The sequence below is a fragment of the Devosia sp. genome, assembly GCF_014860165.1.
In the GTDB taxonomy this organism is placed as follows: domain Bacteria; phylum Pseudomonadota; class Alphaproteobacteria; order Rhizobiales; family Devosiaceae; genus Devosia.
The window spans coordinates 168,144-212,343 of record NZ_JACZKG010000072.1; the positions used below are offsets into that span (position 1 = coordinate 168,144).

At 64.3% G+C, this 44,200-nt stretch carries 38 protein-coding genes (1 of these 38 running past the window's edge); 14 read left to right on the plus strand and 24 right to left on the minus strand.

All coding sequences use genetic code 11. The features are described 5' to 3' along the window. On the minus strand, positions 1–114 hold the 5' portion of the coding sequence (locus tag IH615_RS19090; RefSeq protein WP_291364423.1) for a DUF2312 domain-containing protein. It extends 150 nt beyond the left edge of the window; only the first 114 of its 264 coding nucleotides appear in the window; its start codon is at positions 112–114; its stop codon lies off the left edge, out of view. A 173-nt stretch (positions 115–287) separates the two neighbouring features. On the opposite strand from IH615_RS19090, the gene IH615_RS19095 reads away from it, so the two are divergent. From IH615_RS19095 to IH615_RS19105, 3 genes are all read left to right on the plus strand, one after another. Next, positions 288–857, plus strand: coding sequence for a DUF1036 domain-containing protein (locus tag IH615_RS19095; RefSeq protein ID WP_291364425.1), 570 nt, complete (start codon positions 288–290; stop codon positions 855–857). Next, positions 854–2,293: a pyruvate kinase gene (pyk, locus tag IH615_RS19100; RefSeq protein ID WP_291364427.1), complete on the plus strand. Its 1,440-nt coding sequence runs from the start codon at positions 854–856 to the stop codon at positions 2,291–2,293. The genes IH615_RS19095 and pyk overlap by 4 nt, the downstream gene beginning before the upstream one ends. 93 nt (positions 2,294–2,386) lie before the next feature. Beyond that, a complete protein-coding gene (locus tag IH615_RS19105; RefSeq protein WP_291364429.1) occupies positions 2,387–3,451 on the plus strand; it encodes a DUF4037 domain-containing protein in 1,065 nt (354 codons plus the stop codon). 9 nt (positions 3,452–3,460) lie between these two features. Here IH615_RS19105 and IH615_RS19110 read toward each other — a convergent pair whose 3' ends face one another. From IH615_RS19110 to ykgO, 3 genes are all read right to left on the minus strand, one after another. Next, positions 3,461–3,859 carry a hypothetical protein gene (locus IH615_RS19110; protein ID WP_291364431.1) on the minus strand — a complete coding sequence of 133 codons (399 nt, stop codon included), beginning with the start codon at positions 3,857–3,859 and terminating at the stop codon, positions 3,461–3,463. Positions 3,860–3,944: 85 nt separating this feature from the next. Next, on the minus strand, positions 3,945–4,352 hold the full coding sequence (locus IH615_RS19115) for a hypothetical protein (RefSeq protein WP_291364432.1): 408 nt from the start codon (positions 4,350–4,352) through the stop codon (positions 3,945–3,947). An 85-nt stretch (positions 4,353–4,437) separates the two neighbouring features. After that, positions 4,438–4,563 carry a type B 50S ribosomal protein L36 gene (gene ykgO / locus IH615_RS19120; RefSeq protein WP_046136523.1) on the minus strand — a complete coding sequence of 42 codons (126 nt, stop codon included), beginning with the start codon at positions 4,561–4,563 and terminating at the stop codon, positions 4,438–4,440. Between the two features lie 218 nt (positions 4,564–4,781). Here ykgO and IH615_RS19125 point away from each other — a divergent pair, with 218 nt between their 5' ends. Then, on the plus strand, positions 4,782–5,288 hold the full coding sequence (locus IH615_RS19125; RefSeq protein WP_291364437.1) for a response regulator: 507 nt from the start codon (positions 4,782–4,784) through the stop codon (positions 5,286–5,288). A 169-nt stretch (positions 5,289–5,457) separates the two neighbouring features. Here IH615_RS19125 and IH615_RS19130 read toward each other — a convergent pair whose 3' ends face one another. The 9 genes from IH615_RS19130 to IH615_RS19170 form a co-directional block, all read right to left on the minus strand. Next, the gene (locus tag IH615_RS19130) at positions 5,458–6,477 is read right to left on the minus strand and encodes a dipeptide ABC transporter ATP-binding protein (protein WP_291364511.1); all 1,020 of its coding nucleotides are present in this window, start codon (positions 6,475–6,477) and stop codon (positions 5,458–5,460) included. Continuing rightward, positions 6,477–7,460, minus strand: a complete 984-nt coding sequence (locus IH615_RS19135; RefSeq protein ID WP_291364439.1) for an ABC transporter ATP-binding protein — start codon at positions 7,458–7,460, stop codon at positions 6,477–6,479. Before IH615_RS19135 ends, IH615_RS19130 begins: the two co-directional genes overlap by 1 nt. A gap of 1 nt (position 7,461) precedes the next feature. Further along, positions 7,462–8,382: an ABC transporter permease subunit gene (locus IH615_RS19140; protein WP_291364441.1), complete on the minus strand. Its 921-nt coding sequence runs from the start codon at positions 8,380–8,382 to the stop codon at positions 7,462–7,464. Next, on the minus strand, positions 8,382–9,305 hold the full coding sequence (locus tag IH615_RS19145; protein WP_291364443.1) for an ABC transporter permease subunit: 924 nt from the start codon (positions 9,303–9,305) through the stop codon (positions 8,382–8,384). Before IH615_RS19145 ends, IH615_RS19140 begins: the two co-directional genes overlap by 1 nt. 109 nt (positions 9,306–9,414) lie before the next feature. Further along, positions 9,415–11,031, minus strand: a complete 1,617-nt coding sequence (locus IH615_RS19150; protein WP_291364446.1) for a peptide ABC transporter substrate-binding protein — start codon at positions 11,029–11,031, stop codon at positions 9,415–9,417. A gap of 252 nt (positions 11,032–11,283) precedes the next feature. Continuing rightward, positions 11,284–11,442: a hypothetical protein gene (locus IH615_RS19155; protein ID WP_291364448.1), complete on the minus strand. Its 159-nt coding sequence runs from the start codon at positions 11,440–11,442 to the stop codon at positions 11,284–11,286. Continuing rightward, positions 11,439–12,722: an acetyl-CoA C-acetyltransferase gene (locus tag IH615_RS19160; protein WP_291364449.1), complete on the minus strand. Its 1,284-nt coding sequence runs from the start codon at positions 12,720–12,722 to the stop codon at positions 11,439–11,441. Before IH615_RS19160 ends, IH615_RS19155 begins: the two co-directional genes overlap by 4 nt. A 1-nt stretch (position 12,723) precedes the next feature. Continuing rightward, positions 12,724–14,685: a 3-hydroxyacyl-CoA dehydrogenase NAD-binding domain-containing protein gene (locus IH615_RS19165; protein WP_291364451.1), complete on the minus strand. Its 1,962-nt coding sequence runs from the start codon at positions 14,683–14,685 to the stop codon at positions 12,724–12,726. Positions 14,686–14,828: 143 nt separating this feature from the next. Further along, entirely contained in the window at positions 14,829–17,297 is a 2,469-nt protein-coding gene (locus tag IH615_RS19170) for an acyl-CoA dehydrogenase (RefSeq protein WP_291364452.1), read from the minus strand. 343 nt (positions 17,298–17,640) lie between these two features. Between IH615_RS19170 and IH615_RS19175 the strand changes: the two genes are divergently transcribed. Together IH615_RS19175 and IH615_RS19180 are read left to right on the plus strand one after the other, a co-directional pair. Then, positions 17,641–19,350, plus strand: a complete 1,710-nt coding sequence (locus IH615_RS19175; protein ID WP_291364454.1) for a long-chain fatty acid--CoA ligase — start codon at positions 17,641–17,643, stop codon at positions 19,348–19,350. Beyond that, positions 19,347–19,739, plus strand: coding sequence for a MerR family DNA-binding protein (locus IH615_RS19180; RefSeq protein ID WP_291364456.1), 393 nt, complete (start codon positions 19,347–19,349; stop codon positions 19,737–19,739). Before IH615_RS19175 ends, IH615_RS19180 begins: the two co-directional genes overlap by 4 nt. Before the next feature lie 80 nt (positions 19,740–19,819). Here IH615_RS19180 and IH615_RS19185 read toward each other — a convergent pair whose 3' ends face one another. The 3 genes from IH615_RS19185 to IH615_RS19195 all read right to left on the minus strand — a co-directional run bounded on the left by IH615_RS19185 (position 19,820) and on the right by IH615_RS19195 (position 22,874). Further along, complete coding sequence (locus tag IH615_RS19185; protein WP_291364458.1) at positions 19,820–20,113, minus strand: UvrB/UvrC motif-containing protein; 294 nt, start codon at positions 20,111–20,113, stop codon at positions 19,820–19,822. Between the two features lie 179 nt (positions 20,114–20,292). After that, complete coding sequence (locus tag IH615_RS19190) at positions 20,293–21,870, minus strand: cisplatin damage response ATP-dependent DNA ligase (protein ID WP_291364460.1); 1,578 nt, start codon at positions 21,868–21,870, stop codon at positions 20,293–20,295. Then, entirely contained in the window at positions 21,867–22,874 is a 1,008-nt protein-coding gene (locus tag IH615_RS19195; RefSeq protein WP_291364462.1) for a ligase-associated DNA damage response exonuclease, read from the minus strand. Before IH615_RS19195 ends, IH615_RS19190 begins: the two co-directional genes overlap by 4 nt. A 174-nt stretch (positions 22,875–23,048) precedes the next feature. On the opposite strand from IH615_RS19195, the gene IH615_RS19200 reads away from it, so the two are divergent. Continuing rightward, positions 23,049–23,345 (plus strand): hypothetical protein, encoded by a 297-nt coding sequence (locus IH615_RS19200; RefSeq protein WP_291364464.1) that lies wholly within the window; start codon positions 23,049–23,051, stop codon positions 23,343–23,345. 55 nt (positions 23,346–23,400) lie between these two features. Continuing rightward, complete coding sequence (locus IH615_RS19205; RefSeq protein WP_291364466.1) at positions 23,401–23,844, plus strand: DUF305 domain-containing protein; 444 nt, start codon at positions 23,401–23,403, stop codon at positions 23,842–23,844. Positions 23,845–23,848: 4 nt separating this feature from the next. On the opposite strand, the gene IH615_RS19210 is transcribed toward IH615_RS19205, so the two are convergent. The 3 genes from IH615_RS19210 to IH615_RS19220 form a co-directional block, all read right to left on the minus strand. Next, complete coding sequence (locus IH615_RS19210; protein WP_291364468.1) at positions 23,849–26,758, minus strand: insulinase family protein; 2,910 nt, start codon at positions 26,756–26,758, stop codon at positions 23,849–23,851. A gap of 210 nt (positions 26,759–26,968) precedes the next feature. Continuing rightward, complete coding sequence (locus tag IH615_RS19215; RefSeq protein WP_291364470.1) at positions 26,969–27,943, minus strand: aldo/keto reductase; 975 nt, start codon at positions 27,941–27,943, stop codon at positions 26,969–26,971. A 177-nt stretch (positions 27,944–28,120) separates the two neighbouring features. Further along, positions 28,121–28,762 carry a GntR family transcriptional regulator gene (locus tag IH615_RS19220; RefSeq protein ID WP_291364472.1) on the minus strand — a complete coding sequence of 214 codons (642 nt, stop codon included), beginning with the start codon at positions 28,760–28,762 and terminating at the stop codon, positions 28,121–28,123. A 253-nt stretch (positions 28,763–29,015) separates the two neighbouring features. On the opposite strand from IH615_RS19220, the gene IH615_RS19225 reads away from it, so the two are divergent. Further along, positions 29,016–30,296, plus strand: coding sequence for a Gfo/Idh/MocA family oxidoreductase (locus IH615_RS19225; RefSeq protein WP_291364474.1), 1,281 nt, complete (start codon positions 29,016–29,018; stop codon positions 30,294–30,296). Between the two features lie 190 nt (positions 30,297–30,486). Here the strand turns inward: IH615_RS19225 and IH615_RS19230 are convergent, their stop codons facing one another. Beyond that, the gene (locus tag IH615_RS19230) at positions 30,487–31,008 is read right to left on the minus strand and encodes a heme-binding beta-barrel domain-containing protein (RefSeq protein WP_291364476.1); all 522 of its coding nucleotides are present in this window, start codon (positions 31,006–31,008) and stop codon (positions 30,487–30,489) included. 255 nt (positions 31,009–31,263) lie between these two features. On the opposite strand from IH615_RS19230, the gene IH615_RS19235 reads away from it, so the two are divergent. The 3 genes from IH615_RS19235 to IH615_RS19245 all read left to right on the plus strand — a co-directional run bounded on the left by IH615_RS19235 (position 31,264) and on the right by IH615_RS19245 (position 36,300). Further along, positions 31,264–31,974 (plus strand): ABC transporter ATP-binding protein, encoded by a 711-nt coding sequence (locus tag IH615_RS19235; protein ID WP_291364478.1) that lies wholly within the window; start codon positions 31,264–31,266, stop codon positions 31,972–31,974. Beyond that, complete coding sequence (locus tag IH615_RS19240; RefSeq protein ID WP_291364480.1) at positions 31,974–34,520, plus strand: FtsX-like permease family protein; 2,547 nt, start codon at positions 31,974–31,976, stop codon at positions 34,518–34,520. The genes IH615_RS19235 and IH615_RS19240 overlap by 1 nt, the downstream gene beginning before the upstream one ends. Before the next feature lie 268 nt (positions 34,521–34,788). Continuing rightward, a complete protein-coding gene (locus tag IH615_RS19245) occupies positions 34,789–36,300 on the plus strand; it encodes an ATP-binding protein (RefSeq protein ID WP_291364482.1) in 1,512 nt (503 codons plus the stop codon). A gap of 139 nt (positions 36,301–36,439) precedes the next feature. On the opposite strand, the gene IH615_RS19250 is transcribed toward IH615_RS19245, so the two are convergent. The 3 genes from IH615_RS19250 to IH615_RS19260 form a co-directional block, all read right to left on the minus strand. Beyond that, the gene (locus tag IH615_RS19250) at positions 36,440–37,945 is read right to left on the minus strand and encodes a tripartite tricarboxylate transporter permease (RefSeq protein ID WP_291364484.1); all 1,506 of its coding nucleotides are present in this window, start codon (positions 37,943–37,945) and stop codon (positions 36,440–36,442) included. Between the two features lie 15 nt (positions 37,946–37,960). After that, positions 37,961–38,422 (minus strand): tripartite tricarboxylate transporter TctB family protein, encoded by a 462-nt coding sequence (locus IH615_RS19255; protein ID WP_291364486.1) that lies wholly within the window; start codon positions 38,420–38,422, stop codon positions 37,961–37,963. Between the two features lie 71 nt (positions 38,423–38,493). Next, positions 38,494–39,477: a tripartite tricarboxylate transporter substrate-binding protein gene (locus IH615_RS19260; RefSeq protein WP_291364488.1), complete on the minus strand. Its 984-nt coding sequence runs from the start codon at positions 39,475–39,477 to the stop codon at positions 38,494–38,496. 198 nt (positions 39,478–39,675) lie between these two features. Here IH615_RS19260 and IH615_RS19265 point away from each other — a divergent pair, with 198 nt between their 5' ends. Beyond that, the gene (locus IH615_RS19265) at positions 39,676–41,535 is read left to right on the plus strand and encodes an ATP-binding protein (protein ID WP_291364490.1); all 1,860 of its coding nucleotides are present in this window, start codon (positions 39,676–39,678) and stop codon (positions 41,533–41,535) included. Between the two features lie 37 nt (positions 41,536–41,572). Beyond that, the gene (locus IH615_RS19270) at positions 41,573–42,925 is read left to right on the plus strand and encodes a sigma-54 dependent transcriptional regulator (protein ID WP_291364492.1); all 1,353 of its coding nucleotides are present in this window, start codon (positions 41,573–41,575) and stop codon (positions 42,923–42,925) included. A gap of 164 nt (positions 42,926–43,089) precedes the next feature. Here the strand turns inward: IH615_RS19270 and IH615_RS19275 are convergent, their stop codons facing one another. After that, entirely contained in the window at positions 43,090–43,953 is an 864-nt protein-coding gene (locus IH615_RS19275) for an aldose 1-epimerase family protein (protein ID WP_291364494.1), read from the minus strand. Positions 43,954–44,200 lie beyond the last annotated feature (247 nt).

Consider the following 44,200-nt stretch of genomic DNA (forward strand, 5'->3'; position numbering starts at 1 on the left):
GGCATAGATTTCCTTGATGTCGGCTGATATCGCCGCCTTTTCTTCTTCCATGCGCTCGATACGCTCGATGAACGCCCTGAGCTGATCCTGGGCAACGCTGTCTTCGACGGCCATGGCACTTCCTTTGAGTTTGCTGGCCCCGTTCAATCGCACCCGGACCGATGGTTCAACCCCTTTGTCCGCCAATCCACATGGCTGCGACCACGCATGGCCGCAATTCCGTCAAATCGCCCCTTTTGCCATTGACCAATGCCTTACCATGGGCTCAAAGAAGGCACGTTTTTCCGATGTTTGCTGGCACCACATTGCATATCCCCCGTCTCGGCATGACCCTGATCGGCGCGATGCTCGCAAGCCTCGCCTTTTTCGCCACGCCCGCCCGTGCCGACCTGCGCGTCTGCAACGAGAGCAGCAATCTGGTGTCGGTCGCCCTGGGCTATCGTGCCGAGCGCGGCTGGATGAGCGAAGGCTGGTGGCAGACCCCGCCCGGCGATTGCCGCGTGCTCTACCAGGGCGACCTCGAGCGGCGCTTCTACTATCTCTTCGCGGTCGACGATATCGGCGGCGGCGCCTGGGACGGTTCGGTCTTCATGTGCACGCGTGACGAAACCTTCACAATATTCGGGGTTGAGGATTGCCTCGCCCGCGGTTATGAGCGCACCGGTTTCTTTGAAATCGATACTCAAAACCGCACCGACTGGACCTTGCAGCTCACCGAGAGTGCCGATGGCCCGGCCGTCGTGGGCCCGGACGGTAGCGAAGACCTCGAAGATCCCACATTCCTTGTCGATCCCAACGACGTCACCACAGACGCTCCGCAGGACGACATAACGACGCAAGAAACGGACACGCAATGAGACGCATGAGACGCGCGAAGATCATCGCCACGCTCGGGCCCGCCAGCCACGAAGAAAAGATGATCGAGGAACTGGCCAAGGCCGGCGCGGACGTGTTCCGCATCAATATGAGCCATGCCAGCCACGATCTGCTCAAGCAGACCGTCGAGCGCATCCGCAATGTCGAGAAGCGCCTCAACCATCCGCTGGGCATCCTGGTCGATCTGCAGGGTCCCAAGCTGCGCGTCTGGAAGTTCGCCGACGGCGCCGTAAATCTGGTTGCCGGGCAGAAATTCACGCTCGACAGCACCAAGGACGACAACGGCAATGCCGAGCGCGTCTACCTGCCCCACCCCGAAATCATCGAGAGCGTCTCGGTCGGCGATCGCCTGCTGCTCGACGACGGCAAGATCGCGCTCAAGGCCACCAAGGTGGGCAACGGCGCCATCGAGACCGAGGTCATCTATGGCGGCAAGCTTTCCGACAAGAAGGGCGTCAGCCTCCCCGATACGCTGCTGCCAACAGGCGCGCTGACCGAGAAGGACCATGCCGATCTGCTGGCAGGCCTGGCCGTCGAAGCCGACTGGATTGCCCTCTCCTTCGTGCAGCGCCCCGAGGACATCATCGATGTCCGCAAGATCGTGCAGGGCCGCGCCGGCGTCATGGCCAAGATCGAAAAGCCCCAGGCCATCGATCGCCTCGAGGAAATCATCAAGCTGTGCGACGCCATCATGGTGGCGCGCGGCGATCTGGGCGTCGAACTGCCGCTCGAAACCGTGCCGGGCCTGCAGAAGCGCATGATCCGCATGGCGCGCCGCTATGGCAAGCCGGTGGTCGTCGCCACCCAGATGCTGGAATCGATGATCTCGGCCCCCGTCCCCACCCGCGCCGAAGTCTCGGACGTTTCGATCGCCGTGTTCGAAGGTGCCGACGCTATCATGCTCTCGGCTGAATCGGCCTCCGGCCAGTATCCGGTCGAGGCCGTCGCCACCATGAACAAGGTGGCCGTGGCCGTTGAGGGCGACGCCAATTATCGCGGTATCATCCGCGCTGCCCAGACCGAGCCGGAGGCCACCGCTGCCGACGCCATCTCGGCGGCGACGCGCCAGGTTGCCGAAACACTCGACCTGGCCGCCATCGTCACCTACACCGCCTCGGGCTCCACCGGCATCCGCGCCGCCCGCGAGCGGCCATCCAAGCCCATCATCGTGCTCTCGCCCAATATGCGCACCATCCGCCGCATGTCGGTGGTCTGGGGCGTCCACTGCGTGCAGACCGAGGATGCGGTGAGCCTGGAAGACATGGTCGACCGCGCCTGCGTCATCGCCTACCAGGAAGGCTTTGCCCGCCCCGGCGACCGCATCGCCATCACCGCCGGCATCCCGCTGGGCACGCCCGGCGCCACCAACATGCTGCGCATCGCCTTCGTCCGCCAGGACGGCGCCGGCTCCAGCTGAGCCGGAACGCGACGCAAACCCAGAAAGGCCCGCGCAAGCGGGCCTTTTGCATTTCGCGATCTTCCTGTCATGGTGCCGACAGGAGGAGAGGGCATGCAGGGCATCGACCTATCGCGCGGCTTCTATGCCGACATCGTGCGGCCCTGGCTGAACGAGGCTGCACCCGGCCTCCGCCATTCCGCGGCCCTGATGGGCTATGGCTCGGAACTGCTTGGCTTTGACGATGAGACCTCTAGGGACCACAATTGGGGACCTCGCGTCCATATCTTCGTAGCCCCGGAAGTGTTCGCCGAGCACGCGCGACGCCTGGTCGACGACTTTTCCAGGGTCGCGCCAAGCAACTATCTTGGGGAACCCATCGGCTGGCGCAGCCGGCCTCACCCACCGGCCAATGGCCCTCAATCGGCGGGTGCGCTTGGGGACGGGTTGGAGGTCCATACGATCGAGGCGCTGTTGGAGGGCCATTTCGCCATTGGGTCGACCGAGAACCTCACCCCGGCGCAATGGCTTGGCTTCGCCGAACAGAAGCTCCTCGCCTTCACCTCGGGAGCTGCGTTTCACGATGACGATAACCGCCTTGGCGAGGTCCGCGCGCGCCTGGGCTACTTTCCCGATGACGTGTGGTTCTACAAGATTGCCTGTCAGTGGCGCCGCATCGCCGAGGAGCAGGCCTTTGTCGGCCGCGCCGGTCAGGTCGGGGACGACCTCGGCTCGCGGGTCATTGCCGCGCGGCTGGCCCGGGACGTGATGCGGATGGGCTTCCTGCTCGAGCGACGCTACGCCCCCTATTCGAAATGGCTCGGCAGCGGCTTTGCCCGCCTCCCCATCGCCCAGCCCCTCCTTCCACACCTGCAGCAGGCCTTGCTTGCAGGCCATTGGCCGGAGCGACAGGATGCCCTCGCCGCGGCCTATCTCGAGCTGGCGCGCTGGCAAAATGCCATTGGCGTCGCCGCCTTTGAACCCGTCCTGGGTCCCTACCACGAACGGCCATTTACAACGATCAACGCCGATGACGCCGTGGCGGCGGCACATGCTGCCATCGAGGACGTCTGGATCGGCCAGTTGCCAATCATCGGCGCCCTCGATCAGGTCAGCGACCTCACACCACTGCTCGAAGACCCCCGCCGGTCCCAAAGCCTGATGGCCGCCATCACCTGACGGCCAGGCCTATCGTTCCATCAGCGTCTTGAGCACCAGTAGGTCCGACATCATCCATTCCTCTTCCGACGCGAACATTTCGTCCGACACCAGCGGCTGTTGTACCGATGTATGGGTCAGCACGGTGCCCGCTCCGTTGCGGATGACCCGGACAAAGGCGGCGTGGATCACCTGCGGACCCACCTGCATGCGATAGTCCAGCACGAAGAACGGATTGGGTGCCGTGAAGTGGACCAGCACCTTGCCGCGGGGGCCGTCATAGGCCCAGCTATGGGGGCCTGCCGCTGGTTCAGGGCGTCCGTTCTGCACCAGGGTCCAGCCCGCCAGATTGGCCGGGTCGGCCAGGAATTTATAGACATCATCGGGCGGACGGGCGATCTCGACCGTTAGCGTTCGGGCCTTGAGCAACCGTGTACCTCTCACTCAGCGGCCGGCACACTTGCGCAATTAACGTGCATTATCAAGCGCTTCCGCAGTTCCGAGCCTGATATGGCTAACGGCGCCGCGACTCCAGCAACGCCTTGAGGGCCAGAAAATCTGTGGTGATCCATTCGATGGCCGACGCAAATGCTTCATCATCCATGCCCGGCCGCTGGAAGAAGGTGAAGGACAGTTCGGTCCCCTCCTGGTTGGGCATGACGCGCATGGGCGTCCAGAGCAGCTCATCGCCCGGCACGAACATGGCATGGTCGAGCACCCCGAAGGGATTCAGCGGCGTGAAGCGGAAGTGCCGCATGCCGCCGACATTGGTCATGCCCTCCCAGTCGCCATTCTCAAGCGGGCGGTAGCTATGCCTGTCCACCGCCGCCCATTCGCCATAATTCCGCGGCTCGGCCAGATAGCGGTAGGTCGCCTCATAGGGGTGGTTGATCGAAACCGAAATCGTATGCGAGCGCCGCATCGGTCCTCCCCGGCAACGCCTGACGGTAGAAAAACAAAAGCCCGCTTTCGCGGGCTTCAGTCAACAGCGCAGACATACGTCGCGTTCAGCCCTGGCGGGCCTTGTAGCGCTTGTCCACCTTGTTGATGATGTAAACCCGGCCGCGACGGCGGACGAGCTTGTTCGCGCGGTGGCGAGTCATCAGCGCCTTCAGCGAGTTACGGACTTTCATCGGTCATTCCTCAACGTCAAATAAAAGAGGCGCCAAGGCGCCCGGAAACTTGGGGGCATACATAGGGAAATTGCCCCAGCCTGTCAACGCAGCAAAACCAGGCTTTTTGCCCCGGCGCCGCGCTTTCCCACACCGGCCTTGCCCGCCCTCCATTAACCCCTCATACGCAAAGCCGGGCTATGCTGAAAGGCCCGAAACAGTCACCCAGCGATATCGTCATGGCCATCGAGGAAATTACCAAGCGCGGCGTTCTGGTCGCCGACTCCTCTGCCCATATGGCATCCCTGGTTGCAGTCATGCTGCGCAGCCTGGGCCGCAAGGATATCCGCGAAGCCTATGATGCCAGCAAGGCGATGATCGAGCTGAAACGCCGCGCCTTCGACATCGTCATCATCGATGATGCCCTGGACGGCATGGACGGCGTCGCCTTTACGCGCAGGCTCCGTGCCATGACCGATTGCCAGAACCGCCTGGTCCCCGTCATCATGATGAGCGCGGCCCCCGACGCCAAGCGCATTGCCGAGGCGCGCGATGCCGGCGTCACCGAATTCCTGCGCAAACCCTTTGCCGCCAACCACCTGCAATCGCGGCTGGCCAATATCGAGGCCAATCCGCGCGGCTTCATCGAAGCGGCCGAATACAAGGGACCCGACCGCCGCCGCAAGGTGGTCGATGTCGGCGGCAAGGACCGTCGCGAAGGCGAGAAGGTTCCAAAGGCCGGGTAGTGCCGCTACCGCGCGGACCGCGCGCCGGGCGTCCCAACAAACGCGATCGTCACCCTCGGGCCTGACCCGGGGGCTCTGTACTGACCGAACGTGCAGCAAGTGTAGGGCCCTCGGGTCAAGCCCGAGGGTGACGTCCGGCGGGTGACCGGCGCAAGCGCCGGCCCCAAGGCTAGACCCCCAACACCGCCTCAACCGGCACTTCGATTTCGCGCCAGCGGTGGCAGGCCACCAGCCGCCCGTCTTCGATCCGCTCCAGCGGCGGCCGCGTCTCGGCGCAGAACGGCTTGGCGAACCGGCATCGCGTCCGGAACGTGCACCCCGATGGCGGGTTGATCGGCGACGGAATTTCGCCCTTGAGCGCGTCGATATTGCGCTGTCGTGCCAGGCGCGGATCGGGGATCGGTACCGCCGTCAGCAGCGCCCGCGTATAGGGATGCTTGGGGTCTTCATAAATCTCGTCGCCCGTGGCCAGCTCGACGATGCGGCCCAGATAGAGCACCAGGATACGGTCCGACACGTGCCGCACCACGCTCAGGTTATGAGAGATGAAGATCAACGTCAGCCCGAACTCGTCCTTGAGCTCGGCGAGCAGATTGAGGATCTGCGCCTGGATCGACACGTCTAGCGCCGAGACCGGCTCGTCGCAGACGATGAGCTTTGGTTCGGTGATCAGCGCCCGGGCGATGCCGATACGCTGCGCCTGCCCGCCTGAGAACTCGTGCGGGTAGCGGTTGATCATCTCGGGCAGCAGCCCCACCGCCTCCATGGTCTTGAGCACGCGGGCGCGGCGCTCGTCCTTGTTCAGCTCCGGCCGCAGCGTGCGCAGCGGATCGGCGATGATTTCGCCCACCGTCATACGCGGGTTGAGCGAGGCCAGCGGGTCCTGGAAGATGATCTGCAGGTCCGCCCGGCGCTGGCGCATCTCCTCGGCCGGCAGCCGGGTCAGGTCCTGCCCCAGCCACAGCACCTGCCCCTCATCGGGCGCCAGCAGCTGCAGGATGCAGCGGCCCAGCGTGGACTTGCCGCAGCCGCTCTCGCCCACAATGCCCAGCGTCTCGCCCTGGCGAATGGTGAAGTTGATATTCTCCAGCGCGGTCAGCGTCAGTCGCCGGCTGAACAGGCCGCCTGAAATCGAAAAGGTCTTCTTGAGATCCTTGATCTCGAGCAGGTTGATCGGGGTCTGGTCCATCACGCGACCTTTCCATAGGCCATCGGGCCTTCATAATGGCAGGCCTTCTCGCGGCCATTGCCGGTATCGGCCAGCGGCGGCCGTTCGACCAGGCACCGATCGAAGGCAAAAGCGCAGCGCGGATTGAACGAGCAGCCCTTGGGCAGGTGTTCGAGGCTCGGCGGCAATCCCTGGATCGGGTCGAGCCGCTCGGCCCGCTTGGCGATATGCGGCGTCGAATGCAGTAGGCCCAGCGTATAGGGGTGGCGCGGATCGTAGAACAGGTCGTCGACACTGCCCTTCTCCACCGCCCTGCCGCCATACATCACCATCATGCGGTCGGCCACGCCGGCCACCACGCCCAGGTCATGGGTGATCAGCACCAGCGAAGTCCCGAAATCCTGGGTCAGCGTCTTGAACAGGTCGAGCATCTGCGCCTGCACGGTCACGTCGAGCGCCGTGGTCGGTTCGTCCGCGATCAGGATCTTGGGCTGGCACAGCAACGCCATGGCGATCATCACCCGCTGCCGCATGCCGCCGCTCAGCTCGTGCGGATAGGCATTGGCGCGTTTGACCGGTTCGGGAATGCCGACCCGCTCCAGCATCTCGATCGAGGTCATAACCGCCTTCTGCTGGTCGAAGCCGCGATGCTTGACCAGCACTTCGCTGAGCTGCGTCTTGACCTTGAGCGTGGGGTTGAGCGACGTCATCGGATCCTGGAAGATCATCGCGATATCCTTGCCGCGATGCGTATCCAGCTGGCTGGGTGCCATGCCGATGAGGTTGATATCCCCCATCATGGCCCTGCCGCCGGCCCGGCCGTTCTTGGCCAGCAGGCCCATGATCGCGAGGAAGGCCTGGCTCTTGCCCGAGCCGGATTCCCCGACCACGGCCAGCGTCTCGCCTTCCGACAGCGAAAAGCTCATGTCGCGCACCGCATGCACCTCACTCTGGTGCAGCTCGAACGTGACCGACATGTCTTCGACTTTGAGGACTTGTTTCATCTCAGCGATCCTTGGGGTCGAGGGCATCGCGCAGGCCGTCGCCGATATAGGTGAGGCAGAGCAGCAGGCTCACCAGCACCACGGCCGGCCCGATCAGCATCCAGGGCAGCGTCTCGGCTACGGGCGCGCCGAACGAGATCAGCGTACCCAGCGATGTCTGTGGCTCCTGCACGCCCAGGCCCAGATAGGAGAGGAAGCTCTCCGTGAGGATGATCTCGGGCACCGTCAGGGTGGCGTAGATCACCACCGGGCCGGTGAGATTGGGCACGATATGGCGGAAGATGATGGTCCAGGGCTTGGCGCCACCGGCCTTGGCCGCCTCGACGAATTCCCGCTCCTTGATCGACATGGTCTGCCCGCGCACGATGCGCGCCATGGTCAGCCATTCCAGGCACCCGATGCCCACGAACAGCAGCACCGGATTGCGCCCGAAAATCACCACCAGGATGATCACGAACAGGATGTAGGGCAGCGCATACATGATATCGACGAAGCGCATCATCACCGCATCGACCTTGCCGCCGAAATAGCCGGCAATGGCGCCGTAGCAGACCCCGATAAACACCGAGACCAGCGTCGCCACGCCCGCCACGATCAGGCTCATCTGCGTGCCTTGCATGATGCGGGCCAGCATGTCGCGACCATTCTGGTCGGTGCCGGCAAAATGCCCGGCCTCGAAATTGGGCGGCTTGCGAATGCCGCTCCAGTCGATCTTGTCATAGGTCCAGGGCAGGAAATATGGGCCCACAAACGCGAACAGGATGATGAAGCCGACCACGAAGATCGACAGCACCGCCGCCTTGTTCCGCGCCAGCCGCCTGATGGCGTCCTGCGTCAGCGACCGGCCCTTGGGCGCGTCGAGGGTTTCGAGCTTGCGCGCATACTCGCTGAGAACAGCGTCCTTGCCAGTAATGCCGGCCATCAGCGGTACCTCACCTTGGGGTCGAGCCATGCATAGAGCACGTCGACGATCAGGTTCACCGCCAGGATGATGAACATGTACAGAATGGTCGTCCCCAGCACGAGACCGTAGTCCCGGTTGAGCGCGGCGCTGATGAAATACTTGCCGATGCCCGGCAGGGCGAACACCTGCTCCACCACCAGAGAACCGGTGAGCAGATAGCTCAGCCCCGGCCCGAGATAGGAGACCACAGGCAGCAGCGCCGGCTTGATGGCGTGCCGCGCCAGGATCAGCCGCGTCCCCAGGCCCTTGGAGCGGGCGGTCCGCACATAATTGGTGCCCAGTACCTCGATCATCGAACCGCGCATCAGCCGCGCCGTGCGCCCGGCATGGGGCAGAACAAGCACCGTGATGGGCAGCACCAGATGGGGGATCGACCCCGCCTGCCAGCCGCCGGCCGGGAACCAGTCGAGATAGACGCCGAACACCAGTTGCATGATGGCCGCCATCAGGAAGTTGGGGACCACCAGGCCCACCATCACCAGCAGCACCAGCACATAATCGGGCCACTTGTTCTGGTTGACCGCGCTGAGTGCCCCGGCAACGAGGCCGACAATGGTGCCGATGACAAAGGCCGAAAAGCCCAGCATCAGCGTGAAGGGCAGGCCGATCCACAGCATCTCGGCGACGGTGAAGTCGTTATAGACCATCGAAGGTCCGAAATCGCCCTGCAGCAGCCGTCCGACATAGATGAAATATTGCTGGATCAGCGGCAGGTCGAGATTGTAGTGCGCCCGCAGGTTGGCCAGCGTGGTCGGCGGCAGCGCGCGTTCACCGTCAAAGGGACCGCCGGGCGCCAGCCGCAGGATGAAGAAACAGGCAGTAACGGCAATCAGCGCTATCGGAATCGCCGACAGCACGCGCCGCGTCACATATCCAAACATGGATTTAGGACCTTTCACATCCACTTCGGCGCGGCGTCAGCGCGTCATCGGGTGGATAAAATAACGGCGCCGCCCCTCCCAAGGGGCGACGCCGCAGGGTTCTGGAAGCTTACTCGGACTTGCTCAGCCAGCGCGTGCGGTGAATGTCCGCAGCGTTGCTGACGAAGCCGGTGACCTTCGGCGACACCACGTTCTGGGCGATGTACCAGTAGATGGGCATGGCGCCAGTTTCATCCATGGCGATCTTCTCGGCATCGCCGAGCAGCTTGGCGCGAACGGCCAGATCCTGCTCGGTGGTCGCCTGGTCCATCAGGGCATCAAACTCGTCGTTCGAATAGCGGCCGTAGTTGTTGCCCCAGTTCATCGTGCCTTCCTGCTCGATGCCCTGGCGCAGCAGGTCGAGCGTATTGGACGGATCCGAGTAGTCGAGCAGCCAGCCGGCACGGCCGATCTCGAAGTCACCGGCACGCAGGCTGTCGTAGTGCACGGCGGTTTCCGAGTTGAACAGTTCGGCCTTGACGCCAATCTGCTCCCACATCGAGCTGATCGCCACGGCGATACGCTGGTGGTTGTCGTTGGTATTGTACTTGAGCTGGACGGCCAGCGGGGTCTCGGCCGTGTAGCCGAGGCCTTCCATGATCGCCTTGGCTTCTGCCACGCGCTCTTCATAGGAGAGGCCAATCCATTCGGGCTGGTAGGGCTCGACGCCCTCGTAGTTGGCCGTGCCCGGGGGGACCCAGCCATAGGCCGGCACTTCGCCGGTGCCCAGCACGTCCGGACCGATCACATCGCGGTTGATGGCCATGGACAGCGCCTTGCGGACGTCTGCATTGTCGAATGGCGGCTTTTCCTGGTTGATGACGTAGTAGTAGACGCCCAGGAACGGAGCGAAGTAGTCCTGGCCGGGCAGGTTGGTCTTGATCCATTCGGCCTGGTCCGACGGAATGTCGGTCAGGATGTCATATTCACCGGCGCGATAGCGCGACAGGGCTGCGGCCAGGTCGTCCTGCACGAAGTAGTTCACTTCGTCGATCTGGACGTTTGCAGCATCCCAGTAGGTCTCAGACTTGACCGACTTGATGTAGCTGCCCGGGACCCATTCCTTGGGCGTATAAGGGCCGTTCGAAACGATGTTCTCGACCTTGGTCCAATCGTCGCCGACCTTGTCGATCACGTGCTTTGGCACGGGATAGGCGGTGTAGTGGGTCAGCGCCTGGAGAAAGAACGGGGTCGGACCTTCGAGCGTGATTTCGACAGTCTTGTCGTCGATGGCCTTGACGCCCAGCTCGTTGAAGTCCGTCACAGTGCCTTCGGCGATTTCCGAACCGTTCTTGATCGGGAACTGCAGATAGGCATAGTCCGAAGCCGTTGCCGGGTTGAACAGGCGCTGGAAGGCAAAGACGAAATCGCCGGCGGTCACCGGAGTGCCGTCGCTCCACTGGATGCCATCGCGCAGCTTGAACGTATAGACCAGGCCATCGTCGGAAATGGTGTAGCTCTCGGCCTGGCCCGGAATGGCCTCGGCATTGGCGTCTTCGGCCATCAGGCCTTCAATATAGTCGCCGATGATGCGGTTTTCCCAGTCGCCCGACGCCTGATGCGGGTCGATCGAGCCCGGCTCGGAGCCGTTCATCATGTTGAGCGTCACGGCGGAAGCCGCACTGCTCATCAGCAGCGCCATCGCGCCGGCCGTCGTTACGGCTTTGAGGGTTTGAGTGATTTTCATGCTCGTCCCATCTCCTTGTGGAATTCCTGAAATCGTTTGTTCCCGCAATCTTGCTGCTGCGGAGTTCAATAGTCTTGCGGCCGGGAGTTTTGACCCCCCGGTCAAGATTGATGGACGGTATTACGCAATTCCGTCCACTGACAAGCAAAAGATTGACCTAAACGTCAAGCCCGGCGGAATTATCAACACACTGCGCCACCCCCTTGGGGCAGAACAGCTTTGCCTTGTGGTTACGATTGAGAGAATGGCGTGCTAGGCGCCCAGCAATCCGGCCTGCTGTGCCAGGTAGATGACGACCGCGACCGCGACCAGTCCCAGCCATGGCGCCCAGCCGGGCAAGCCCGGCTTGCGCGGCGGCTTGGGCTCGGGCTTCTTTTCCGGGCGACGGAACTTGACGACATTCTCGGTCATGCGGCGCTTTCCACCAGGGCAGCGACACCCATGCCGCCAGCCGTACAGACGCTGAGCAAAGCGCGTTTCCCTGGCTTCGTCGAGAGCAACTTGGCGGTCAGGCCCAGAATGCGCGCGCCGGTCGCCGCGAAGGGGTGGCCATAGGCCAGGCTCGACCCCTTGATGTTGATCTTGTCCGGATCGATCAGCCCCAGCACGCTGTCACGCCCGAGTACTGTTTTGCAGTATTCCGCATCGTTCCAGGCCTTGAGCGTGCACAGCACCTGCGCGGCAAAGGCCTCATGCAATTCGAAATAGTCGATGTCGGCAAAGCCCAGGTTCCGTCGCGCCAGCATTTCGCTGACCGCAATGGTCGGCGCCATCAGCAGACCCTCGCCATGGGCAAAGTCATTGCCCGCCACCCGCCCGGTGGTGAGATAGGCCAGCACCGGCAGACCGCGCGCCTTGGCCCATTCCTCGCTCGCCAGCAGCACTGACGAGGCGCCATCGGTCAGTGGCGTCGAATTGCCCGCTGTCAGCGTGCCATGGCCGGAATTCTTGTCGAAGGCGGGCTTCAGTGTCGCCATCTTTTCGATATTGGCATCGGCCCGCACATTATTGTCGCGCACCAGACCGGCACACTGCACCAGCAGGTCGTCGTGGAAGCCTTCGTCATAGGCCTTGGCGGCGTTGCGATGGCTGGCCACGGCCAGCGCATCCTGCGCCTCGCGGGTAATGCCCCATTCGCGCGCCATCAATTCGCAATGCTGGCCCATCGACATACCGGTGCGTGGCTCGTTGACCGACGGCGCCACCGGCGTCAGCTCGCCAAACGAAAACCCCTTGAACGCCTTGAACTTCTCGCCGGTCGACCGCGCCTTGTTCACATCGAGCAGCCGGTGCTGGAACTTGTTGCCGAAGACGATCGGGCTGTCGCTGACCGTATCGGACCCAGCGGCAATGCCGCTGTCGATTTCGCCGCTGGCAATCTTGGCGGCCAGCGCCAGCGCCGCCTGCAGGCTCGTGCCGCAGGCAATCTGCATCGTCGTCCCCGGCGTCCGCGGCGAGAAACCCGCATCGAGCGTCGCCTCGCGGGCGATGTTGAAGTCGCGCGAATGGCCGACGACAGACCCCGCCATCACCTCGTCGATCTTCTCACCCTTGAGCCCATATTTGTCGGCCAGCCCGCCCAGCACGGTGCCGAGCATGGAGAGGTTGGTCTCTTCCACATAGGCGGTATTGCCCCGCGCAAAGGGAATGCGCGCCGAACCGACGATGGCGACTTTGCGAAGTTCAGTCATATCAAGCTTTCCCGTCCTTGCGCGCCTTCATCGGACCACCCAGGAACGGCGCGAAGCCCGTGCCCATGATCACCCCGATATCGGCCAGTCCGTCATTGGCAACGACGCCCTCGGCCACCACCACCTCGGTCATGTCGACCAGCGGCTTGACCAGTTCACGCCCAAGCCCGGCAAGATCGGCATGGCTGGGCGCCTCGCCCTTCTGCGCCTTGCCATCCACCCATTTGTAGAAGCCCTCGCCGGTCTTGCGACCGAGCTTGCCCTCCTTGATCAGCGTGTCGAACTTCGACCCCTCGGGCACGGCATGCCCCAGTTCGGTCGCCACCGACCGGCCGACATCCAGCCCCACCGTGTCCATCAGCTCGATCGGCCCCATCGGCATGCCGAAGGCCACCGCGGCGGCATCGAGCAATTCCTTGCTCTCGCCGGCCTCTACCCGCTGCACCGCGCCCAGCATGTAGGGCATCAGCACCCGGTTCACGAGGAAGCCCGGCGCCGATTTCACCACCACCGGCGACTTGCCGATGGCCAATGCAAAGGCCGCGCCCTTGCCGATTTCGGCATCGGTATTGAAAGTCGAACGGATCACTTCCACCAGCGGCAGTTGCGCCACCGGGTTGAAGAAATGCAGCCCGATCAGCCGCTCCGGCGCCTTGAGCTTCTCCGCAATGCGTTCGAGCTCGATCGATGATGTATTGGTCGCCAGGATCGCCCCCGGCTTGAGCTTGTCTTCCAGCCCGCCAAAGATCGCCTGCTTGACCTCGAGCTTTTCCACCACCGCCTCGATGATCACATCGGCCCTGGAAACACCCTTGCCCGTGGGATCAGCCTCGAGGCGCAGCACCGCCGCATCGATCTCGTGCTTCTTCTTGAGCCGCTTCTTGAACAGCTTCTTGCCGCGATCCAGAGCCGGCTTGATGCGTTCCATGTCGAGGTCCTGCAGCGTCACGCTCATGCCGCGCAGCGCGCACCAGGCGGCAATATCGCCCCCCATCACGCCCGCGCCGATCACATGCACCCGGGCAAACTTGGCGCCCTTGGTTCCCTGCTTCTTGAGCGCTTCGGAGGCAAAGAACACCCGGCGCAGATTGGTCGCCGTATCAGACCCCATCAAGGGTACGAAAGCGTCGATCTCGCCACGGCTCATCGCCTTCCAGTCATTGCCATGCTTCTCGAACAGGTCGATCAGGGCAAACGGCGCCGGATAGTGCTCCACCCGTGCCTTCTTGCCGGCCTGCTCCCGCATCTTGCTGGCGACATAGCCACGCAGTGGCCCCATCGCCATGATCTTCTTGGCAAGGCCCGCCTCGCTCGACCGGCGCTTGCCCAGCACCGCCTTGCGCGCTTCCCAGCGCAGCATGTCGCGATGGCGCACCAGCTTGTCGACGAGGTTCATGCCCCGCGCCGCCCCGGCCTTGAGCATGCGCCCGGTCAGCATGATCTGCATCGCGTCGACCGGCCCCGCCTGGCGGATCGACCGTCCTGTGCCGCCGAAGCCCGGAAAGATGCCCAGGTTCACTTCCGGGAAACCAATGCGCGTCTTGTCGTCATTGACAGCCACGCGATAGTGGCAGGCCAGCGCCAGCTCCAAGCCACCGCCAAGGCAAAAGCCATGGATGCCGGCCACGACCGGAATCTTCAGCGCCTCGATCCGCGCGAACAGCGCATGCGTCCGCCGCAGCGCTTCGGGCAGCACCGAAAAATCGCTCATCGCGTCGAATTCGCTGACATCGGCCCCAGCGATGAAGCCGCTATCCTTGCCACTGAGCAGGATGACCCCGACCAGTTCCCCGGTTTGCGCCAGTTCCTCGAACCGCTCGACAAGCTGTTCGAGCTCCATGATCGCCGCCCGGCTCAGCGTATTGACCGGGGCGCCCGGCGTATTGATCGTGAGCCAGCCCAGATTCTCCACGTCGCGGTGGAAACTCCAGTTCTTCGTCTCAGGCATCTGCGGCTGGATCATGCTGTCTCCTCTTTGGATGTGCGGCTAGCTCAACCTGCCTGACCACCCTCCGGGTCATTCCCGCGAAGGCGGGAATCTCCGCTTTCTTTTCTTGCATCGCCAACAGGGATTCCCGCCTTCGCGGGAATGACCCGGTGAAAGTCCTATTCCGCCGCCACCCGGTGCTTGCGCTCCGCCGCCAGTTCGTCGGCCGCGAAGTCATCCACCTGCACCACCCGGTTGGTCGCCTCATCCGCCGCCCGCATGATCCCGGCTTCGTTGCTGTTGAGCACACCGGCTGCCACCGCATCGTCGATTGCATCGCGATCCAGCCGCCGCTCGATCACACCCTTGCGCGCCGCCTTGACGAACTTGGCCTCGATCTCCTCGGCCTCGGTCACCTTGATCAGCGCATCCTCGAGAACGCCCGTCACATCCTGCGGGTCCATCGAAACATAGGTCCCCGTGGTCAGCCGGTCGCGGAAGGCGCCGGGTCGCAGCACGGCCCGCACGAAGCGATAGTTTACCCGGTCGCTCGCCGGCTTGGCATGCCGTCCCAGCGGGAAGCAAAGTACGCGCATCGCCCAGGCGAAGATGGCATTGGGGAAGTTGGCGAAGACTTCGCCAAACGTATGCTCGATGGCGGCAATCCGGTCCGCCATGATGGCGTCGACCAGCGGCTTGTCCTCGGCAATGCGGCCCTCATCCTCGAACCGGCGCAGCGTCGCCGACATCAGGTAAAGATCGCCCAGGATATCGGCCATGCGGCCGGAAATCTTCTGCTTGCGCTTGAGCTGCCCGCCCAGGAACACCGTGGTCCAGTCGGCCGTCAGCGCAAAAGCCTGCGAATAGCGATGCAGCTTGCGATACCAGCCGGCCATCGGCCCGTGGTTGGGCGTCGAGGCGAAGGCGCCGTTCGAAACGCCATGCAGGAAGCTCGCCGCGATATTGCGCAGCATGAACTTGGTATGCCCACCAAATGCCACGTCGAACTGGTCGAGGCCGACCTTCTTGTCCTTGTTCTGCGCCGCCTCGATTTCCTTGTAGAGGAACGGATGCGCCCGCAGCACGCCCTGGGCAAAGGTCATCAGCGTGCGCGTCAGGATATTGGCACCCTCGACGGTGATCGCCACCGGCGTCGCCATATAGCCGCCGAACAGGTAATTGCCCGGTCCGTCCTGGATGGCGCGGCCACCATGGATGTCGAAACTGTCATCGACGCTGTCGCGCATCGCCTCGGTGGTGCGATATTTGAGCAGCGCCGAAATCACCGCCGGGCGCTGGCCTTCATCGACCATCGACGCCGTCAGCCGCCGGCTCGCCTCATAGGTATAGGCGCGCTTGACCATCTCGCCGAGCGGCTCGGCCACGCCTTCCATGATGCCAACGGGAATGCCGAACTGCCGCCGCACCCGCGCATAGGCCGAGGTGACGCGCAGAGCCTGCTTGATCGATGTGGTGCCGATCGCCGGCAGCGAAATGGCCCGCCCGGTCGACAGGCATTCCATCAGCATGCGCCAGCCCTGCCCGGCATAATCGATGCCGCCGATCAGGAACTCCATCGGCACGAACACATCCTTGCCGCGCACCGGGCCATTCATGAAGGCCTGCCGCGCCGGGAAATGCCGGCGGCCGATCTCGACGCCCGGATGGTCATGCGGCACCAGCGCCAGCGTGATGCCGATATTCTCGCCGCGACCCAGCAGGTTGTCCGGATCCTTGAGGATGAAGGCCAGGCCCACCAGCGTGGCGATCGGCGCCAGCGTGATGTAGCGCTTGTCAAAGCTCAGGCGGACGCCGAGCACTTCCTTGCCCTGATACATGCCCTTGCCGACAATGCCGATATCGCGCATGCCGCCGGCATCGGAACCCGAATGCACGCCTGTCAGCGCAAAGCATGGCACTTCCAGCCCCTTGGCGAGGCGGCCGAGATACTTTTCCTTCTGCTCATGCGTGCCGTATTTTTCCAGCAATTCGCCCGGTCCGAGCGAATTGGGCACCATGACGGTAATGCCCGCCGCCACCGAGCGGCTGGCGATCTTGGAAACGATCATCGACTGCGCCTGCGCACCGAAGCCGAGCCCGCCATGCTCCTTGGCGATCAGCATGCCCAAAAAGCCCTTGTCCTTGAGGAACTGCCAGACCTCGGGGCTGAGGTCGGCGCGATTGTTGCGCGTATCCCAGTCGTCGATCATGGCGCAGACCTCGTTGGTCGGGCCATCGATGAAGGCCTGCTCTTCCGCGGTGAGGGTCAGCGGGCGGATGGCATTGAGCTTGGTCCAGTCCGGACGGCCTGAGAACAGCTCGGCATCCCAGCCGACGGTGCCGGCATCCAGCGCTTCCTGCTCGGTGCGGCTCACCTTGGGCAATATGGATTTGACGGCGCCATAGATGGGGGTGATCAGCAGTGGCTTGCGGATGGCTTCGACGCTGAGCACCAGCAGCACCGCGCCGATCACCAGCCATAGCCAGCTTCCGGCGCCCAGGCCATAGCTGATGCCATCATCAGGGAAACCGAGGCCCGACAGCAGCCCGATCGCCAGCGCCGCCAGGCCCCAATGCCAGAGCGGGCTTTCCCGCATGGCCAGCACGGCAAAGACGATGAGGCTGATCGCAATTAGCGCAAAGGTCACGGCATGCCCTCCATGGCGTTGCTCGCGCCACGCGGGCCAAGCAACTCAATCCCCAGAACGCCAGACCATCAGCCGAATCATCAGGCTTGGTCGTTGGGCCTGCCGCGCCGGGATCATAGCGCGGAGCACCCTTATTGTTGAGACCAGTCTAGCAAGGTTTACGTATACGTCAACCAAGCGCCGTTTACGTCGTCGTGTTCAGTCCTCCAACTGTCCTGCACGTCAACGCAGCGACCCGCCAAAAGTTCGGGCAGCTGTTTGACGCTAACGTAAAGCCGTGAAATATTCGTCACACTAAAGGGCCTCGAGCCCACAAGCCGAAAATCGGCACCCGGAGGAAATCATGGCCACGCTTGAAACCGCCGCCCCGCTTCGTCCCTGGATAGCCAGCTACCCTGAGGGCATCCTTTGGGATGTTCCGATCGATACGCGGCCGGTACACGAGCAGGTCCTCGCCGCCTGTGCGCGCAATCCCTCCGCGGTCGCCCTCGATTTCCTCGGGCACACCACCAGTTTCGGTGACCTGGCCAAAAAGATCATCGCCTTCGCCGGCGCCCTGCAGCACCAGTTCGGGGTCAAGAAGGGCTCGCGCGTCGCGCTGATGCTGCCCAATACGCCCTTCTACCCCATCGCCTATTACGCCGTGCTCCGCGCCGGCGGCACGGTGGTCAACTGCAACCCGCTCTATACGGTCCACGAGCTCAGCCACATCACCGCCAATGCCGGCGCCGACCTGATGGTCACGCTCGATCTGCAGCAGATCTACGAAAAAGCCGAGAAGCTGGTTGAGGCCGGCCACGTCAAGTCGCTGGTGGTCTGCCACTTCCCCGACGCGCTGCCGCTGGTCAAGAAGGTCCTGTTCTCGGTCGTCAAGCGCAAGGATCTGGCCCGGCTCGGCGCCTCGCCCATTGCCGACCGCATCACCCATTTCAACGACATGATCGGGCGCGACGAAACCCCCGATGCCGTCGTCATCGATCCAATCAAGGACGTGGCGGTCCAGCAATATACCGGCGGCACCACCGGCATTCCCAAGGGCGCCCTGCTCACCCATGCCAATATCGCGGCCAATATGAGCCAGATCGACAAATGGGGCTGCGGGCTGTTCTATCCGCCCTCCAAGGTGGTCGCCGTCCTGCCCTTCTTCCATATCTTCGCCATGACGGTCTGCATGAACGTGCCGCTCTGCAACGGCACCCAGGTGGTCATGCTGCCGCGCTTCGAGCTCAAGGCGCTGCTCAACGTCTTTGCCCGCACCCGCGCCAATGTGCTGCCCGCCGTGCCCACCTTGCTCAATGCCATTGCCCGCGCCGACAGCGTCAATACCGAGCAGCTGGCAAGCCTGGAAGTTGCCATTTCCGGCGGCGCCGCCTTGCCCGACGAAGTCCGCGCCGCCTTCGGCAAGAAATCCAAGGCCATCCTCGCCGAAGGCTATGGCCTCACCGAAGCCTCGCCCGTCGTCTGCTGCGCTGCCCTGCGCGTGCCGAGCAAGCCCATGTCCATCGGCCTGCCACTGCCCGGCACCGATATCCGTTTCGTCGACATCGACAGCGGCAAGGTGGTCGGAACAGGCGAAAATGGCGAGCTGCAGGTCAAGGGCCCGCAGGTCATGGCCGGCTATCACAATAACGAGGAAGCCAGCCGGGAAGCCTTCATGGATGGCTGGCTGCGCACGGGCGATGTCGGCCACATGGACGAGGACGGCTATGTCTTCCTCGTCGACCGCATCAAGGACCTGATCATCTGCTCGGGCTTCAACGTCTATCCACGCGTCATCGAGGAGGCGCTGATGACCCATGAGGCGGTCGAGGAGACCAATGTCATCGGCGTGGCCGACGAATATCGGGGCGAAGCCCCGGTCGCCTTCGTCAAGCTCAAGGCCGGTCACGTGATCGGCGAGGAAGCGCTCAAGAAATTCCTCACCGAGCGCCTCAACAAGATCGAAATGCCCAAGCAGATCATCTTCAAGGACGCGCTCCCCAAGACCCTCATCGGCAAGCTCAGCAAGAAAGAACTGCGTGAGGAATACGCGCAGACGAGAGCCAGAAAGTGAACCGTTCCGTCCCCGAAAACCGCGACCTCTTCGCCATTGCCGATCTCGCCAAGGAGTTCGGCATCTCGACCCGCGCCATTCGCTTCTACGAAGCCAAGGGCCTGCTGGCGCCCGAGCGCGTCGGCGCCACCCGTATCTTCCGCCGCCGCGACCGCGCCCGGCTGATCCTGATCCTGCGCGGCAAGCGCCTCGGCTTCTCGCTGCGCGACATCTCCGACTATCTCAGCCTCTACGACGCCAATCGCAGCCAGCAGGTCCAGCTCCTGACGGCCAAGATCGACGAGCGTCTGGTGTCGCTCGAGGCGCAGTTGCAGGACCTGCAGACAACGATTTCCGAGCTGAAGGAGATCAAGAAGCTGGCGGATGAGCGACTGGTGAAGGCGGGGTAGTGACCGCTGGGCCCGCGGACCGGCCGCTCCCCTGCCCTTTTTGCCCTTCCCCTGCCAACAAGGTCGTGCGCGCTGCCTAGCTAGCGCCCGCCCCGCGGCTTCACGTTCTTCGTCATCAGATCCGGCTTCTTCGGCTTCACCCAGCCCTTGGGCGGCTGCCGCACCGGCACCTGCGTCCCCAGCCCCATCGCCCCCGGCGGCGGCTGGCCGACGGTCACCGTATCCGCATCACCGGGCGCAACCGGCGCCTCGCCCTTGATCCGCGCGATCTCATTGCGCAGCCGCGTCGCCTCTTCGAAGTCCATGGCCTCGGCGGCGGCCTGCATCTGCTTGGTGAGCGCCACCAGGCGCTCATTAATGGATCGCGACGACATCCTGAACTCTCCAAGCCCACCGGGTTCACCCTCCCCCTTGTGGGGAGGGAAGCGAGATAGGACTTCGCGTGAGCTAAGTCCGTGATCGAGCAGGGTGGGGGTATGGTTCCGCAAACTCCGAGCGCGTAGACCCCCACCCTTGATCCCTCCGCACAAGGGGGGGGAGACGACTGCAAGCCCTAGGTACTGCCCACAAACACCATCATATCCTCCAGCGTCGCCGCCTCGCTCGCCGGCTTGTCCCAGCGGATCCGGCTGATCCGCGGAAACCGCAGCGCCACCCCGGATTTGTGCCGCGTACTCTCCTGCGCCGAGTCGAACGCCACCTCGAACACCAGTTCCTTGCGCACCTCGCGCACCGGCCCGAAAGCCTGCAAGGTATTGGCCCGGATCCACTTGTCGAGCAGCTTTAATTCCTCGTCCGTGAAGCCGAAATAGGCCTTTCCAACCGGCACGATCTCGTTCCCCTTCCACACGCCGAACGTGTAGTCCGAGTAAAACGAGCTCCGCTTGCCATGTCCGCGCTGCGCATACATCAGCACGGCATCGACCACATTGGGATCGCGCTTCCACTTGAACCAGTAACCCTTGGGCCGCCCCGGCACATAGGGCGAGGTGCGAAGTTTGATCATCACCCCCTCATGACCATGCTCGTCCGCGCCCTGCCGCCGCTGCCGCGCCAGGTCGTCCCAATCGGCAAAGGGCAGCACTTCCGACAAGTCGAGCCTCGTCTGCGGATTGGCCGCAAACCACGCCTCCAGCCGCGCCCGTCGCGCGGTCCAATCCAGCGTCCTGATATCCTCGCGCCCGTCGAACAGCATGTCATAGACCCGGATGAAGGCCGGCGACTCCTTGAGATGTTTGGCGCTCGCCACCTTCTTGTTCAGCCGCTGCTGCAGGTCGTTGAAGCTCCCCGGCTCGAAGTCCTTGCCGACCAGCAATTCGCCATCCAGCACCGCCCGCCCATGCACATTGTCGACAATGTCAGGGAAGGCCGGGGCGATATCATCCCCCGTGCGCGAAAACAGCGACACCGTTCCCCCACCCAGCACCAGCTGCACGCGGATGCCGTCCCATTTCCACTCGGCAGCAAAATCCCTGGGGTCGAGCTTGCCCAGGTCTTTCTCCTCGTCGATTGGATTGCTCAGCATCAGCGGATGGAACCGCGCCGACTGATCGATATCGGGCCGCGGCGCCTTGCCGTCGAGCCACGCGAAAAGATCGAGATAGGGCACCTTCAAGCCGTGCCACACCTCCTCGATCTCCTGCACATCCACCCCGCTCATTTCGCTGAGCGCCGTCTTGGCCAGCCGTGCGGATACGCCAATCCGCAGCGCCCCCGTCGCCAGCTTCACCAGCGCCCAGCGCTCATTGATCCCGGCTTGCGTCAGCAAGGCCGCGATCAGCTTGGGGAGGTCTGATTTTGATGTCGTATTGAACAGCTCGATCAGGTCGGTGAGCGACGGCAGATCGCCCTCTGCCCCATGATGCGGCCAGATCAGCGCAATCGTCTCGCCCAGGTCTCCGACATAGTCGTAGCTCATGGCGAACAGCGTCTCGTCCACCTCGCGCAAGACCGTCTCCTTGAGCAGCGCCGGCTTCACATTGCGGAAGGTCAGCGCGCCCGTCAGCACCGCCAGCGCATAGCCCCGGTCCGGGTCCGGCACCTCTCGGAAATACTGCGTCAGTGCCGTCAGCTTGCGCGTCCGCGACGGCGTCAGTGCCAGCAGCTCCAGCAATTGGGCAAAGCGCTTCATTCCCCCGCGCCCTCGCCGCCATCGTCCTCAAAACCCTGGATATTGAGCGGCTCGGCCTGGAGCCCTTGCGTCCGGCACCAGTAGACCAGCGCATCCTCCCGCCCATGCGTCACCCACACGGTTTCGGCGCCCGTCTCGCGGATGGTCTGCTGCAATTCGCCCCAGTCGCAATGGTCCGAAATCACCAGCGGCAACTCCACCAGCGCCTGCCTTGCGCGTTGCTTCACACTCATCCAGCCCGAGGCCTGGCACACGACCGGATCGGGAAAGCGCCGGCTCCAGCGGTCGCGGATCGCCGAGGGCGGCGCGACGACGATCTGCCCGGCCAGCTGCGCCTTGGGCACATCCAGCGCAGGCCTGAGATCGCCCAGCGACACGCCCAGTTCCTCATACAGCGCACACAGCCGCAGCATGGCGCCATGCAGATAGATCGGCTGGTCCCACCCGGCGTCGCGCAGCAGCGCGATCACCCTTTGCGCCTTGCCCAGGGCATAGCAGCCAATCAGATGCGCCCGCTCCGGCTGGTCCGCCACCGATTTCAGCAACCGCCCGATTTCGACACTGGGATGCGGGTGCTGGAACACCGGCAACCCGAATGTCGCCTCCGTCACCATCAGATCGCATGCCACCGGCTCATAGGGCTGCGCCGTCCGATCCCGCAGCCGCTTATAGTCGCCCGTCACCACCACGCGCTGACCGGCCTGCTCCACCAACACCTGGGCCGAGCCCAGAATATGCCCCGCCGGATAGAGCGTGATCGTCACATCTTCGATCTTGAGCGGCACGCCGAAATCCAGCGGCTCGAACCGCCCGGCGCAATCCTCGCCATAGCGCACCTTCATGATGGCAATCGTGTCCGGCGTCGCCAGCACCGCCCCATGCCCGCTCCGCGCATGGTCGGCATGGCCATGGGTAATGATCGCCCTTTCCCGCGGCACATTGGGATCGATGAAAGCGTCGATGGCGCGGATATGGAGGTCTCGGTCGAGGATCTGGCTGGCCATGGCAATCCCTAACGTTCGCGACCCCAGACCGGTTCACCCGGCAGGTTCGAACCGGCATAATCTGCCTGCCGGCAGTGTCAGCGCCTGTCAGCAGGCCGGAAAGCCCGGCAATTCAGGGCCCGCCAATGGCATAGAACTTGAATGATTTCAGGCATCCATCCTGCCGAGGCGTCAATGTCCTTTTCCATCTCCGCCAATATGCGCTCCGTCCCGATCACCAGCCAGCTGAGCGGCAACCCCTCCCCGCTCCAGCCCAGGAGTGCCGAGGACGAATTCCTCGAAATCGCCAGAAAGTCGCCGCTCGAACGCCTGCGCGACAGGATTCTCGCCGACATGAAGACGACCGAGGAAGCCCTGGCGCAGATGGATCCCGAAGCCCGCCAGGCCGTCGAGGACGAAATCAAGCGCCGCATGCAGGAAGCCTTGCAGGCTTCCACGGAAACCGGCGCGGTGGTCGACAAGACGGCCTGAAGCGGGGAACTTCTGCTCTGGAACCGGCTTTCACCTCAATCCGGAGATGAAAGTCATGGCCAGACCCTACCTGCTCTTTGCCGTCAATATCGCTGTCAGCCTGGTCATCATGTATTTCGTGATGTTCGCCATGATCGATGGCTGGGGCGATTTCCATCACAATTTCAACATGGCCTATATGGCCATCATGATGGCTGCCCCCATGGGGCCGCTCATGCTCCTGACCATGCCGCGCATGTATCCGTCACGGCCCATCAACCTGGCTTTGCATGCCGTCTTCCTGCTCGCCTTCCTTGGCGCCTTTGCCGCCATCCGCTGGCAGGCTTCAATCGGCGACGAGCAGTTCATCCGCTCCATGATCCCGCATCATTCCGGCGCCATCCTCATGTGCCGGGAGGCCGATCTCGGTGACGCCGAACTTGCCACCCTGTGCGAGGACATCACGGCGGCGCAGCGGCGCGAGATCGAGCAGATGCAGGACATACTGGAGCGGCTCTAGCCCCTCACATCACCTTGGTCACCGCAAGCAGCCCCGGCCGCTTGTCATTGGCCGCCGATATCGCCGCCTCGCCGCCCAGCACCACCACATGGCCGTGCCGCGCCACCGCCTCCACCGCCTCCGCCATGCGCCTGAAATCGGCCACGGTGGTGCCGAGGATTTCGTCGCGCCGCTGCTGCCGGATGGCATCCGTCGTGCCGGTCAGCTGCCGCCACATCGAGGAATAGCCCTTGGCATCGGGAAATTCATAGCCGTCCACGTCGCCGATCACCCCGATGATCGAGCGCGTCAGGTCATTCTCGCCGATGCCGGCATTGAGCGCCTTGCTCGCCCCGTCATAGGCATCGATCGTCTTGAGCAGGTTGGGGTCGCGATAGCTGAGGAAGCTGAAATTGCCCGAGGTCAGGTCGAACCGGCTCGACCCGCCATAGGCCCCGCCCTGCACGCGCACCTTGTCCCAAAGATAGGTCGTGTTGAGGAATTTCAGCACCACGCTCGACGCGCCGGTGAGCTCGAAGCCGAGCGCCCGCAGATTGGCGCCCTTGCCCACATAATTGACCTGGGCCGGAATGATCAGCCCTTCGGATTTGGGCGCATAATCGATCGCCCAGTCGGCAAAGGCGAAGTCCGCATTGGGCAACCGCCCGAGGAAACCCTCGATCTCGCCCCTGGCCCTCTCCCACAGCGCCCCATCGGCGGTCACGTTGACCACCATGCGCCCGCGATTGAACAGCGTGTCGCGGATGCGCCTGAGCGCCGCCTCGACGCTGACCCAGTCGGTGTCGATCCGCTTGACCAGCTCGCGCAGGAAGCCGAGATAGCTCACCCCGCCCAGCTGTTCTGCGATCCAGCTTGCCTCCGTCAGCCCCGATTTGAGCCTTGTATCGACGATGGCATTGCCTGATGGCACCAGCCGCGCCTCGAAGCCTGCCTTCTCCTCCAACGCCATCTGCTTGAAGCGCTCGCGATTATCCAGCCGCGCATCGAGCAGCACATCGCCCATGATGGCGAGCATTTCCTCGATCTTGTCGGGCACGGCTTTGCCCGACAGGAAGAACCAGGCCGCGCTGCCGTCGCTCCCCTGCCGCGCCGACAGGCCCCGATGCTGCGCAATGCCGCCCGTCGAGCGGCCGATGCGCTGCGTCAGCGACACGAAATCTTCCTTGCTCGTCCCCGTCTGCAGCAGCGCCCGCCCGAACAGCGGCAGGTAGGGCAACAACTCCTTGTCGAGCACATGCAGGTCAAAGCCGAGATCGAGGTAGATGATCCCCAGTGTCGGCAGGTTGTGATAGAACAGCCGCGCCTCGCCCAGCGAGCCGATCTCGATCGGCACCGTTCGGCTTTCCCGCGGCAGGTCGGCCAGGCCAAGGGTCGGAATTTTGGCCAGCAGCGCCGGATCGTCCACCTGCTCCTGCAAGGCCTTGAGTTTGTCGGTCTCGGCCACGACGGCTTCCAGCGCCTTGTCATCCAGCCCAGCCCGCACGCCGGCCAAAATCTCGGCCTCCCGCGCCGCCTCGCGCGCCCCCTGTTCCGCATCGGCGCTCAGCGTCACCGTGGTCCGATGCATGTTGTCGAGGAACAGTCGGCGGATTTCGCTGGCGAAGTGGCCGCTCGCGGCCTTCTCCTTCAGCGCCACCAGCGCATCCTCGAAATGCAGCTGCGCCAGCGGATCGCCGCCATGCAGCCAGGTGCCCAGCGCGTTGAACATGTAGACCATGCCGCGCGGATAGGACCCGGTATTGTTCTCGCGCAGCGAGAACTCGAACGTATTGGCTGCCGCTTCCAGCTGGTCGGCCGCAAAGCCTTTCTCGGCGATTTCTGCCAGCGTCTTGAGGATCAGCGCCTCGACCTTACCGGCATCGGCAGGGTCGATCCCCTTCATGCCGAAGCTCGCCATCGGCTGCCGCAACCCGCTGCCGATGCCGCCGCCGGTCATGCCCTCGCCCAGCCCGCTCTCGGTCAGCGCCTTGCGCAAGGGCGCCGCCGGATTGCCGGCGAGGAGATAGCTCAGCATGCCGTGACTCAGAGCCTCCGTTCGGTCCGCTGGCGGATCGATCATCCAGTTGACCGACACCATCCCGTCGCGCGCCTTGCCCTCGTCCTTGGTGCCCGCATAGGTCGCCACGATCTGCCGCGGCGCGTTGAACCGCGGCTGCAGCTTCACCTCGGCATCGACAGGCGCCCGCTCGAACTGGGAAAAATACGCATCCAGGATCGCCAGCCGCTCGCCCGCATCGTCATCGCCCGAGAAGAAGGCCCGCGTATTGGATGGGTGGTAATAGGTCTGGTGGAACGTCTTGAACTGGGCATAGGTCAGATCAGGGATGGCCTTGGGATCGCCGCCCGAACTCTTGCCATAGGTGACATCAGGATAGAGCGAGCGCTGCGAAATATCGCGCATCACCGCGTCGGGCGAAGAAAACACGCCCTTCATCTCATTGAACACCACGCCCTTGTAGACCAGCGGGCTCGCCTTATCCTCGAGCTCGTAATGCCAGCCTTCCTGCCGGAACGTGTCTTCCGTGATCAGCGGAAAGAACACCGCGTCCAGATACACGTCGACCAGGTTGTAGAAATCCTTGAGGTTCTGGCTGGCCACCGGATAGGCGGTTTTATCGGGGAACGTCATGGCGTTGAGGAAGGTGTTGAGGCTTCCCTTGATCAGCTCGACGAACGGCTTCTTGACCGGATATTTGCGCGATCCGCACAGCACCGAATGCTCGAGAATATGGGCGATGCCGGTCGAATCCTCCGGCGGCGTCTTGAAGGTGATGCCGAACACCTTGTTCTCGTCGTCATTGACGAGACTGAGCACTTCCGCCCCGGTCTTGATATGCCGGAACAGCTGCGCCTGACTGTTCACCTCCGCGATATGCTCGTCACGGATGAGTTCAAAGGCGGCATGATGGGACATAGGAATACTCGGAAGACCGGTTCTTGTTGTTGGAAGACAACGTAGGGACGCGGGGAGCGATCCGCTAGGGGCGTCACAGCGTTGGGAACGAGCAGCCTCACGCCCCATCAACACCACCGCGCGTCACCCTCGGGCTTGACCCGAGGGCTCTTCACTCGCCAAACGAGCCGCAAGTATAGACCCTCGGGACATGCCCGAGGGGCAGCGCGGTTAAACCCCGCCCCTGATCTCCGGCTTGACCTCGGCCTCATACCACTCTCTCAACCGCCCCATCAGGGCCGGGAACAACGGCTTCTGCTCGGTCGCCGCGACATTGTCGGCCAATTGCGCCGGCTTGCTCACCCCGGCAATGACAGTCGACACCTGAGGATGGTCCAATATCCAGCGCAGCGCGAACTGGCTCATCGGCATGGCCTCGGGCGCCAGGCCCCGCAATTCGCCCACCAGCTCGATGCCGCGCTCGAACGGCAGTCCCGAGAATGTCTCGCCCACCGAAAAGGCGGCGCCATCGGCATTGTAGTTGCGATGGTCGGAAGCATCGAACCGGGTCGCCTTGTCATACTTGCCCGTCAGCAGTCCGCTGGCCAGCGGCAGTCGCACGATGATGCCGACATCCTGCGCCGCCGCTTTGGGCAGCAGCTCCTTGGCCGCGTCCTGCCGGAACAGGTTGAAGATGATCTGCAGCGTCGCGCAGCCCGGCTGCTCGAGACACATCATCCCCTCTTCGATGGTCTCGACGCTGGCGCCCCAATGCCGCATCAGCCCCTCGGCCTTGAGTTCATCCATCCAGCGGAAGATTGTCCCCTCGCGCAGCACCGCCGTGGGCACGCAGTGAATCTGCGCCAGATCAAGCGTTGCCACGCCCAGCCGCTGCGCCGAGCCCACAAGACTCTCGCGGATGCCATCCTTGGAATAATTGTCGGGGAACAGGCCATTGCCACGCCCCAGCTTGGTCGCCACATGCACGCCCGGCCCCTTGGCATGAGCGCCGATCCGGCTTTCGCTGAGGCCCCCGCCATAGACATCGGCGGTGTCCCAGAAGGTGACGCCGGCATCGTTTGCCGCATCGAGAATGGCGCTGGCGGTCTCGTCGCCCACCGGCCCGAAATCACCACCCAACTGCCAGCAACCCAGCCCGATCTCGCTGACCGCATAGCCGGTCTTGCCCAAGCGCCGTGTCTTCATTGCTCATGTCTCCTGTGTGCCCGCCCGATCTCGCAGTCGACCTCCCTCCCCCTTGTGGGGAGGGTGGCCCCGCAGGGAGCGGGTGGGGGTATCTGTCCGCGAGTCCAGTGCCTCGAGTACCCCAATCTTGATCCACAACCAGGGCGAGGCAGACGCTGGGAATCTCGTCGTCCCAGCCTATTCGAAATAGTCGGGAAAATCCGCAATCGTCTGGCTCAGCAGCAGCTCGGCCCGCGCCAGATGCGCCCGCATCGCGGCTTCCGCGCCGGCCACATCGCCAGCTGCAACGGCCGCCGCGATGATCTTGTGCTCGCCGATCGCCACCTGCGACGACGATACGCCCAGCGTCAGATAGCGCACCCGGTCGAGCTGCATCTTGTGGTCGTCGATCAGCTGCCACGCATATTCCACGCCGGCCAACCGGGCCAATGTGCGGTGGAACAGCTCGTCCAGCGTGTGGAAGCGCCGGCTGTCCTCGGCGGCCGACGCCGTTTCCTGCTCGGCGATCAGCTCCTTGAGCACGCTGGCGGCATCCGGGCCCGGATGGGCCGCCACGCGGCGGATGATCTCGACCTCGATGCTCTCGCGAATGAAGCGTGATTGCCGTACACCCTCGGGCGAAATCTTCTTCACCACCGTGGCCCGCTTCGGCCGGATCAGCAGCAGTCCCTGCTGCGCCAGGCGGATGAAGGCCTCGCGCACGGGCTGCCGCGACACGCCGTAACGGCCGGCAATGTCGCTCTCGGAGATCACGTCACCTGGCTTGAGAACCATGGTGACGATATCGTCGCGCAGCGCGCCGACGACGCGCATCGCCATGGTCTCTTCACTCGCCTCGAGCACGCTCGCCGCCACCTGTCCTGATTCCCTCCCCGACCATGGGCCGGATACTCGTTTGAACGCTTCCCCTGAATTGCCGCCGTCCACAGATTTCTCTCCGCATAGGGCTGCCCCAACAGGGGTTTCCGGTCCGGCGTCAAAAGAAGTAGTGCGTTCCTCCAATCTTGTATGGTAGATGCATGCGCAACGCCCGTCCATGGGCAAGTTGCTGTATCCAGACTGGAGAAGACGAATGGCCAAGACCTACGCGATTGTGGGGACCGGGGGTCGCGCACGGATGTTCTATGAGGCCATCCTGGGTCCGCATCGCGAGCATTCCCGGCTCGTGGCCCTCTGCGACACCAATCAGGTCCGCATGGATTACACCAACCTGATCATATCAGAGGAACTGGCCGGGCTGCCCGTGCCCACCTACAAGGCCGCCGATTTCGCCATCATGCTGGCCGAAACCAGGCCAGACAAGGTCATCGTCACCTCGATCGACCGCACCCACCACAAATACATCATCGCCGCCCTCGAAGCCGGTTGCGACGTCATCACCGAAAAGCCGATGACCACCGATCCGGAAAAGTGCCAGGCCATTCTCGACGCGGTCGAGCGCACCGGCCGCTCCGTGCAGGTCACCTTCAACTACCGCTATGCCCCGCACAATTCGGCCCTGCGCGAGCTGATCGCCGAAGGCGCCATCGGTACCCCCACCTCGGTCCATTTCGAATGGCTGCTCGATACCCGCCACGGCGCTGACTATTTCCGCCGCTGGCACCGCGACAAGCGCAATAGCGGCGGCCTGATGGTGCACAAGTCGACCCACCATTTCGACCTCGTCAATTTCTGGCTCGGCAGCCAGCCCGACACGGTCTTTGCCATGGGTGACCTCAAGTTCTACGGCCGGGCCAACGCCGAGGAACGCGGCGTCTTTACCCCCTATACCCGCACCACCGGCGTCGAGGCGGCCAAGGACGACCACTTCGCCATCGACCTGACATCGAGCCCCGCCCAGAAGGGCCTCTATTGGGACGCCGAGAAGGAAGACGGCTACCAGCGCGACCAGAACGTGTTCGGCGATGGCATCTCCATCGAGGACACGATGAATGTCATGGTCCGCTACCGCAACAAGGCGGTCATGACCTATTCGCTGCATGCCTATGCACCCTGGGAAGGCTTCAACGTCGCCATCAACGGCACGGGCGGTCGTCTCGAACTCATGGTCCGTGAAACCTCCTACATCAATGCCGGTTCCACCTCGACTGCCGAAGGCGCGGCCAAGGGCGTCGACCTCTATCACTTCCCGCTGCATGGCGAATCGCGTGTCGTCCACGTCCCGGCAGGCGAAGGTGGCCATGGCGGCGGCGACAAGATCATGCTCGAGGAAATCTTCGGCAATGCCACGCCCAAGCCGGGCTATGGCGCCAATCACCGCGACGGGGCGCTGTCGATCCTCACCGGCATCGCCGCAAACCAGTCCTTCGCTACCGGCCTGCCGGTGGATGTGAAGACGCTGGTGAAGCTGTAAGGCCCAACAACCACCGGCGTTCCCTCGGGCTTGACCCGGGGGCCACCGCCCAGAACGGCACAAGCGGCGTGAGCCCTCGGATCAGGTCCGAGGGAACGCCGGCCATGCATGCACCACCCGGAAGGAAGTCCCACTGCCTGAACGGCACCGTGGCGGTCAGCCCACTGCCGCCAGCACCACTGCGCGTCGCTTACTGGCTGAACGGCACGGATGCGGTCAGCACCTCGCCCGAATTGTTGAACTCCACCTCGAAATCGACGGTGATATCGCCGTCGGCCAGCAGGATGCGCGAGCCGATGCGCACGTCGCTGCCGGCGCGATCCTTCTGCCGTTCCTGGAGATCGAAGCTGATCTGGCCCTGCCGCTGCTGGCCGATGGCCAGGCCCGTGAACCCGGCATTGGAGCTCATCGCCGCCTCATAGCGCTTGGCCTCGGCATTGTAGGCGATGGTGCCGCTGATCGAGAGCGTCGCATTCACCAGCGCGCAACGGCCAGTATAGTTGACCTTGCCGGCATTGCCCTGGGCTATGGCGAGCCGGCAGCGGAACGGCTCTGGCTCATCGCCCCCCACCAGCGCGCCTTCGCCCCGCCAATTGCCGATATAGGATCGCAGCAATGCCAGCTCGTCCCCCGCCGCCTGTGCCGACGGCGACGTCACGTTCGCCAACGACATCGACACCAGCGCGATGCCAACCCTCAACCACTTGTTCATGCGCAAAAGCCCCTCTAGCCCCATGGTGACATCAGATTCTGTTTAAGTCAGCCAGTGCAGACATATCGAAGGCAATAAAAATCTGACACATCTGACGGTGTTGTTACGATTTCGCTACCGACTGACGGATAGAAATCATGTTTGCCAGCTCCGTCGCGATCAAATCGACGCTGGCACAAGCGCCGGAACCCGGAATGGTTGCCAAGCTCTCCCCAGGCAGCCGACGCGGTCCCGACGCCAGGGGGAACGGTTCTGGTGACTACTACTGCTGATGCGCCGATCATTGCGGCAAGCGACGTTGACTATCGTCTGGACGTTGCGGGCAAGCCGCTGCACATCCTCAAGCGCGTGTCGCTGCGCGTCGCACCATCGGAAGTGGTTGCCATTGTCGGCCCTTCGGGCAGCGGCAAGACCTCCCTTCTGATGCTGCTGGCCGGTCTCGAGCGCGCCACATCCGGCCAGGTCATCGTCAACAGCGCCGATCTGGGCGCGCTGGACGAAGATGATCTGGCCCGCTTCCGCCGCCGCACGCTGGGCATCGTGTTCCAGAGCTTCCACCTCATTCCCTCGCTGACCGCCCATGATAATGTCGGCCTCGCGCTCGAAATAGCCGCCCCCGATCTCACCCTGTCACAAATCCGCGACAAGGCCGCCGCCGCGCTCACCGCCGTCGGTCTGGGCGACCGGCTCCATCATCGCCCCTCGGCCCTTTCGGGCGGCGAGCAGCAGCGCGTCGGCCTCGCCCGCGCCATGGTCGCCAATCCGCCTCTGCTGCTGGCCGACGAGCCCACCGGCAATCTCGACCAGGAGACCGGCGCCATCGTCGTCAACCTGATGTTCGATCTTGCGCGTAAGCAGGGTACCGCCGTGGTCCTGATCACCCACGATCCGCTGCTGGCCGCCCGCGCCGATCGCGTCTTCACCATGATGGCAGGCGAACTGACCGAAACCACGGTGGCCCGCTGATGCACGCCGTCTGGAGCGCCATCCGCATCGGCCTGCTCGACATGCGCGGCGATCTGCGCCGCTTCGTGCTGCTGGTGGTCTGCCTTGCCGTCGGCACGGCGCTGATCTCGGGCGTCAATTCCGTGGGCGCCAGCATTACTCGCGCCATCGATGACGGCGCCGCCGAGCTGATGGGCGGCGATGTCGAGCTGTCCCGCGCCGATCGCCTCGCCACATCGGACGAGCGCGCCACCATGGACACGTTCGGCGCCGTCTCGACCATCGTCGACACCAACCTGCGCGCTGAATCCGCCAGCGGCGATGCCTTCGTCGATCTCACCGCCGTCGGCCCCACCTATCCACTGCTCGGCCAGGTCCTGAGCCCGCAATTGCCATCAGGCCAGTCGGTCCACCAGTTCCTGGCGCCAACCGACGATATCCATGGCGCGCTGATCGATCCGGTGCTGCTCGATCAGCTCGGCCTCGCCATCGGCGACAGCTTCAGCCTGGGTGGCACCGAGTTCCAGGTTCGCGGCACGCTGACCAAGCTGCCCGATGGCCCGGTGCGCGGCTTCCGCCTCGGGCTCACTGCCGTCGTCACCGATGCCGGTTTCGCTGGCGTCTCCGACCGCACTTCGCCTCTGCCGGGCCTGGGCACCTGGTACCGCTACAAGCTGCTGCTCAACGATCGCGACGCCGAGGCCGGCAAGACCTCCCTTGAAGCCGCCTTTGCCGATAGCGGCTGGACAGTGCGCTCCGCCCGCGATGGCCTGGGCCAGATGGTGCGCTACTATGACCTGTTCATGCGCTTCCTGGTCATCGTCGGCCTCGGTTCGCTGCTGATTGGCGGCGTCAGCGTCTGGACCGGCATGCAGGCCTATATCGCCGAGCGCGCCAGCGTCATCGCCATCCTGCGCTCCATGGGCGCCACCCGCTCGCGTATCTTCATCCACTTCTTCGCCCAGGTCGCCGCCCTCGCCGCCGTCGGCGTCGGCATTGGCCTCCTCATTGGCGGCGGCGCCGCCTTTGCCGTCCTGCCCGTCATCGGCCGCGCCGTCGGCATCGATCTGGCCGCCACGCTGCACGCGCAAGCCCTGCTGGTCGCCGCCGCCGCCGGCCTCGTCACCGCCTTCGCCTTTGCCTATCTGCCGCTGCAACAGGCCCAGGCCGTCCGCCCGGTGCTGCTGTTCCGCTCCAAGGGCCTGGGCGCCGCGCCGATCGACTGGCGCGCGCTCCTGTTCTCCTGGCAGGTCCTGCCGCTTGCCGCCGCCGCCATCGCCTTCTTCGTCCTCGCCTGGCTGATGACGGGTGATGCCATGCTGGTGGCGGCCTTCGGCCTTGCCAGCGCCGCCTCTGCCATCCTGTTCGAGCTGTTCATCCGCGCCATCCAGTTTGGCCTGGCTCGCCTGCCCGAGCCTCGCGCCCGCATTCCCCGCCATGCCCTGCGCGCCATTTCCGGCTCCGGCCAGAATGCGGCTTCGGTGGTCGTCTCGGCCGGGATGGCCCTGGCCATGCTCATCGTCGTGCTGGTCCTCCAGACCAACCTGCGCCAGGAATTCCTCGGCGCCTCCGCCTTTGACGTGCCGACCCTGGTCGCCTCCGACCTCTTCCCCGACGAAGTGGACTCCCTCGCCGCCATTGCCGGGTCGGGCACCGACATTCCCCGCTTCGTCGCCACCCCCATGCTGCGCGGCGCGCTGACCGAAATTGCCGGCCAGCCGGCCGCCAGCGTCCGCACCCGCGGCCCCGAGGCGACGTTCCTCCTGGCCGGCGAAGTGCCGCTCACCTATCGCAGCCAGCTCCCCGCCTCCTCGCGCATCACCTCCGGGGAATGGTGGCCGGCCGATCATACCGGCCCGGCTCTGGTATCCCTTCATCAAAGCCTGCGCTCCGGCCTAGGCGTCGATCTGGGCGATACGCTCACCTTCTCCATTTTCGGCGAACCCATCACCGCCACCATAACCAGCTTCCGCGATTATTCCTGGCAGGGCGGCATCGACTTCCTCGCCACCTTCTCGCCCGGCGTGATCGACGCCTATCCCACCACGCTCTTTGCCGCCGTCACCGCCCTGCCCGGCCGCGAGGAGGCCGTCGAGCGCCGGCTCGCCGCCGATTTCCCCGATATCCGCTTCATCGAAATCGGCGACACGCTCAAGCAGATCACCGATGCGCTGAGCCAGCTCTCCTTTGCCGCGGTGCTGGTGGGCGGACTTGCCGTGGGCAATGGCCTGCTCGTCCTCGTGGGCAGCCTCGCCACCGGGCGCCGCCAGCGCGAAGCCGATACCGTCATCACCAAGGTGCTGGGCGCCACCCGCCTCGAGCTGATGGCCACCGCCTTCATGCAATATCTTGTCCTGGCCACCTTCGCTGCCCTGCCTGCGATTCTGCTGGGCATCGGCCTGGGCTGGGTGGTCAGCATGCTCATGCTCAATGTCGATTTCACCGTCAACACCGACGCCCTCGCCGTCGTCCTGCTGGTCGCCATAGCCATCACCGCCACCCTGGGCGCCATGACCATCCTGCGCGCCGCCTCGGCACGACCGGCGCGGTTGTTGCGGGATTTGTAGCCCCCGAAGGAAGAACACCCCACCTAACCTCCCCCTGAAAAAGGGGGAGGAACAGATCGAGCGTTCGACAGCATCTCGCCCCAACCACCGCGCGGATTCCTCCCCCTATCAGGGGGAGGCTGGGAGGGGTATCCGACAAAGACTCGCCTTCGTCTCCTGTGACTTCCCCCACCACGATTCCCCGAATCGCCCGCGCCGGTGCTAAGTCTGCTCGCCAGTTCCAGACCTGCGTGATGCCCGATTGACCGGGATCGCCCCCGGAGACCAGATGAAGGTAGCAATCGACATGGGCATGAGCGGCGGCACGACGCCCGCCACGCTCGATCTCGAGGAATTGCTGGCCACCCGTCTGCTCGTCCAGGGCAATTCCGGCTCCGGAAAATCGCACCTGCTGCGCCGCCTGCTCGAGCAATCCGCCCCCTGGGTGCAGCAATGCATCATCGATCCCGAGGGCGATTTCACCACCCTGAGCGAGCGCTACGGCCACACCGTGGTCGATGCTGACAGGACCGAAGCCGAGCTCACCCGCATCGCTGCCCGCGTCCGCCAGCACCGCGTCTCGGTCGTGCTCAATCTCGAAGGCCTCGATGTCGAGCAGCAGATGCGCGCCGCCGCCGCTTTCCTCGGCGGCATGTTCGATGCCGAGCGCGACCACTGGTATCCCGTGCTCGTCGTTGTCGACGAAGCCCAGCTTTTCGCTCCCGCGGTCGCCGGCGAAGTCAGCGACGAAGCCCGCAAGCTCTCGCTTGGCGCCATGACCAACCTGATGTGCCGCGGCCGCAAGCGAGGCCTCGCCGGCGTGATCGCCACCCAGCGCCTCGCCAAGCTGGCGAAAAACGTCGCCGCCGAAGCGTCCAACTTCCTGATGGGCCGCACCTTCCTCGATATCGACATGGCCCGCGCTGCCGATCTCCTGGGCATGGAAAAGCGCCAGGCCGAGCAGTTCCGCGACCTTGCCCGCGGCCATTTCGTCGCCCTGGGTCCCGCCATTTCCCGCCGGCCGCTGCCGGTGACCATCGGCCATGTCGAGACCTCGGCTCGCTCCACCAGCCCCAAGCTGACCCCATTGCCCGAAGCGCCGGTCGACGCCGCCGACCTCATCTTCACCGCCTCCGCCGAAGAGCAGGCCCGCCCGGTTGTCAGGCGCCCCGCGCCGCCGCCACCGCCCTCGACCAATGAACTGCTGGCCCAGCTCTCCCGCGCCCGACCGCCGGCCGAAGAAGCCCCGCAGACCCTGTTTCCCGAGATTGACCAGGCCGAGCGCGACGCCCAGATTGACGCCATCATGGCTGAACTGCTCGGCGACCCCGATGCCAGCTTCCGCACCGTCGCCGTGCTCTATCAGGATTTTCTCGTCCGCTGTCGCATCCGCCGCGTCCCGGGCGAGCCGCCGGCTTTGCCCGCCTTCAAGCGCCGCCTTGCCGTCGCCCGCGTCGCCCCCGACCGCGAAGTCGCTCAGTCCGACGGTTGGCAGCAGGCTTTGGCGCTGTCCGAAACCCTCACCGACGACGTCCAGGGCGTCTTCCTCGTCCTGGCGCAAGCCGCGCTCACCAGCGCCCCCTGCCCCTCCGACGCGACCCTCGCCCGCCTCTACGGCACCCATTCCGCCAGCCGCGCCCGGCGCCTTTTGACCTGGTTCGAAGAACGCGGCCTGCTCGTGGTCCGCCTCGACTTCCGCAACAACCGCGTCGTCGCCTTCCCCGATCTCGGCGCCGAAACGGCTCCGGGTGACCCCAACGGCCCCGACGCCATGATCGACGAGCGCGGCGCGGCGGAGTGATCCCTCTACGACCTCACCCACCCACAGGTCGTCACCCTCTGGCTTGACCCGAGGGCGCTTCACTTGACGGCCAAAAAAAACACCCCCGGGCCTGGGCCCGGGGGTGACGCCGTGGTCGAACCGAAGGGGAGGGACACCCTCAGTCCTCCTCGACAAACACCTCGTTGCGCTTCTTCCGAATGCTCGGCAGCACCGCCACGATCACCGCCAGCAGCGCCATGCCCAGCAGCGTCGCCGAGATGGGTCGTTCGACAAAGATCATCGGATCGCCGCGCGAAATGATCATCGCCCGGCGCAAATGCTCTTCCAGCAGCGGCCCGAGCACGAAGCCGAGCAGCAGCGGCGCCGGCTCGCAGCCGAACCGGATCAGCAGGTAGCCAACGATGCCGAAGAAGGCGATGGCATAGATGTCGTAGATATTCTGGTTGATCGAGAACGTGCCGATGCAGGCGAACAGCACAATGGCCGGGAACAGCACCCGATAGGGAATGGTCAGCATCTTCACCCACAGCCCGATCAGCGGCAGGTTGAGGATGACCAGCAGCAGGTTGCCGATCCACATCGAGGCGATGATGCCCCAGAACAGCGCTGGCTCTTCATTGATGACATTGGGGCCGGGCGTGATGCCCTGCAGGATGAACGCCCCGATCATCAGCGCCATCACCGGATGGGCCGGGATGCCCAGCGTCATCAGTGGGATGAAGCTGGTCTGCGCCGCCGCATTATTGGCCGATTCCGGCCCGGCCACGCCCTCGATGGCGCCCTTGCCGAATTCCTCCGGCGTCTTGGACAGGCGCTTTTCCGCCGAGTAGGAGGCAAAGGACGAGAGGATATGTCCCCCGCCCGGCAGCACGCCGAGCACCGAGCCCAGCGCGGTGCCGCGCAGCACCGGACCGACGATGCGCCTGATGTCGTCCTTGGTCAGCCAGAGATTGGTCACCGCCTTGACGCCGACCTCGCGCTCCTTCTCGTTTTCGAGATTGCGCAGGATTTCCGCCACGCCGAAGACACCCACGGCCACAGCCACGAAATTCAGCCCCCCGAACAGCTCCCGCACCCCGAAGGTGAAGCGCGGTGTGCCGGTATAGATATCCTGGCCCACCATGCCCAGCAGCAGCCCCAGCACGATCATGGCCAGCGCCTTGAGGATCGAGCCATGCGCCAGGGCAATCGAAACCAGCAGGCCCAGCACGATCAGCGAGAAATATTCCGGCGCCCCGAAATTGAGCGCCGCCCGCGCCAGGGGCGGCGCGAAGAAGGCCAGCAGCAGCGTCGCAACCGTCCCGGCAAAGAACGAGCCGATGGCCGCCGTGGCCAAAGCAGCGCCCGCCCTGCCCTTTCGCGCCATCTGATAGCCGTCGATCGCCGTCACCGCCGATGAGCTCTCCCCCGGCAGGTTGATCAGGATCGCCGTGGTCGAGCCACCATACTGGGCGCCGTAATAGATACCCGCCAGCATGATCAGCGACGTCTCAGGCCCCAGCGTGAAGGTGATGGGCAGCAGCATGGCGATGGTCGCCGTCGGGCCGATGCCCGGCAGCACGCCCACCAGCGTGCCCAGCAGCACGCCGATGAAGCAGTAGAGGATGTTGATGGGATCGAGGGCAACCGAGAAGCCCAGGGCAAGCGAGGATATCAGGTCCATCTGGTTTCTCCCGGCCTAGAATCGCAGCCACGGCCCAAACAAGGGCAATTGCAGCCCCAGCCCGACCTTGAATATCAGCAGGCACAGCACGCAGAGCCCCGCACTGACGACCAGCGCGGCAAGCAGCGAGTTGCGGCTGCTCGACAAGGCTGTCGCAAAGCCCGCAATCAGCACCACCGGAATGAAACCCAGCCCGCGTATCGTTGCGGCAAAGAACAGGATCGTGCCCAGCACCAGGGCAATGCCGCGCCATGGCCATGCCGGCGCCGCCTCCGCATCCGGCTTGCCGATGCCGGTGGCCGCAACAGCCACCCCCAGCGCCACCAGCACACCACCCAGCACGACGGGCATGAAGCCCGGCCCCATGCGGAACGGCGTACCGAAATCGTATTTCAGGCCTTCGAGCGCGAAATAGCCGCCCAGGGCGACGAACAGTGCCCCCGAGGCAAGGTCGTTCCGTGATGCATTGAGTGCCATTATTCCCTCTCCCTATGGCAACCCCCGGCCCATCGGGCCGGGGGGGCTTTGGCCGTTATCGGCTCTGTGGCTTACTGTGCCGCAATGCCCGCATCGGCGATCACCGCAGCCCAAAGGGCGGTCTGGCCTTCAAGCTTCTGCGCCAGGGCAGCCGGCGTGGCCTGGCTGGCCGGCACCGGATAGGTGCCCAGCTCGGCAAAGCTGTTGCCCACCGTCTCATCGGCTAGGGCCTTCTGCAGCGAGGCCGACAGGCGGTCGATGATGGCCTGGTCGGTCCCGGCAGGAGCGTAGAGCCCATGCCAGATGGCCAGCTCGAAATTCTCGACGCCGCCCTCGGCCATGGTCGGCACCTCCGGCAGCACGGCGATGCGCTCGGGCGTGGTCACGGCATAAGCCTTGATCTCGCCCGCCAGGATCTGGCTGGTCGTATTGGTGGTCTGGTCGCACATCATGTCGATCTGGCCACCCAGCAGGTCGGTCATGGCCGGGCCGGTACCCTGATAAGGCACCTCGGTCATCTTGGTGTCGAGTGCATTCATGAACAGCATGCCACAAAGCTGGCTTGCCGCGCCGATGCCGGCATTGGCATAGGTGACGTCTTCGCCATTCGCCTTGACGTGGGCGATGAGGTCCTCAAGCGAAGCCGGCTCGAAATCCTTGCGCGCCACGATGGTCATCGGCACTTCGGTGACCAGCCCGATCGGGGCAAAATCGGTCATCGGGTCATAAGGCAGGCTGGCATAGAGCGCCGGAGCGGTCGACATGCCGATATGGTGCAGCAGCAGCGTATAGCCATCATTGGCGGCAGCGGCCACCTGGCCGGCACCCAGCGTACCGCCGGCGCCGCCGACATTCTGCACCACAACCTGCTGGCCAAGGTCTTCGCTCATGGCCGCGGCAACCAGGCGCGTCACCGTGTCGGTGGGTCCGCCGGCCGAGAACGGCACAACAATGGTCACAGGCTGGTTCGGATAGTCCTGTGCCATGACGGTTACGGCACTCAGCGCCGAGCCGGCAACAAAGCTCGCAGCCAGAATCTTGACGATGGTCTTCATAGAGTTGTCCTCCCATTGGTTTTGATCCCGGCATTCCTCCCCGGGGGTCGGTCTCAGCAATGCAAGCCGTGTGCCACGCGCCAAGCGCAAGGCTGATATGCTTTTTCCTTGATCGCATCGGCCAAACCGGCAAGAACTTGCTTAGCTTCGGCCGGATTATCGGCAATTTCTTGCCGATCGCCGAGTGGAAACACGCCAGTGAGCCTTCGATCCACATTGCGGAACTGGTTTGGTCGCCGCCACTTGGGCTTCGGCGCCATGGGACTGGCGGCGGTCGCGGTGATCGCATGGGTCGCCTTCGAGACCACCCTCAACGCAACGGTCCACGATTCCCGCGAGCAGGCCCAGCGTCGCCTCGCCCTGTTCGAACGCACGCTGGAAGCCATCATCGAGCGCTTCCATTACCTCCCCGTCGCCATCTCCCAGGCCCCCGAGACCCGTGCGGCGCTGGCCGATCCAGACAATCCGGCCGCCGTCGAGGCGGCCAATGGCTTTCTCTCCAAGCTCAACGAGACCGCCGGAGCGGGCGAGATCTTTCTCATGGAGACCAATGGCGCCGTGGTCGCGGCCAGCAATTGGTGGACCCTCACCAGCCTGGTCGGCACCAATTATTCCTTCCGCCCCTATTTTGCCGAGGCCCTGCGGCTTGGCCGCGCCGAATACTATGCCTTCGGCATTTCCACCAACGTGCCGGGCTACTTCCTCTCCCAGCGTGTCGACGGCCCCGACGGCCCCCTGGGCGTGGCCGTCACCAAGATCAATCTGGGCGAGATCGAGGCTGCCTGGTGGCGCTCGGGCGAACTCATCGGCATTGTCGACGTCAATGACGTGGTGATCCTGTCCACCCGCCCCGATTGGCGCTACCGCCCGCTCCAGACCATTTCCCGCGCCCGGATCGAGGGCATTTCGAGCCAGCAGCGCTACGGGGAAAATGGCGTCGACAATTCCGGCATCATCACCGAGCGCTGGTTTTCGCGTGGGGCGGAATTCGCCCTGCTATCAGGCAACGATCCGGAAACCTCGGGCTATTTCATCATGCAGGAACTGCGCCTGCCCAAGCATGGCTGGCAGTTGATCGCCTTCACCCCCCTTGCCCCGCTCTATGGCGGCGCCTGGACCGCCGCCGCTGCCGCCGGCCTCGGCGCCGCTGCGCTGCTGCTGATCGTCGTGCTGCTCGTCCAGCGCCGCCGCATCATTGCCCAGCGCCTCGCCGATCACGAACGCCTGGAACAGCGCGTCGTCGAGCGCACCGAAGATTTGCACATCGCCAACGCGGCTTTGCGCGAGGAAATCGCCGATCGCATTCGCGCCGAGAACGCCCAGCGCGAAGCACAGGCCGGGCTGGTGCAGGCCGCCAAGATGGCCAGCCTGGGCCAGGCGCTTGCCGGCGTCGCCCATGAGGTGAGCCAGCCCGTCGCCGCGCTGACCACCCATATTGCCAGTGCCCGCCTCGTCGCCGCGCAGAAGCAGGATGCCGATATCGGCCAGATCCTCTCCACCATGGACAAGGTGGTCGATCGCCTTGCCGCTCTCACCGGCCACCTCAAGACCTTTGCCCGCAAGGAAACCCGCATCGAGACGCAGGCCGACCTGGGCGCCGTTCTCGCCAATGCACTTGACCTGGTCGATCACAAGCTGCGGGCCTTCGGCATCGACGTCGAATATACCCGCTACCGCGGCCACCTGCAGGTCACCGGCAATCCGGTCCACCTCGAACAGGTCTTCATCAACCTCATCGCCAATGCCGCCGACGCCATGGAGCACACCGCCATCCGCGTCCTGTCCATCGGCATCCGCGTCGATGGCCGCAACGTCGAGATCGCCGTCTCCGATACCGGCTCGGGCATTCCCGAGGGGGAACTGGCCAACCTGTTCGACCCCTTCTATTCCACCAAGGAAGCCGGCCGCGGCCTCGGCCTGGGCCTCTCCATCTCCTATGGGCTGGTCCGCGACATCGGCGGCGCCATCACCGTCGCCAGCACGCCCGGTCAAGGCAGCACCTTCACCGTAAGGCTGCCGGTGGTCTTCTCGAATCACGGAGAGGCAGCGGCTCAATAATGGACCACCGAACTTTTCTCGAAATGGACTGGCCAGAATGACCAACCCCGCCATCCTCATCGTTGACGACGAAGAAATGGTGCGCACTGCGCTCGAGCAGTGGCTGCGCCTCTCCGGCTTCGATACCCATGTCGCCAGCAGCGCCACCGAAGCCTTGCGCCTGCTTGATGACATCCACCCGGACGTCATCCTCACCGATGTGCGCATGCCGGGCCTCTCCGGCCTCGACCTGCTGCGCACGGTGCGCGAGCGCGCTCTAGCCGCCGAAGTCATCCTGATCACCGGCCATGGCGACGTGCCCATGGCCGTCGAAGCCATGCGCGCTGGCGCCTTCGATTTCCTGCAAAAGCCCTATGTCCCCGACCAGTTGGTCAAGACGCTGCGCCGGGCCGCCGAGCAGACCGGGCTCAAGCGCGAAGTCGCTGAACTGCGCCGCAAGCTGGATGGCGGCGAGACTGAACTGGCCACCAGGCTGATCGGCTCGTCCCGGGTCATGGAAGACGTACGCAGCGCCGTGCGCGAACTGGCCACCATTCCCGCCGATGTCATCATCCTCGGCGAGACCGGCACCGGCAAGGAAGTCGTGGCCCGCTGCCTCCACGACTTCTCCTCCCGCGCCAAAGGCCCCTTTGTCGCCGTCAACTGCGCCGCCATTCCTGCCGAGTTGATCGAATCCGAACTCTTCGGCCATGAGGCCGGCGCCTTTACCAGCGCCCGCGACAAGCGCATCGGCAAGTTCGAATTCGCCAATGGCGGCACGCTGCTGCTCGATGAGATCGAATCTATGCCCATGCTGGCCCAGGCCAAGGTCCTGCGCGTCATCCAGGAGCGCATGGTCGAGCGCGTCGGCTCCAACCGCCAGATCCCTCTTGATATCCGCATCGTCGCCGCCTCCAAGGTCGACCTGGCCGCCGAAAGCGAAGCCGGCCGCTTCCGCGCCGATCTCTACTACCGGCTCAACATGGCCACCATCCACCTGGCGCCGCTGCGCGATCGCGGCGAGGACAGCGTGCTGCTCTTCCACCATTTCCTCGGCCTCGCTGCGCAGCGCTTCAACAAGCCGGCGCCCCAGTTGCACCCGGCCGACATCAATGCCCTGCTGGTCCACACTTGGCCCGGCAATGTCCGCGAGCTCAAGGCCGCCGCCGACCGCTTCGCCCTCGGCCTCGACGCCACCGGCCGCTCGCTCGACACTATCCTGGGGCCAAAGGCCGCCAAGCCGATATCCTCCACCGCCAGCCTCGCCGACCGCCTCGCCGCCTACGAACGCCACGTCATCGAGACCGAGCTGGCCCGGAACGGCGATTCCATCGCCGCGGTCGTGGATGCCCTGCAGGTGCCGAGACGGACGCTGAGTGAGAAGATGGCCAGGTTGGGGGTTCGTCGATAACGCCCACCCGCCGCGTCACCCGCCATCTTGCGGGGAGAGTAGCGGCGCTCGGCCCGTTCGGCCCGTAGCAGGCTAGGGTGGGGGATGAGAGCCCCGATATCCAGGCTAGACTCTCCCGCACCCTTGATCCCTCCCCTCAAGGGGAGAGAGTCGACTGATATATCTCAGCCCACCAGTTCCGCCCTGAAGCTGTACCGTCCGCTCGCCCCCGGCCCTAGCACCTCGACATAGGGCCGCTCGTCGAGCGCGTCGTTCTCGCCCACCTCGGCCGCCGTGCCGTGCCAGGGCTCCAGGCACACGAAGGGCGCGCCGGGCTTCGACCAGATGGCCAGGTTCGGCAGATTTTCCCAAGTGAACCGGATCGCCCGATCCCCGGCAGCATAGGTCAGCCCGGCCCCCGCGCCTTCGGGGAACAGCATGGCGTCGGCCTCGAAGAGATCGTGGCTCAGCGTCATCACGCCCGCCTGGAACGGCGAGGGTAGCGCAAACGGCGCCACCAGCCCGCCCGACAGGCGCACCAGCACCGGCGTTCCGCCATTATCAAGCGTCACCCGATGCTCCAGCCCTGCGCAGCCGGGCAGCGGCCATACGAAGGCCGGGTGAAACCCGATCCCGTACGGCATCGGCCGATGGTCGCGATTGCTCACCTCCGCCGTCACCACCACGGCCCGTCCTTCAACCCGATGCTCCAGCGCCAGCACGAAGTCGAACGGATACATTCCCTTGCTGGCCTCACCGGCCACCAGTTCGAAGCGGCAGAAATCGGACCCGCTATCGACCAGCGCAAATTCGCTGCGCCGCGCAAAGCCGTGCTGAGCCATCCAATAGCGCTGCCCCTCGATGCTCACCTGGTCATTGGGTGACTTGCCCACCATCGGAAACAGCACCGGCGACCGCCCGCCCCAGAATGCTGCATCGCCATGCCAGAGCCATGAACGTCCATCGCTGGTCACGATCGACTGCATCTCCGATCCCAGCGGGGAGACTTCGACGGTCAAATGCGCATTGGCGATACGAATGTTGCTCATGCAAAACTCCCAATGGGCTCCACCCTAATGCAGCCGGATCGCACCTGGCACCACCCGCAACGCAATCTTGGTGCACTTTTCCCTTCTCCCCATGCGGATAATGCGCCCTTGCGGGGCGAATGCGGGATCTGCGCAAGTAGTGGCGATCTCGCCCACCCCCCGGGCGGCACCTCCCCTGATGGGAGAGGCTGGGAGGGTATTTCGGGAGCCCCGATATCGGCACCGGTCAAACCTCAGGCTTGACCCC

Excerpts from the sequence above, each read along its gene's own strand:
- IH615_RS19095 (WP_291364425.1), top strand. The coding sequence starts at position 288 with ATGTTTGCTGGCACCACATTGCATATCCCCCGTCTCGGCATGACCCTG.
- pyk (WP_291364427.1), top strand. The coding sequence starts at position 854 with ATGAGACGCATGAGACGCGCGAAGATCATCGCCACGCTCGGGCCCGCC.
- IH615_RS19105 (WP_291364429.1), top strand. The coding sequence starts at position 2,387 with ATGCAGGGCATCGACCTATCGCGCGGCTTCTATGCCGACATCGTGCGG.
- IH615_RS19115 (WP_291364432.1), bottom strand. The coding sequence starts at position 4,352 with ATGCGGCGCTCGCATACGATTTCGGTTTCGATCAACCACCCCTATGAG.
- ykgO (WP_046136523.1), bottom strand. The coding sequence starts at position 4,563 with ATGAAAGTCCGTAACTCGCTGAAGGCGCTGATGACTCGCCACCGCGCG.
- IH615_RS19125 (WP_291364437.1), top strand. The coding sequence starts at position 4,782 with ATGGCCATCGAGGAAATTACCAAGCGCGGCGTTCTGGTCGCCGACTCC.
- IH615_RS19130 (WP_291364511.1), bottom strand. The coding sequence starts at position 6,477 with ATGGACCAGACCCCGATCAACCTGCTCGAGATCAAGGATCTCAAGAAG.
- IH615_RS19135 (WP_291364439.1), bottom strand. The coding sequence starts at position 7,460 with ATGAAACAAGTCCTCAAAGTCGAAGACATGTCGGTCACGTTCGAGCTG.
- IH615_RS19140 (WP_291364441.1), bottom strand. The coding sequence starts at position 8,382 with ATGGCCGGCATTACTGGCAAGGACGCTGTTCTCAGCGAGTATGCGCGC.
- IH615_RS19145 (WP_291364443.1), bottom strand. The coding sequence starts at position 9,305 with ATGTTTGGATATGTGACGCGGCGCGTGCTGTCGGCGATTCCGATAGCG.
- IH615_RS19150 (WP_291364446.1), bottom strand. The coding sequence starts at position 11,031 with ATGAAAATCACTCAAACCCTCAAAGCCGTAACGACGGCCGGCGCGATG.
- IH615_RS19155 (WP_291364448.1), bottom strand. The coding sequence starts at position 11,442 with ATGACCGAGAATGTCGTCAAGTTCCGTCGCCCGGAAAAGAAGCCCGAG.
- IH615_RS19160 (WP_291364449.1), bottom strand. The coding sequence starts at position 12,722 with ATGACTGAACTTCGCAAAGTCGCCATCGTCGGTTCGGCGCGCATTCCC.
- IH615_RS19165 (WP_291364451.1), bottom strand. The coding sequence starts at position 14,685 with ATGATCCAGCCGCAGATGCCTGAGACGAAGAACTGGAGTTTCCACCGC.
- IH615_RS19175 (WP_291364454.1), top strand. The coding sequence starts at position 17,641 with ATGGCCACGCTTGAAACCGCCGCCCCGCTTCGTCCCTGGATAGCCAGC.
- IH615_RS19185 (WP_291364458.1), bottom strand. The coding sequence starts at position 20,113 with ATGTCGTCGCGATCCATTAATGAGCGCCTGGTGGCGCTCACCAAGCAG.
- IH615_RS19190 (WP_291364460.1), bottom strand. The coding sequence starts at position 21,870 with ATGAAGCGCTTTGCCCAATTGCTGGAGCTGCTGGCACTGACGCCGTCG.
- IH615_RS19195 (WP_291364462.1), bottom strand. The coding sequence starts at position 22,874 with ATGGCCAGCCAGATCCTCGACCGAGACCTCCATATCCGCGCCATCGAC.
- IH615_RS19200 (WP_291364464.1), top strand. The coding sequence starts at position 23,049 with ATGTCCTTTTCCATCTCCGCCAATATGCGCTCCGTCCCGATCACCAGC.
- IH615_RS19205 (WP_291364466.1), top strand. The coding sequence starts at position 23,401 with ATGGCCAGACCCTACCTGCTCTTTGCCGTCAATATCGCTGTCAGCCTG.
- IH615_RS19210 (WP_291364468.1), bottom strand. The coding sequence starts at position 26,758 with ATGTCCCATCATGCCGCCTTTGAACTCATCCGTGACGAGCATATCGCG.
- IH615_RS19215 (WP_291364470.1), bottom strand. The coding sequence starts at position 27,943 with ATGAAGACACGGCGCTTGGGCAAGACCGGCTATGCGGTCAGCGAGATC.
- IH615_RS19220 (WP_291364472.1), bottom strand. The coding sequence starts at position 28,762 with ATGGCGATGCGCGTCGTCGGCGCGCTGCGCGACGATATCGTCACCATG.
- IH615_RS19225 (WP_291364474.1), top strand. The coding sequence starts at position 29,016 with ATGGCCAAGACCTACGCGATTGTGGGGACCGGGGGTCGCGCACGGATG.
- IH615_RS19230 (WP_291364476.1), bottom strand. The coding sequence starts at position 31,008 with ATGAACAAGTGGTTGAGGGTTGGCATCGCGCTGGTGTCGATGTCGTTG.
- IH615_RS19240 (WP_291364480.1), top strand. The coding sequence starts at position 31,974 with ATGCACGCCGTCTGGAGCGCCATCCGCATCGGCCTGCTCGACATGCGC.
- IH615_RS19245 (WP_291364482.1), top strand. The coding sequence starts at position 34,789 with ATGAAGGTAGCAATCGACATGGGCATGAGCGGCGGCACGACGCCCGCC.
- IH615_RS19250 (WP_291364484.1), bottom strand. The coding sequence starts at position 37,945 with ATGGACCTGATATCCTCGCTTGCCCTGGGCTTCTCGGTTGCCCTCGAT.
- IH615_RS19255 (WP_291364486.1), bottom strand. The coding sequence starts at position 38,422 with ATGGCACTCAATGCATCACGGAACGACCTTGCCTCGGGGGCACTGTTC.
- IH615_RS19260 (WP_291364488.1), bottom strand. The coding sequence starts at position 39,477 with ATGAAGACCATCGTCAAGATTCTGGCTGCGAGCTTTGTTGCCGGCTCG.
- IH615_RS19270 (WP_291364492.1), top strand. The coding sequence starts at position 41,573 with ATGACCAACCCCGCCATCCTCATCGTTGACGACGAAGAAATGGTGCGC.
- IH615_RS19275 (WP_291364494.1), bottom strand. The coding sequence starts at position 43,953 with ATGAGCAACATTCGTATCGCCAATGCGCATTTGACCGTCGAAGTCTCC.